Consider the following 41,703-nt stretch of genomic DNA (forward strand, 5'->3'; position numbering starts at 1 on the left):
ACAACATCGGCGACACCACCGTCCGCCAGTCCGTGCGCGAGGCGGGCGGGGACCCGGCCGCGGTCGACTTCGTTGAACTGCCCTTCCCGGACATGCCCGCAGCCCTGGAGACCGGCCAGATCGACGCCGTCTGGGCCGTGGAACCCTTCGCCTCCACCATCCGCGAGGCCGGGCACCGCGAGATCGCCTCCAACTTTGTGGACACCCACCCCGACCTGTCCGTGGCCGCCTACTTCACCGCAGAGGATCGGATGGCCGAGGCCCCGGAGCTCTTCGAGGGGATCACCGAGGCGCTCCACGAATCCCTCGCCTACGCCGAGGACAACCCCGACGAGGTCCGCCGCATCCTGGCCACCTACACCGAGATCGACCCCGACCTCATCGAGCTGATGGCCCTGCCGCGCTTCCCCGGACAGATCAACGAGGAGTCCGTGCGGGTGCTCGCAGACCTGATGGTCACCGACGGCCTTCTGGACTCCGCCCCCGACCTCGACCCGCTCCTGAACTGACCCCGCTCGCACAGCCCAGCTCCGCCCCAACCCGCATCCGCCCCACCTTGCCCGTCCTCAGGAGAGATCACATGACCGCTACGAAGACCACCCTGGGCGTGCTCGCCGCAGGCGCCGCACTCACCCTGACCGCCACCGCCTGCGGTTCCGGCGACACCGCCGCTTCCGAGGGCGGGCTCACCCCAGTCAGCGTGGGCGTCCTGCCCATCACCGCGGTCGCGCCCCTCTACCTCGGGGTGGAACAGGGTTTCTTCTCCGAGCGGGGCCTGGACGTGACCATCGAGACCGGCGGGGGCGGCGCCACCACCGTCCCCCGCGTGGTCAGCGGAGAGCTCGACTTCGCCTTCGGCAACGTCGCCTCCCTGATCATCGCCCGCGAACAGGGCCTGCCCCTGACCGTGGTCGCCAATGGCATGACCACCACCGGCGACGCCGACACCGACTACAGCGCCCTGGTCGTGCCCGCTGACAGCGACGTCACCGACCCCGCCGACCTGGACGGCGCCACCGTGGCGATCGACAACCTCAACAACATCGGCGACACCTCGGTACGCAACTCCGTGCGCGTGGCGGGCGGGGACCCCACCGACCTCGACTTCATCGAACTCGCCTTCCCTGACATGCCCGGCGCCCTGGACAACGGCCAGGTCGACGCCGCCTGGGTGGTCGAACCCTTCCTCACCGTCGCCCTCCAGCAGGGCGCCACCCAGATCGCGGGCAACTTCGTGGACCTGCACCCGGAGCTGTCCATCGCCACCTACTTCACCTCCGACGAACTCATCGCCCAGGACCCCGACACAGTCGACGCTTTCACCGAGGCGATGAACGAGTCCCTGGCCTACGCCGAGGACAACCCCGAGGAGACCACCCAGACCCTCACCGCCTACACCGAGATCGACCCGGACCTGTTCGACCAGCTGCGCTGGCCGCGCTTCCCCGCCCGGATCGACACCGAGGCCGTACAGACCCTGGCCGAGCTGATGGCCGCCGACGGCATCATCGACGCCGACCCCGACCTGGAAACGCTGATCCGATGACCGCCACACTCCAGCGCCCCCAACCCGGCCGATCCGCGCCTCGACGCCCGGTGCTCAGCCGCTCTGCGCCCAACCGGCCCCTGCTGGGCTCCCTGGGCATCATCGGGCTGCTCGCACTGTGGGAGATCGCGCCCCGCCTGGGCGCGGTGCCCGAACGCTACTTCCCGCCGGTCTCCGAAGTCCTGACCACCCTGGCCCAGCGCGCCACCACCGCACCCTTCTGGGAGGCCATCGGCCACACCCTGTACGGATGGGCGCTGGGCCTGGCCATCGCCTTGGCCGCCGCCATCCTGATCGGCTTCGCCCTGGGCGCCACACCCCGGCTGCGCGCCTTCACCACCTCCACGGTCGACTTCCTGCGGCCCATCCCCTCGGTGGCGCTCATCCCGCTGGCCGTGCTGATGTACGGCACCGACATCCGTTCCACCCTGCTCCTGGTCGTGTACGCCTGTTTCTGGCTGATCTACATTCAGGTGCTCTACGGGGTAGCCGACGTGGACCCGGTCGCCGAACAGACCGCCCGCTCCTACGGCCTGGGCCGCCTGGCCCGCATCCGCTACGTCGTGTGGCCCACCACCCTGCCCTACCTGATGACCGGTCTGCGCCTGGCCGCCGCCGTTGGCCTCATCCTGTCCATCACCGCCCAGCTGATCATCGGCTCCCCCGGAATCGGGGCCCAGATCACCAACGCCCAGCAGGGCGGCGCCGTCGCCCTGGTCTACGCGTGGATCGTCGCCACCGGCATCCTCGGCGTGGTCATCAACATCGGCGTGCGCGCCCTCGAACGGCGCGTCCTGCGCTGGCACACGTCCGTCCGCGGGGAGGTCGCCGCATGAGCCAGCCCACCACCGTCGAACCCGGCGCCACCGGTACGAGTGACCACGAAGGACCCGGCCGGGGCCCCGAAGGTCGCGCCGCCCGCTTCACCGCGAGCCGACGCCGCCCCGGAGCCCCCGGGATCGGCCTGCGCCTGCTGCACGTGCTGGCCCTGCCGACCCTGATCGTCGGTGTGTACTGGGCGATCACCGCCCAGCCCGGTGCCAGCTTCTACACGCCCACCCCCGCTGCCATCGCCTCGGCCTTCGCCGACCTGTGGTTCTCCGAACGCTTCTTCGTGGACGTGCTGCCCAGCCTGGGCCGCCTGCTCACTGGGTTCGCGATCGCCGCCGTGATCGGCGTCGGATTGGGCGTCCTGCTCGGCCTGGACGCACGTGTGCGCGCCACCATCGAACCCGTCCTGGAGTTCCTGCGCGCTATCCCGCCGCCCGTGTTCGTCCCGCTGATGATCATGCTCGCCGGGATCGACGACTCCATGAAGATCATGGTGATCGTCTTCGGCTGCGTGTGGCCCATCCTGCTCAACACCGTCGAGGGCGTGCGTGCGGTCGACCCGGTCCTGTCCGACACGGCCCGCTGCTACGGGATCTCCGGGGTGACCCGACTGCGGGTGCTGGTACTGCGCTCGGCCAGCCCGCAGATCATGGCCGGTCTGCGCCTGGCCCTGGCCCTGGCCATCATCCTCATGGTGATCAGCGAGATGTTCGCCAGCTCCAGCGGCCTGGGTTTCGCCATCGTGCAGTTCCAGCGCACCTTCGCCATTCCCGAGATGTGGGCTGGCATGGTCCTGCTCGGCGTGATCGGCTTCCTGCTCTCGTCCCTGTTCGAGCTTGTCGAGGGCCGTGTCCTGGGCTGGTACCGCGGCCTGCGCGCCGCCAACCGGGGGGAGTGAGACACCATGAACCACAGCGACAACCAGGGGGAACGACCCGCCATGCTCAAAGTCACCGGCCTGCAGAAGATCTACAATGGCGGCGCCACGGCCGTGGAGGCCGTCCGCGACCTCACCTTCGAACTCGCCGAGGGCGAACTGGTCTGCCTGGTCGGCCCCTCCGGCTGCGGCAAGACCACCCTGCTCAAGTGCATCGCCGGGCTCATGGCACCCACCAGCGGCACCGTGGAACTGGCCGACCAACCGGTCCTGGCCCCACCGCCCGGCATGGCCGTGGTCTTCCAGGAGTACGGGCGCAGCCTGTTCGCGTGGATGAGCGTGCGCGAGAACGTGGAACTCCCGCTCAAGGAGAAGAAGCTGCCCAAGGCCCGCCGGACCGAACTGGTCACCGAGTCCCTGGAGGCGGTCGGCCTAACCACGTTCGCCGACTCCTACCCCTGGCAGCTCTCTGGCGGCATGCAGCAGCGCGTGGCCATCGCCCGGGCGATCGCCTACGAACCCCAGGTGCTGCTCATGGACGAGCCCTTCGCCGCCGTGGACGCCCAGACCCGTGCCGACCTGGAGGATCTGGTCCGCGAGATCTGGCAGCGCCTGGGGGTGACCGTCCTGTTCGTCACCCACGACATCGATGAAGCCGTCTACCTGGGCGAACGGGTGCTGGTGTTGTCCAACTCGCCCACCGTCGTCCAGGACAACATCACCGTGGACCTGCCGACCGAACGCGACCAGCTCACCACCCGCCAGGACGAACGCTTCACCGACCTGCGCGCCCGCGTCTATGCCCAGATTCAACGCGCCAAACGCGGCACCGACCAGTCGGTCGCCTGAACCGCGCCCGCGCCCGCGCGCTTGGCACAAGCCACATCCCGCAGTACCGCATTCGCCTTCGTAAGGAGCCACACCGTGAGCCTGCTCGCCGCCGAGGATTTCACCAGCGCCGTCTTCACCGGGGCCTGGACCCCGGCCAGGGGCGGTGACGCCGAGGTCGTCTCGCCCTCCTCCGGCGCTGTCCTGGGCCGCACCGGCATCGCCGACGCCGAGGACGTGCGCGAGGCCGCCGTCCGCGCCGCCAAGGCCCAGCGCGACTGGGCCGCCGCCTCCTACGAGCAACGTGCCGCCGTCATGCGCCGCGCCGGCGACCTGCTGGAGGCCAACGAGGAGGAGATCACCGGCTGGCTGCGCCGCGAGGGCGGAGCGGCCGCCGGGATGGCCGGCTTCCAGGTGCACGTGGCCGCCAGTGAGTGCTTCGAGGCCGCGGCCCTGGCCTCCCAACCGCACGGTGAGATCCTGCGCACCGCCAAGCCGCGGCTGAGCTTCTCCCGCCAGGTCCCGGCGGGCGTGGTTGGGGTGATCGCTCCGTTCAACGTCCCTCTCATCCTGGGCATCCGCTCGGTCGCTCCGGCCTTGGCCCTGGGCAACGCTGTCATCCTCAAGCCCGACCCGCGCACCGCTGTGTGCGGCGGCGCTGTCCTGGCCGAGGCCTTCCGTCAGGCCGGGGTCCCCGAAGGGGTCTTCCAGGTCCTGCCCGGCGGGGTCGAGGCGGGCGAGGCCCTGGTCGCCGACCCGCACGTACGCGTCATCTCCTTCACCGGCTCCACCCCGGCCGGCCGCAAGGTGGGCGAGGCCGCCGCGCGCCACCTCAAGCGCGCCCACCTGGAGCTGGGCGGCAACTCCCCGCTGGTCATCCTGGACGACGCCGCCCTGGACTCGGCCGCCGCCATCGGCGCCTGGGGCTCCTTCCTGCACCAGGGGCAGATCTGCATGACCACCGGCCGCCACCTGGTGCACGAGTCGGTGGCCGACGCCTACGTGGAGCGCCTGGCCGCCAAGGCCGAGGCGCTGGTCGTGGGCAGCACCGAACAGGACGGTGCGGCGCTCGGGCCGATCATCGACGCCGGTCAGCGCGACAAGATCCACCACTTGGTCACCAGCAGCGTCCAGCACGGGGCCCAGCTGCGCGCGGGCGGCACCTACCAGGACCTGTACTACCGGCCCACCGTCCTGGACCGGGTGAACCCGGAAACCCCCGCCTACGCGGAGGAGGTGTTCGGTCCGGTCGCTCCGGTGGTGCGCTTCTCCTCGGTGGACGAGCTGGTGGAGCTGGCCAATTCCACCGAGTACGGGCTGTCCCTGGGTGTGGTCACCACCAATCCGATGCGCGGCATGGAGATCGCCGACCGTATCCCCAGCGGGATCGTGCACATCAACGACCAGACCGTGGACGACGAGGCGGTGGCCCCCTTCGGCGGGGTGGGGTACTCGGGCACGGGCTCGCGTTTCGGCGGCACCCGCGCCAACCTGGAGGCCTTCACCGAGACCCAGTGGATCACCATGCAGGCCGACCCTGCCCGCTACCCGTTCTAACCCCCGTGATCTTGCTACCAGAAGCGAAATCGGCGCCGAACTTGCTCCTGGTAGCAAGATCATCCGGGTGGAGAGGGCCTGGGGGAGATGTGGGGGAGAGCTAGGCGGAGATGCCGCCGTCGCTCTTCAGGAGCTGGCCGTTGACCCAGCCTCCCTGCGGCGAGCACAGGAAGTCGACCAGGTGTGCGGTGTCGCGCGGTGTACCCAGGCGGCCCAGCGGGGTGTGCTCGGTGCAGTGCTCGCGCACCTGGTCGGGCATCCAGCCGGTGTCCACCGGGCCCGGATTGATCACGTTGGTGGTCACCCCCAGGTGGGCGAACTCGCGCGCCGAGGCCAGCACGATCCGGTCCAGCGCGCCCTTACTGGCTCCGTAGGGCAGGTTGTGGACCACGTGGTCGCTGGTCAGGGCGATGATCCGGCCACTGCCGTGCTCCCCGGCAAAACGCAGGCCGAACTCGCGCACCAGTAGCCAAGGGGCGCGGGCGTTGACGGCGAAGTGGCGGTCGAAGCTCTCCACGCTGGTGTCCAGGATCCCCGAGTCCACTGACTCGCAGTGGCAGATCACCAGCGCACGTACCGGGCCCAGGCGCTGTTCGACCTCGTCGAAGACGCGCGCGGGGGAGGCGGGGTCGGCCATGTCGGCCTCCACAGCGAGTGTGGCGGCACCGCGTTCGGTGAGCTCGGCCCCGATGGTGTCGTTGGCCTCTGCCTCCACACCCCAGGGCATGCGGTCGTCATAGGGGGTCCACTGGGTTCGGGCCACGTCCCAGCCGGACTCCGCCAGCTGGCGGGCGATGGCCGCGCCGATCCCAACGGTGCGCCCCACCCCGGTGATCAGGACGACGGGGCGTCCCGAGGAAGGTGCGGGTGCGGCTGGAGCGGGGGTTTGCGCGGAGCTGTGCTGAGCGTTCATGGGGACCCATCCTGATCGGGCGGAACCGCTCCCACAACTGGTTTTCACCGTGCGGCGCACGCTCTGATTCGGGGATAATCCGGATGATTCGTACCATCGAGCGCATGACAAGTGGACAACAGTGGGCCCTGACCTCCGTCGAGCAGCGCCTGGACACCTGGGCGCACCGGCGCCTGGAGTCCCTGAGCGGCCGGGGGAGGGTACGCGGGTACCTGTTGGAGTTCGCCGTGTTCACGGTCAAGCAGGCCTGGGCCTGTATCTTCGGTGCCCTGATGCTGGCCCTGCTGCTCGGCACCCACCTGTGGTATCCCGAAGGTGCCGCGCTCTCCCGCAGCGACGCCCTGGTCGTCGGTGCGGTCGCGATCCAGGTGCTCATGCTCCTGACGAAGCTGGAGAGCGGCCGCGAGCTGTGGGTGATCGTCCTGTTCCACCTGGTCGGTACCGCCATGGAGCTCTTCAAGACCGCCGTCGGCTCCTGGCACTACGGCGGCGACGGCCTGTTCTGGATCGCCGGGGTTCCGCTCTACACCGGCTTCATGTACGCGGCGGTGGGCTCCTACATGGTCCGGGTCTTCCGCCTGTTCGACCTGCGCTTCGACCACTACCCGCCCCGCTGGGCGACCGCGCTGCTCGCGGTGGCCATCTACGCCAACTTCTTCGGCCACCACTACGTGGTCGACCTGCGCTGGGTCCTGCTGGTCCTGGTCGTGGCACTGAACATCCGCTGCGTCATGCACTTTCGCAACCACCGCTCCCAGCCCTGGCGGCGGATGCCGATCCTGGCGTCCTTCCTGGGCGTGGCCTTCTTCATCTGGGTGGCGGAGAACATCGCCACCTTCGCCGGTGCCTGGATCTATCCCAACCAGGCCGAGGGGTGGGAGCTGGTGCCGCTGTCCAAGCTGGTCGCCTGGTTCCTGCTGATGAACATCTCCGTGGTCCTGGTGACCTTCGTCTACCGGCCCCGGCCGATGAAGGCTCCGGAGAGCTCCGAAGGCCCCGGGGACCCCGCCCCGCTCAGCCGGTGAGGTCGGGGATGACCTCGGGGCCCACCCGGCGCACGTAGTCGCGGAACAGTGCCACCGCCGGGGGCTCGTAACCGCCGCCCGACCCCTCCTGCGGCCAGACCACCCCCACCGGCCGAGTGGCGTTCCCGTCGCGCAGCCGCAACTCCACCGTCCCGGCCAACGGCCCCTTGGGACGGGCGGGCAGCACCGACACCCCCAGACCCGCCGCCACCAGACCGCGCGCGGTGGCGATGTCGTCGGCCTCGAAGGCCACCCGGGGGGTGAACCCCGCCTGGTCGCTGAGCCGGTCGGTCAGGTGCCGCACCCCGCGTCCCGGTTTAAGCAGGATGAACTCGTCCCGGATCTGCGCCAACGAGGCGGAACCCTGATCGGCCAGCGGATGGTGTTCGGGCACCACCAACCGCAGGTACTGGGTGTGGAGTACCGCCGAGACCAATCCGGGCCCCGAGGGCAGCGGCGAGGTCAGCGCCAGATCCGCGCCGCCCGAAGCCAGCCGGCGCAGGGAGTCGGCCCACGCCTCCTGGGTCAGGGTGAACCGCACCCCCGGATGCTCGGCCCGAAACCCCCGCAGCAGCACCGGCACCACCTCCACACCCAGGGTGGGCAGGAAGGTCAGCGCCACCCGGCCCTCCTCCGCGCCAGTGAGTTCGGCCACCCCCTGGCGTAGATCGTCCAGTGCCCGATCCACGTGCGGCAACAGCAGCCGACCGGCCCGGGTCAGACGGATCCCCCGCCCGGTGCGCTCCACCAAAGCCATCCCCAGCTCCTCCTGAAACCGGGCCAAAGCCCTGCTCAGCGTGGGCTGGGGCATGTTCAACGCCTCGGCGGCATGGGTGATGTGCTCGGTCCTGGCGACCTCCGCCAGCATCCGCAACCGGGGCGCGAGGATCCGGGTCAGAGACTCCACATCAGGATCATTCATACAAAACAGTATGTAACAACGTGAAATCATGCATTGGACGTATGAAAACACGCTTTCTAGCGTTGAACCATGACCGTGACCAGCACTCCCCTCGACACCCGTGACCCGCGCCCGCGCGCTGGCACGACCGCCTACCGGCGCACGGTCATCGCCCTGGTCGCCGCCGCCGTGGCCACCTTCGCCCAGCTGTGGTCGGTCCAGCCGATCCTGCCCGCCATCGCCACCGGCTTCGACACCTCCGCGGGCCAGGCCGCCCTCACCGTCTCCCTGGCCACCGGCGGCCTGGCCGGGTTCACCCTCATCTGGAGCGGCGCCGCCGACCGCATCGGCCGCGCCCGCGTCATCGCGCTCTCCCTGCTCCTGGCCATCGTGCTGGGTGCCGCGATTCCCTTCTCCACCGAACTCTGGACGCTCCTGGTCCTGCGCACCCTCCAGGGCGCCGCTCTGGGCGGGGTCTCCGCCGCGGCCGTGGCCTACCTCGCCGAGGAGATCCACCCCCGCGACGCACCCAAGGCCACCGGCCTGTACATCGCCGGAAACCCGCTGGGCGGCATGGGCGGCCGCCTCCTGGCCGGGTTCGCCGCCGAACACGGCGGCTGGCAGTGGGGCGTGGCCGCCAACACCATCCTCGGCCTGGCCGCCCTCCTGGTCTTCATCCTGGTCCTACCCCGCAACAAGTCCGGCGCCCCCGCCCGCCGGGCCGACTCCGACGACGGCCTCAGCATGGGCCGGCGCCTCAAAGCCGCGATGACCACCCGCGGACTGATCCCCATGTACGCCCAAGCCCTCCTGCTCATGGGCGCCTTCATGGCCGTCTACAACGTCCTCGGCTTCCGCCTCACCGACCAGCCCTTCGGCCTGTCCCAGGCGGCCGCCTCCCTGCTCTTCCTGTCCTACACGGCGGGCATGCTCGGCTCGGCCGTGGCCGGATCCGCCACCCTGCGCTGGGGCAGGTACGGGGTGCTCACCACCGCAACCCTGCTCCTGCTGGTCGGCCTGGGCGGGCTCTTCACCACCTCGGTCTGGCTGCTGCTGGCCACCCTGCTCCTGCTGACCTTTGCCTTCTTCTGCGCCCACGCCACCGCCTCGGCCTGGGTGGGCTCCCAAGCCGTCACCGGCCGCGCCCAGGCTACCGCCGTCTACACCCTCGCCTACTACCTGGGCGCCAGCCTCTTCGGCTGGCTCGGCGGGGTGGTCTACGACGCGGTCGGCTGGAACGGCACCGTCGCCCTGGCGCTGGGGCTGACCGTGCTGGCGGGTCTGTTCGCCCTGCGGCTGCGCAAGCTGCCCACCCCCTAACCGGCCACCCGTACCTTCTGGCGGGACACCCGGACCAAGGCGTGGCTGCACCTGCCCCGCCCGGCCACCGCCCGTTCGCCCACCCAGGTCAGCACACCGCACTCGACGAGGGACCGCACCCGGGCCACCTTCGTCCCGACCGGTCGGACCACGGTGCCGGAGGACGGGTCTGCTGAGTTCGGGTCAGAAAGGCCGCACGGTGAGTCTCTTCTGGGCGCTGCCGATCGCGCCCAGCCGATCGCGCCGGGCCGATCGTGCAGCACCGTGCTGGTCAACCCCAGCCCCGAGGGACCGAAGACCACCGAGGTGTCCAGTCCCACCCAGGGATCCTCCGGCTGACGGCGTAGGTGCACGGTGAGGTCGAGGTTGGGGAACGCCCACTTCCCCCCCCTGTCCAGCGAACACCGGGTGCACCTCCAACGGCGCTACTTCGACCTCATCGCCCAGGGCCGCAAGACCGCGGAGGCCAGGGTCGAGGAGGCCTCGCGCCAACTCCTCAGCGAAGGCGACCTGATCCGCTTCGCCTGCGACGACGAGGAGGTCCTGGCCCGCATGCTCGTTATATGGGGAAGCTTCGTTTCCGCCCACTTCGGTATACCCAAGAGCGAACAGCAGCGGCCAAGGCGGCTGTCTCCTCAGCCCTGCGCGGATCGGGTCGCGTGTCGCGGCCGGTCAAGGTCGGCGACGGACAAGCGGCGGCGAGGTCAGTGGTGGTGTCTGGGGTCGGGTGCCTGTTTCGGTCCTCTGTTGAAGATGATCTTGCTACCAGGGGCGAGTTCGGCGCCGAACTCGCCCCTGGTAGCAAGATCATCGGGGATACAGGGGTTTCGGAAGCAGCGGACAGTCTTAGGTGCGGGTTTCGGGCGCCACGCTGAAAACCGTCCCCGCTGGCCCTGCCTGCTCTCGCCTGGGGAGGCCGCCCGTGATCACCCCCACTGGGGTCACCCGTACCGCCCTGAGCAACTTCACCACTCCACCACCGGGGGGCTCGGCAGCCTCCACCCCACCGCCGCGGCACGCGGACCGGTGAGCGCCGTGCCCGGCCCCCTGCCCTCCCTCGTTGCCGCTGTTCCGTCGCTGGGAATGACCGGCCGCGACACGCGGCCCGGTGCGCGCAGGCCTGGGGGCGCTCCCTCCTTCGCTGCCGCTTTTCCGATGGCACGAATGACCGGCCGCGAAACGCGACCCGATCCCCGCCGAACTGGGGAGGGCCCTGGCCGAAGGCCGAAGCAGTTGCCGTTGGGATTCGGGGGGAGGCGGCAACCGCCGTGCGGCGGGAAATAAATGGGGATGGCCAAGTCCTCTTGGCTCGACCGCTCTCAGAGTTGCCCACTGGAGATGCCCGTAAGGGCTGTCCGCGTGGGTAGGACACCTCTGATTCTGGCGCGAGGAGGACGCATGCCGGCGTGTGACCACGACTGGGGCTCTGGACCCAACAGCGGTACCGAACAGTGCTCGAACTGCGGAGCGATTCGGTCCAGGAACTACTGAGCACCGACCTGGCGTGCGGCGGTACGGTCGCAGTCCGTGCAGTCGGTGTGGCAGGGGGCGCCGAAGTTGTTCATACTCATGGACTTGCAGCGAACGCACACCAGGCGCTTCCCACCCGGCGGGTCGTGCCGCCATTCGTGATGACCGCGGCGGCAGATCCCGGAGGGCTGGATACGGGTGGGGTCGCTCGTGCTCATGAAGGACACCGTAGCCGCGAGAACCGCGGACGGGGAAGGCCTCTGGCAGAACGTCACGGTATGGGCCCGGGTGTGACACGGGTGCTGGGGGAGCGGGGTGGGCTGCTCTGCCCCGCTGGTCTTGGTGGAAGGTAGACCGGTTTCTGGGCGGGGGAGGGGAGACTGCCGCGCGGGAATAGTTTAAGATTCAACTTGTTGGTGCGAGTGAGTAACCGTTAAGGGAAGGGTGAAGGATATGGACGTGCGTCCCTCGGGGATTCATCATGTGACCGCGATTGCGAGCGACCCCCAGGCCAACGCTGACTTCTACCTGAACGCGCTGGGCATGCGCATGGTGAAGCGGACGGTCAACTTCGACTCCCCGGACACCTACCACTTCTACTACGGCGACCGCGCGGGCAACCCCGGCACGATCATGACCTTCTTCCCCTGGCCTGACGCGCCCAGGGGGAAGATCGGCGCGGGTCAGGCCACCACCACGACCTTTTCCGTTCCTGAGGGGTCTTTGGGCTGGTGGGCCGAGCACCTGGCCGGGCTGAACGTGGAGACCACGCGCCCGAGTGAGCGCGGTGAGGAGGACGTCCTCTCCCTGCGCGACCCGGACGGGCTGATCATCGAGCTGGCCGCCAGCGCTGACCACCACGACACCGACCCCTGGGACGGGGGAGTGGTCCCCACCGACCATGCCATCCGGGGTATCCGCGCGGTCACGCTGACGGAGCAGGACGCTGAGGGTACCGCGCAGATGCTGGGTGGCCAGCTGGGCTTTCACCTGCACAGCGAGGACGGCGACCGGATGCGGTTCCGGACCAACGACACCGGTGACGGCGTGGGCACCATTGTTGATGTGCTGGCCGACCCCAAGGCCGAGCGGGGCGTGGTCGCCGCCGGGACCGTGCACCACGTCGCCTACCGCGCCCCGGACACCCCGGTGCAGGACGCCTGGCGTCAGCGCCTGGAGCACGACGGGGTGGGGGTCACCGAGATCCGCGACCGCACCTACTTCACCTCGATCTACTTCCGTGAGCCCGGCGGTGTGCTGTTGGAGATCGCCACGGACGGCCCCGGGTTCGACTACGACGAGCCGCTGCTGGAGCTGGGCCGTTCGTTGAAGCTGCCGCCGTGGCTGGAGCCCAACCACCAGCAGATCGCCGCCAGCCTGCCGCGGGTGGAGGTCAACCAGTGACCGTTCCCGAGGTCAGTGTCGAGGACTTCGTGCACGTCTTCGAACCGGCCACCGACCCGGACGCCCCGGCGCTGCTGTTGCTGCACGGCACCGGCGCCGACGAGCACGACCTGTTGCCGCTGGGTCGTGCGCTGGCTCCGGGCGCAGCCCTGCTCTCGCCGCGCGGCAAGGTCACCGAGAACGGCATGAACCGCTGGTTCCGTCGTCTGCGGGAGGGCGTCTTCGACGTCGACGACCTGATCGTGCGCACCGCCGAGCTGGCAGGGTTCGTCCGGGCCGCCACCTTCGCCTATGACCTGGATCCCGAGCGGATCGTGGTCAGTGGGTTCTCCAACGGCGCCAACACGGGCGCGGGTCTGCTGCTGCTCCACCCGGGGCTGGTCGCGGGCGCGGCGCTCTTCGCGGGGGGTGCTCCTCTTCAGGGGCGCGAACCCGACCCGGTGGACCTTTCGGGAACCCAGGTGTTCCTGGGCAACGGGGTGGCCGACCCGATCACCACCATCGACCAGGCCCGCCTGGTCGCCGCTCAGCTGGGGCAGCGGGGCGCGGACGTGGAGGCCCGCGAGCACCTCGGGGGACACCAGCTGACCCCGGACGTATTGACCCAGGCCAGGGAGTGGTTCGAGCGCGCGAAGTTCTGAGCGCGGTCCCGTCCGCACCGAACGGCGGTGGCGCCCCCTGTACTCGGGCGTCACCGCTTCCTTTCACGTTACTACGAATCTACTTCGTAAAGCTGTGCCTTCTTTGGAGTGCACACTCATATCGAACAAGAGCAACAACACCCAGTGTCTTGTAAGGGGATCAATGCCCCGGTCCCCTGACAAAGTGGTTGGTTCGGCTGGCTAGATTGGCTCGCGTCCCGTTCCCCGCCCTGGAAGAGAACCGATGATCCCCTCTCCGCCTGCCCTCGCTGAGAACCCCCGGTGATGGACCCCGAAATCCTCGGCCTGCTGTTGCTGGCCGCCGTCGCCGCGGGCTGGATCGACGCCGTCGTTGGGGGAGGGGGCCTGCTGCTGCTCCCCGCCCTGATGGTCGCCGCCCCGCACATGCCGCTGGCCACCCTGCTGGGCACCAACAAGCTCGGCGCGGTTTTCGGTACCACCTCCGCCGCCATCGCCTACGCCCGCAAGGTGAAGATCGACCGCAAGGTCGTGATCCCCACCGCCGGGCTCGCTCTCCTCGGGTCGGGGCTGGGCGCGGCCCTGGCCACCGCCCTGACCGCCGACGTGCTCAAACCGATCATCATGGTCGTCCTGGCCGGTGTGGCTCTGCTGGTGGTCTTCCGGCCCGCCATGGGAACCTCGCCCAACCCGGCCATGCGCACCCGCAACCGGATCCTGGCGGCGCTGGCCCTGGCCGGGCTCGGGGTGAGCTTCTACGACGGCATCATCGGCCCCGGCACGGGCGTGTTCCTGATCATCGCCTTCACCGCGGTGCTGGGCATGGACTTCCTGCACGCCTCGGCCTCAGCCAAGATCGTCAACGTGTGCACGAACATCGGCGCCCTAGTGGTCTTCTCCCTGGGCGGCCACGTGGACTGGCTGTTGGGCCTGGGCCTGGCGGTGTGCACCATCATGGGCGCCCAGGTCGGCGCCCGCATGGCCCTACAGCGGGGGTCAGGGTTTGTCAGGGCGGTGCTACTCGTCGTCGTCCTGGCCCTGCTTGTCCGGATGGGCTGGGACGTCTTCGTCTGATCCCCTACCGGGCAGGGCACCCCCACCCCGCAGGGGCCGTCATCTGTTCAGGTTCGCGATACCGGGCAACAGCATCAGCTGTCACTCCCGGACATTGTCTGGGAACGGTTGTGCCTCCTCAACCGCCGGGTCCGTCTGGCCGGTCAGCGCCGCGGTGACGTCCTCGATGATCCGGTGCGCGCCGTGGTAGTTGGCCGAACCCCAGAAGTCGTAGTCCATCCGGTACAGCTGCTCGTCCTCGACCGCGCCCAGGTTGGACCACAGGCCGTCGGAGAAGGTGTCGGGGGCGTCCGGGTAGCCCGAACCAGCCAGCACGAAGACCGCGTCTCCGTCAGCCTGGTCCAGGTTCTCGTAGCTGTGCGGGATGAAGTCGGTGTCTCCGTCGGCCTCCACCTGGGTGTCCGGGCGCGCGAAACCCAGGTCGTCCACGATCTGCCCCGGGAAGGACTCGGGCGTCTCCAGTCGGATCTCGCTCTCGCTCTGCAACCGCACCAGGGAGAGCTCGGTCCGGGCCGGGTCCACATCGGCCTCGGCCAGGTCGGCGCGGGCCTGCTCGACGGCGGCGTCGTAGGCGGCCACCTCCTCCTCGGCCTCGGCCTGAGCGTCCAGGATCTCGGCGACCTCCTCAAGGTGACCGCGCCAGGAGCCGGTGCCCTCCCACTCCAGCAGAACCGTGGGCGCGATCGCCTCCAGGCTGTCCAGGATCTCGGTCTGGGCGCCCAGCGCGGTGCTCACCCCGATGATGAGGTCGGGCTCGGTGTTGGCCAGTTCCTCGATGTTGATGTCGTCCTCGGCCGGAGAACTGGTCACCAGCTTCAGGTCCGCGCCGTCCACGTCCTCGGGCAGGAAGGGCGCAAGGCCCTGGTCGGCCTCGCCGGGGCTGCCCATGGTGCCGACCACGTCGTGGCCCAGCTGGGTGACGGCGGCCAGCGTGGGCCGCCACAGCACGGCGATCCGCTCGGGGGAGGCAGGAACCTCCACGCTCCCGTTGGCGCCCTCCACCGTGCGGGTCTCGGCGCCTTCCTCGGAGGCGGAATCGCCGCCGTCGGTGCCGCAGGCACTCAGCGCCAGGGCTCCGACCAGGGCGAACACACTCAACGAGCGTGCGGAACGTGTGAATTCGGGCATGTGCGGGGACCCTTTCGTACGAACAGGATGTAGGTAAGGCTAACCTGTCCGGGTGGGATTCGGTTGATTCCGACCGGGCCCCCAGCCATTCACCCACATGCCCAGTAAGACGAACGGGGAAGCCGTGGCCCTGCGCGCGCCCACACCAACGCGCCCCACCCTGACCAGACGCGTCATCCGCCCCATCGGCCTGATCATCGCCGTGGGAGTCCTCGCCGTCTGCGCGCTCCTGAGCGTCACCGTCGGAGCCAAACCCATCCCCGCCGCCGACGTGTGGGCCGCCCTGACCGACTACAACGGCTCCTATGACCACGACGTCATCCGCAGCCTACGCGTGCCCCGCACCATCATCGGCATCTTCGTCGGCGCCGCCCTCGGCCTGGCCGGGGCCCTCATGCAGGCCCTAACCCGCAACCCCCTGGCCGAACCCGGCATCCTGGGCATCAACTCCGGCGCAGCCGCCGCCGTGGTCGTGGCCGTCTTCGTCTTCGGCGCCACCGGAGCCGGCCTGGTCTGGCCCGCCTTCATCGGCGCCGCCTTCGCCGCCGTCGCTGTCTACGCCCTGGGCTCGCGCGGCCGCGCCAGCGCCACCCCCGTGCGCCTGGCCCTGGCCGGAACCGCCCTGGCCGCCGTCCTCCAAGGGCTCATCTACGGCATCATCGTCCTCAACGACTTCGTCTTCGACCGCATCCGGTTCTGGCAGGTCGGTTCCCTGACCGGACGCGACCTCGACATCTTCTTCCAGGTCGCTCCCTTCCTGATCATCGGCATCCTGGTCACCCTGGCTCTGGGCCCCTCCCTCAACGCCATGGCCCTGGGCGACGACCTGGCCGCCACCCTGGGCGCCAAGATCCCCCTCATCCGCGCCGGGACGGCCGTGGGGGTCATCCTGCTGTGCGGTGCCGCCACCGCCGCCGCCGGACCCATCTGGTTCGTGGGCCTGATCATCCCGCACGCCGCACGCGTGATCACCGGCCCCGACCAGCGCTGGCTGCTTCCCTACGCCGCGGTCCTGGGCGCGATCCTGCTCACCGCCGCCGACACCGTCGGACGCGTCATCCTGCCCAGCTCCGAACTGGAGGTCGGCATCATCACCGCACTCGTCGGGGCGCCCCTGTTCATCGCCCTGGTCCGCAGCAGAAAGATGGCCCAGCTGTGAGTGACACCCTGACACCCCGCCCCCGCACCAGCGCGCCCGTGCGCCTCACCCCCCACGGCACCCGGGCCTGGCGCTCCCCGGGCGGCCGGGTCTCCTTCCTGCTGCGTCCGCGCACCCTGGTGATCAGCCTGGCCCTGATCGCCGTCAGCCTGGCGACCCTGGTCATCTCGGTCTCGGTCGGTGACTACGAGATCGCCCTCTCGGCCGTGCCCTCCGCCCTGATGGGGTACGGCGAACGCCTGGACGTGTTCTTCGTCCAGGGGGTGCGCCTGCCCCGCGCCCTGACCGCCATCGGCGTCGGCGCGGCCCTGGGCATCGCCGGAGCGGTCTTCCAGAGCCTGTCGCGCAACGCCTTGGGCAGCCCCGACATCATCGGGTTCACCTCCGGCGCCGCCACCGGCGCCGTGGCCGCCATCCTCATCCTGGGCGCCGGACGCCTGGTGGTTTCCCTGGGCGCCATCGCCGGCGGCCTGGTCACCGCCGGTGTGGTCTACCTGCTGGCCATGAAGAACGGCGTCCAGGGATACCGGCTGGTCCTGGTCGGCATCGGCGTCAGCGCCATGCTCGCCTCGGTCCGCGACTACCTGATGACCCGCGCCGAACTCACCGACGCCCTGGGCGCCCAGATCTGGATGATCGGCAGCCTCAACAGCCGCGGCTGGGCCGAGGCCGCCGCCGTGTGGATCGGCCTGGCCCTGCTGGCCCCGATCATCTTCGCCATCGGCCAACGCCTGCGCTTCCTGGAACTGGGCGAGGACACCGCCCGCGGCCTGGGCGTGTCCGCACAGTCCACCCAGATCATCGCGCTGGCCGCCGCCAGCGCCCTGACCGGCGCCGCCATCGCCGTGGCCGGCCCCATCGGCTTCGTGGCCCTGGCCGCACCACAACTGGCCCGACGCCTGACCCGTACCGGCGGCACCACGCTGATCGGCGCGGCCCTCATGGGTGCCGCACTCTTGGTCGTGGCCGACCTGGTCGCCATGCGTCTGATGGCACCCACCCAACTGCCCGTGGGCGTGGTCACCGCCGTCATCGGCGGCAGCTACCTCATCTGGCTGCTCTACACCGAGTGGCGCGGCGGCCGCGCATGACCCGCCCCCGCCCGAGCCGCAGCCCGGACCAGCGGCCGACGACGAGCCACCACCGAGCCACACCCGAAAGAGAACAATGACCGACGACGCCAGCACCCGCCTCACCGGACAGGACCTCACCCTGTCCTACGACCAGCGCGTCATCTCCCGCGACCTGGCCGTACGCATCCCCGACAACTCCTTCACCGTCATCGTCGGACCCAACGCCTGCGGCAAGTCCACCCTGCTGCGCGCCCTCTCGCGCACCCTCAAGCCCGCCCAGGGCAACGTGCTCCTGGACGGGCAGGTGATCAGCTCCTACCCGGCCAAGGAGGTCGCCCGCCGCCTGGGTTTGCTGCCGCAGTCCTCCATCGCTCCCGACGGCATCGGCGTGGCCGACCTGGTCGCCCGTGGCCGCTTCCCCCACCAGAGCTTCCTGCGTCAGTGGTCGGCCCAGGACGAGGCTGTGGTCGCCGAGGCCATGGCCGCCACCGGGGTCAGCGCCCTGGCCGAGCGTTCGGTGGACGAACTCTCCGGCGGTCAGCGCCAGCGCGTGTGGCTGGCCATGGTCCTGGCCCAGCAGACCCCGCTGCTGCTGCTGGACGAGCCCACCACCTACCTGGACATCGCCCACCAGATGGACATGCTCGACCTGTGCGCTGACCTGCACGCCGAGCAGGGGCACACCCTGGTCGCGGTCCTGCACGACCTCAACCACGCCTGCCGCTACGCCACCCACCTGATCGTGATGAAGGACGGCGCGATCATCGCCGAGGGCGAGCCCGCCACGGTGGTCACCGCCGACCTGGTGGAGAAGGTGTTCGGCCTGCCGGTGCGGATCATCCCCGACCCCGAGACCCACACCCCGATGATCGTCCCCCTCGACCGCCGCGGCACCCGCCGCGACCACGACTGAGCGAACATCAGCTGAGCGGGCGGTGGCCACCCGGGCTGTTGACCAGCCTGACCGGGGCGCCGCGAACGCAGGCCCCGCCCGGGCCTTCGCTATCGTTCCCCCGCACCCCCTGCACCGATACACGACCTCGCCCGCCTCGCCCACCAAGGAGCACGACCATGAGCCCTGCGCCGGAGCCCCCCGAGGAGGGCGCACCGGCGAGCGGTCCGAGGGCGTCTGGGACCCCCGGTGAGGTCTTCTGGGCCTTCTTGTTACTGGGGCTGACCTCGTTCGGTGGACCGGTGGCCCACCTGGGCTACTTCCGCGACGCCTTTGTGGTACGCAGGGGCTGGCTCACCGAAGCCGCCTACGCCGACCTGGTGGCGCTGTGCCAGTTCCTGCCCGGCCCCGCCTCCAGCCAGGTCGGCATGGCCATCGGCCTGCGCCGCGCCGGGTACGCCGGTATGGCGGCCGCCTGGGTCGCCTTCACACTCCCCTCGGCACTGCTGCTAGTGGCCTTCGCCCTGGGCGTACAGGCGCTGGGGGCCGAACCCGGCGCCGGATGGCTGCTCGGACTCAAAGCCGCCGCCGTGGCCGTGGTCGCCCACGCGGTGGCGGGCATGGCCACCAGCCTGGCCTCGGGCACGCGCCAGGCCACGATCGCGGTGGCAGCGCTGGTCCTGGTCCTGTTGCTGCCCTCGGCCCTGAGCCAGGTCACGGCCATCGCCCTGGGTGCCCTGGCCGGAGCGCTCTGGCTCACCTCCCAGCCCGACGCCGACCCGACGGATTCCGCCACGCACGGCTCGGGGACCGGTATGCATCGCCGAACCGCCCTGGCGTGTCTGGCCGTGTTCGCCGCTCTGCTCGCGGCCCTGCCGGTCCTGGCCGCCCTGACCGGGAACACGGCCCTGGGGATGGCGGACAGCTTCTACCGCGCCGGGTCACTGGTCTTCGGCGGCGGACACGTGGTGCTGCCGCTGCTGGAGGCCGAGGTGGTGGGAGCCGGGGCGGTAGACCACGAATCGTTCCTGGCCGGATACGGCGCGGCCCAGGCCGTGCCCGGCCCGCTGTTCACCTTCGCCGCCTACCTGGGCGCCCTCATGCCCGTGGCGGGCAGCCCTCTGCTGGGGGCGGCGATCGCCCTGGTCGCGGTCTTCGTGCCTTCGGCGCTGCTGGTCGCGGGTGCGCTGCCGTTCTGGGAGCGGTTGCGCACCAACGCGCGCGTGCGCCGTGCGGCGGCCGGTGCCGGGGCGGCGGTGGTGGGGATCCTCGCCGCGGCCCTGTACGACCCGGTCTTCGTCCAGGGCGTGGTCTCACCCGCGACGATGGCCCTGGCCGCGGCGGCGTTCGTGGCCCTGGCGGTGTGGCGGGCCCCGGCCTGGGCCGTTGTGCCGGCGGCCAGCGCGATCGGGTTCCTCCTGTTGTGAGGAGGCAGCCGTGTGCGGGGTCCGGCCCCGCACACGAACGCGGGTCAGCGCTCCAGGAGATCCCGCAGCTCCTTGACGACTCCGGCCGGGTCCTGCTCGGCCATGAAGTGTCCCGACGTCACCGTGGCGTGCCGCAGGTCCGAAGCCCACGCGCCCCACAACGCTGCGGCGTCATAGCCCAGGGCCGCGCCCCAGTCCTGCTGGAGCACCGTCACGGGCATCCCCAAGCGCCGCCCCGCGGCCCGGTCGGCTGCGTCGTGCTCGATATCGATCCCGGCCGAGGCCCGGTAGTCGGCCACGATCGAGGGAACCGCCCCGGCGCTGGCCTCCAGGTAGGCCCGGCGCACCTCGGCCGGGATCGCCTCCGGACCGGAGGACCAGGCGTCCAGGAAGTACCCGAAGAACGTCTCCGCGCTGGCGGCGATCATCTGCTCGGGCAACCCCGGAGGCTGCGCCATCAGGTACAGGTGGAAGCCCACCGCGCCCCGCACCCCGCGCAGCGCCTCCCACATGTCCAGGGTCGGCAGCACGTCCAGGCTGGCCAGGTGCGTGACCGACCCCGGGTGGTCCAGTCCGGTGCGCACCGCCACCAGCGCCCCGCGGTCGTGCCCGGCCAGCGCGAACCGCTCGTGCCCCAGGGCCCGGGCCAGCTCCACCACGTCGGCGCCCATGGTCCGCTTGGAGTACACCCGCGGCCCCGACTCGAGCGGTTTGTCGCTGTCCCCGTACCCGCGCAGGTCAGGGCAGATGACCGTGTGGTCCGCCGCCAGGTCCGCGGCCACGTGCCGCCACATCAGGTGGGTCTGGGGGAACCCGTGCAGCAACACCAGCGGCGGCCCCGAACCCCCGACCGCCACATTCAACGACACCTCCGGGGCCACTCGCACCCGCTCGTACCCGAAACCCTCGATGACCGGAGCCATACTCACGCCCTGCTTTCTCTCATGAGGCCTTCCCTGCTGGGATGTGACCCCAGCCTGTCGCGCCCCAATGAGCAACCGATGAGCAGCCGGACCGGGCCCCGGCGGCCAGCGCGTCGCCCGGCCGCCTACCAGGCTGTACGTTGACCACGGACCACACGGCTACAGGGGAGGCAGGGGTGCCGATGCGGGTGGGTTTCGGGGTGCTCGGCCCCGTCACGGCCTGGAACGAGCACGCACAGCCGCTCGCGCTGCGTGGACCGCGCCACCGCGCCGTTCTGGCCCGGCTGATCGTGGCCCGCCGCCGCGTCGTCCCCGTCGACCTGCTCATCGACGACCTGTGGGAGGGCGCCCCGCCAGCCGGGGCCACCAGTGCGGTGCGCACCTTCGTCGCCGCCCTGCGCCGCGCCCTGGAACCGGACCGCCCGCCCCGAACCGCCGCAGCCCTGCTCATCACCCAGGGCCCCGGATACGCACTGAACGCGGCCCCCGAAACCGTCGACGCCTGGCTCTTCGAGCGCCGCCTCCAACAGGCCGCCGACCTGGAGCCCGAGCAGGCCCTGCACCGGCTCCAACAGGCCCTGGAACCGTGGCGCGGACCCGCCTACGCCGACTTTCCCGACGCACCCTGGGCCCGCACCGAACGCGCGCGCCTGGCCGAACTGCGCCTGCACACCCTTGAACACCTGGCCCGGACCCGCCTGGAGCTGGGACAGGCCGCCCGAGCCGTCCCCGACCTGGACGCACACGTGAGAGAACACCCCTGGCGCGAGGACGGCTGGCGTCTGCTCGCCCTGGCCCTGTACCGCAGCGGCCGCCAGGGCGAGGCACTGGCCGTCCTGCGCCGCGCCCGCGCCCTGCTCGTCGAAGACCTGGGTGTGGACCCCGGCCCGGCCCTGCGCCGCCTGGAACACGACATCCTCCACCAGGCTGCCCACATCACCCCCGAAGAGCAGCTGTCAGGCGAAGCAGGCCTTTTCTCCCGTGGTAGCGGCGAACCCGTGACCGGGACCGTCGGGCCGAACAGTTCTCGTGACCCGGCGCGGAACCCGGCGCTCGGACAGATCACCGAACCCTCAGCCGCGGACCTCGCCTCAGCTGAGTTCCGGGACCCGCCCTCAGACCGGGTCGCTTCCGAGAGTCTCGGAAGCGATGGCTCCCGGGTGTGGGATCGGGCGGCCGACGCCTACGAGCGGACCGTCACCCCAGGGTCGCGGGTCCGGCTCGAATCCACCGTGAGCCTGCTGCGCGACCTGGCCGTCACCGGGCCCGAAGGGCTCCAGGCAGCCCGGTCCCAGCGGTTGGCCGCCATCAACGCGGCCGAGGAGCTGGGCGACACCCACCTCACGGCTCGGGTGATCGGAGCCTACGACGTTCCCGCCAACTGGACCCGGGTGGACGACCCGGAACAGGCCGTTCAGGTCATCGCCGCGGCCGAGCGCACCCTGACCGCCCTACCCGCGGCGGGCTACGACGCCGTCCGCGCCCGGTTGCTGGCCACCGTGGCGTTGGAGTCACGCGGCACCCGTGAGCCGCGCGGTCCCGAGGCGGCCCGTGCGGCGGAGCGGATCGCTCGCGATCTGGGCGACCCCGTGCTGCTGGCCTTCGCGCTCAACGCCCGGTACATGCAGACCTTCCACCGCACGGGACTGGCGCCCGAGCGCGACGCGCTGGGGGCCGAGCTCCTCGCCCTGGCTACCCGGCACGACCTGGTCACCTTCCAGATCCTGGGCCACCTCATCCGGTTGCAGTCGCGCTGTGCCCTGGCCGACTGGGCGGGGACCGACCAGCACGCACAGGACACCCGAGGGCTGGCCCGCCTGCACGAGCGTCCGCTGGCCGAGGTCTTCGTCCGCTGGTACCGGGCGCTACGCGCCGGCGCCGACCCGGGCACGCCGTTCGGGGAGGCCGAGGCGGCCTACCGCGACGCCGGAGCTCTGCTGGGCGGCGCGGGCATGCCCGGGCTCGCGCACGGCCTGGAGCCCTTGGCGGTGCTGTGCCTGCACCTCGGACGCGGCCGCCCCGTCCCCACCGAGCCCGGTGTCGACTACGGCCCCCACGAACCCTGGGCGCGTCCGCACGTGCTGCTGGCCCAGAACCGGCCCGCGGCGGCCGCTGAGGCCGTGGCGCGCCTGCCTGAGCCAGCCCGCGACCTGCTCCTGGAAACGCATTGGTGCCTGACCGCCCGGGCCGCTCTGGCCGTGGGGGAGCGGTCAGTGATGCGCCGGGCCCGGGAGGCGCTCGCCCCCGCGGCGGATGAACTCGCCGGGGCGCAGACCGGCATGCTCACCCTGGGCCCGGTCTCTGGCCACCTGCGCGATCTTGACCGTGCCCTACGCTCATAGCGAATCAGACATTTGAGACTTCTTGGCTTCAGCTCCGATTCTAGACAGCAAAAGTCTCCACAGGAGTTGAAGCTCTGGCTTGAAGGGAAAGTGGGCTGGAGTCTAGCCGGGGATCACTATTCCCCACCAGCCAGGGCAGCCACCACCGGGCACACGGCCCCGGGTTCCACACACGGCGCGTCCAGCACCCCGACCAGAGCCTGCCGCATCCGGCGCAGGTCCTCGATGCGTGCGTCGATCTCCACCACCTTGGCGGCCCCGCGCTCCCTGACCTCCCCGGCCAGGACCACACCGTCACGGGAACGGTCCGACAGGGCGACGAACCCGGCCAGCTCGTTCAGCGTGAACCCCAGCTCCTGCCCCCGCCGCAGGAACCGCACCCGCCGCACGTCCTGCGCATCATAGAGCCGGTAACCGTTGGACGAGCGCAGCGGTACGGGCAGCAGCTTCCGGCGCTCGTAGAACCGCACCGTCGACACCTTGGCGCCCGACCGACGCGCCAGCTCAGCGATTCTCATGCCGCGATCCTAGGACGCCGCACTCGGGGCCCGCGTCCCGGACCCGGTCCGCAGAGCCGAGACCACCACCACGCCCTGCACCAGCCCCCACACGACCTCGGCCACCAGGAACCCCACCAGGATCACCGACCCCCCGGCGGCCAGGGCCGAAACCATACCGAGAGCGAAGAGGAACCGGGCACAGGTGTCGGCCACACCCAGCGCCGGACTCGGGCGCAGCAGGCGCACCACGGACCAGACCACGACCAGGCTGCCCGTCAGGTTGGCGAACAGAACGGTGAATACCTGGTCGGTCGAGGGCAGCGCACCGGACAAGCCGAGAAACCCGTGGCCCCAGCCGATCCCGGCAAACACCAGACCTACGGTCCAAGGCAACGCGAAGGCGGTGGTCACCACGAGGTCGTACACCGCGGAAGCGCGGATCACCCGCACAGCTGTCGAAAGGTTCATGCCCGCCATAGTCGACCCCGCACCAAGGTGCGGAGTCAAGCCCGCACCCGCACAAGACCCGCCGACCACGATCCACCACCGGCACCGACACTGTCGTTACGGTGGCCACCATGCGCACCCGACCGGTCGACGAACGCGACAACGCCTGGGAGAGCGACCGGGTCTACTACCGGCTGTACCTGTTCGGTCCCGAGCAGGGCAGCCGGTCCACCGAGACCCTCGACGTCTGGGACGCCGATCTCCTGGACGTCCTGCGCCTGGCCCAGAACAAGGCCTCACCCGAACGCCTGTGGGCGCTGGCCCTGGTCGAGACCGACCAACAGGGCCAGCGCGGGCTGCGCTGGCTCACCGGCTACGACTGCAACGGCGAACCGCGAAACGAGCGGGAACGGGAGGCGTACCGCCTCATGCGCGCACGCCTGGGGCACACCCCCGTCACCGACTGAAACCACTCAGCTAGGCACCCGACAGCTCCAGGCGCAGTACCAGCGACACCAGCTCCACCACGACCTCCTTGACCGACTCACGCTCACGGGCATCGCACAACAGCACCGGCACCCCCTCGGCCACGTCCAACGCCACCCGCACATCCTCCGCACGGTGGGTCAGCTGACCGTCGAAACAGTTCACCGCCACCACGAACGGCACCCCCCGCGACTCGAAGAAATCGATCGCGTCGAAGGAATCCGCCAACCGGCGCGTGTCAGCCAACACCACAGCGCCCAACGCCCCCTGCGCCAACTCCTCCCACATGAACGAGAACCGCCGCTGACCCGGCGTCCCGAACAGGTACACCACCGTCGAGGCGTCCAACGTGATCCGGCCAAAATCCAACGCCACCGTCGTCGTGGACTTGGACTCCACCCCGTCCAGATCGTCCACACCCACACTCTCGGAGGTCATCACCTCCTCGGTGTGCAACGACTCCACCTCGCTCAACGCCGAGACCAGTGTCGTCTTACCCGCCCCGAAACCACCCGCGACCACGATCTTCAACGTGTCCGGAACGGGACTACCGTCTGGGGCCAACGAGCCCTCCATCACCACCACCTCACAACTCCCGGATGCGTTCCAACACCGAACGCAACGTCTGCGCGTCCGGCCGACGACGCTCCCAGTCCGAGGTATGCACCATCACCAACCCCTGATCCAGCAAATCCGCCAACAGAACCCGCAACACCCCCAACGGAAACCCCGAGTACGAGGCCACCTCCGCCACCGACACCGGACGCACACACACCGACAGAATCAGCTCCAGCTCCGCGTCCACCTCCAAGCGCTCCACCGCCGGAACCGCGACCACCTGCGAGGTCATCGAGAAATCCGTCCGCGAAGGCCGTGTACGACCCCCCGTCAACGAGTACGGGCGGATCAGACTCGACTCCGCCGACCACCCCTCACCCTGCGCAGGCACCGAACTCACCCCTGCCCTCCCCGCCCTCGCGGCAGTGCCGACAGGTACGGACCCACCTGCCGCACCAACCGGTTCACCTCGAACGCCGCCTGCCCCATGTCACAGGAGGAATCAGCCACCAGAGCCAACTGCGCCCCCTGGCCGGCCGGCAGCACGAAGAAGAACACACTGTCCATCTCCACCACGCTCTGCCGCACCTCGGAAGCGCCCAACTGCGCACGCGCACCCCGGGCCAGACTCGAGAACCCCGACGCGATCGCCGCTAGCCGCTCACCCTCGTCCCGGTCCACACCGGGCGAACGCGACAACAGCAACCCGTCCGCCGACAGCAACAGCGCCTGCCGCGCCCCCGCCACCCGCTCCACCAGGTCACCCATCAGCCAGTTCAGCCTCTGTCCCGCGGACACCCCGTCCACGCCGTCCCCGGAGCTCCAGCCCTCAGCCGTGGCCTCAGCCGACATCGACATCACCTTTCCGAACTCTCATCGTGGTGCGACCCCTGCTCGGGCCCACCCTGCGCGCGCTCCACGCCGGACGACTCCGCGCGTCCGCGCTCCGTCCCGGCCTGGAAGGCGCTCATCATCGACCGGATCTCCGACAGCGGACGCTGCCCACCGGTGGCCTGGTTGTTGTGTGCACTGCTCTGCGACGGGCCGGGAGGCACCCTGCGGCGCCGACGCCGCGGCAGACCCTTGTAGGTGTCGCCCATGTCGGCGGGAGAGGGGTTCGGGACACCAGACCCGCCTCCATCCTCAGGAGGGAACTGCTCAGGAGGGAACCAGGACCCGCTCGGAGTCGCGAACGCCTCGGGGACACCGGGGCGCGCACCCGCGGGGCCTCCCGGAGTGTTCCACCGGCCGCTCCCGCCCGCCTGGGACGGTGTGCCTGACCCGTTCGGTCCCTCGGGCGCACCCGGCGATCCGCCACGTGGACTTTCAGAGGGCTCGGGGGTCCCCACCGGCTCTGCGGCGTGCCTGGGATAGGTTGCTCCGGCGGTCCGGGCCGGCAGACCCGCGCTGGTCCGGTTTCCCTCATCGGGGGCCGGCCCGCTGGACTGCCTGGGGTTCTCCGCCGCCCGGTGCCGTCCGGGGCGCACACGCTCGACCACAGCCCAAACCTGACCCGAGGCCGGGCCCGAGGTCGAAGCCGGACCCGCAACCGGGTTCACGGCGGGGGAGGAGGGCACAGGCGAGTCCTGCCCGCTCTGTTCGCGGCCCGGCCCCACCAGCTCGACCCGGCGCATCGGCCCGGTCTGCCGGGGCTGCTCCACCACCGCCGACGCCGGGATCCGCACCAGCGCTCGCGTGCCCTCGTAGGGCGAGGCCTGCAGCTCCACCCCGAACCCGTGCCGGGAGGCGATCGTGGCGACCACGTACAACCCCAGCTGGGAGTCCTCCCGCATCCGACCCAGGTCGAACCGCGGCGGATCGGCCAGCAGCGCGTTGGCGGTCTCCAGCTGACCTGCGGTCATACCCAGACCGCTGTCCTGGACCTGCACCACGTGCTCGCCCGCGTGTTCTCCGCCCTCCAGGGTCCGCCCGCTCACGATCACCTCAGTGCCCGGTGGGGAGAAGGAGGCCGCGTTTTCCAGCAGTTCGGCGACCAGCCGCACCAGTTCCGACCCGGCAGCGCCCGGCAGCGCCACCTGGGGCAGTGCGAGCACCTGCACCCGGGCGTAGTCCTCGATCTCACTGGCCGCGGCCCGCACCGCCTCGTGCAGGCCCACCGTGGCCACCCCGCGGCGGGTGGGACTATCACCGCTGAGCAGCATGAGGTTCTCGGCGTTGCGCCGCATCTGGGTGCTGAAGTGGTCGATCCGAAACAACGACTCCAGGACCCCGGGGTCGGTTTCGGTGCGCTCCAACCGGTCCAGCAGCGCCAGCTGCCGGTGCACCAGCGACTGGGTGCGCCGGGCGATGTTGCGGAACATGTTGCGCACCCCAGCCCGTACCTGGGCCTCCTCGACGGCGGAGACCACCGCTGCGCGCTGGGCGTCGTTGAAGGCCTCGGCCACCTGGCCGAGTTCGTCGTGCTGGACCTCGGTGAATCGGGGCGTCTCGGCGTCCACGTCCACGCTGTGGCCTGCGCGCAGGCGTGCGGTGACCTGGGGGAGCCTGAAGCGCGCGTGGTGCAGGGTGTGGGCGCGCAGGGCTTGCAGGCGTCGGCCCAGGCGTTGGGAGCCGGTGACGGCGATCACGACCGATGCCAGCGCGGCGGCCAGGGCGATGACGCTGATCACCAGGGCGCTGATGAGCAGATCCCGGGTCTGGGCGTGGCCCAGTTCGACGATCTGGGCCATGCGTCCCTGTTCTACCTCGCGCATGCGCTCGTCCAGGGCGGCGTTGGCTTCGCTCCAGGTCTGGGCGTCGACGGGCACTCGGGTGTCGGGGCCGCCGGGGTTGCTGATGACAATGTCCTGGAGGCGGTGGACCGAGTTCATCCAGGATGAGCCGGTGAGGTTGTGTGAGTCGGGGCTGCGCTGGCTGCCGGGTGCGGATTCCACCTGGGCCCAGGTGTGCCGTTGGGCGCCTGCGGCGGCGGCGAACTGGGTGTGCGCGTCGGGGGTGAAGGTGTTGGTGGCCGTGGAGTGGGCCAGGATGGCGTCCTGGCGGCTGAGGAACTCGCGGGTGCGCAGGACCGAGGCCAGGGAGCGTAGCTGGGGGGAGATCGCGATGTCGGCGTGGTCGACCTGGGCGTCCCAGATCTCCAGGCCGGTCTCGATGGTGCGGGTGAAGGGGTAGCCGGCCACCTGGAGGGTGTCGACTTCGGGGGAGAGGTTGGTGAGGACCTCCTCCCGGTGGCGCTTGATCAGGTTGAGTTGGCGCTGGAAGGCCAGGACCTGCGGGGGGAGCTCGTCGCGGTCGTACTGGGCCAGTGCCAGGGTGAGGTCTTCGTTGGCCTGATCGGTGGCGGCGCGGGCGGTCTCGAGGCGTTCGGTGTCGCCGGTGGTGGGCCCGTCGACGGCTGCCATGGTGGCGTGTCGTTCGCGCTGGAGCTGGGTGATCGCGTCCACGACGGGGGCGCCGACCTCGTCGATGAGGGTGGTGGTGGCGCGCAGGTCGCGGATGTCGAAGGCCAGGACGGTGGTGAAGACCGCCCACAGGGCCAGCAGGGCGGTGCTGGGGATGAGCACCAGGGTGATCATGCGGGCGCGAAGCGAGGTGCGCTTCTCGTGGGGCATGGGCTCGCTTCCGGGGGGAGTGGCGGGCGTGACTGGTGGGGGCCGCCGGTGGGGGATGGGGGCCGGAGTTCCACAGAGCTAATCGTTCCGTGCGGGGATTTGCAAGGCTTTGGTGGTGCTCGGATCCGGTTGGGGCTGAAGCGGCGGGGGTGGTCTTTTCGGGCTGATGGGGCCGGTGTCTTGTTCGACTTAAAAATCTACGATGTAAAGGTGCCGTATATTTTCAAGAAAAACAGCAGGTAAACAACACAATGGAGCGGCTGACGCCGCACCAACCAGATAGCAGCTGGTTCAAGGGAGTTGCTGTGTGTGGTGAATCGACCACGTATGACCACTGTGTTGGTCGTTCGGGGCTCCACTGGGCGGCCGGAACCGGCCAATCACGAATTGGTACCAGAACTGGCCCGAACATGAATCGCCCGGGTTCCGGGACGGGTTTTGGCAAGGGGGTGTCGGGAGTCGAACCGGATCGTGAACCGATTCGGGGCAGGCCCGGCTCAGTCGATGCCGCAGATCGTTCAGGAGCTGTTCGAGTACTACAGGACGCCGCGTGGGCAGCGCCCGTGGGCGATCGGCAAGTACCCGCTGCGCAGTGTGGACCAGCTGGACCAGTACGACTCCTATGCCGGGGTGGCCAAGTTGGCGCCGCGTCCGCTGCTGATGATCGCGGGGACGGAGGCTCCCACCCGCGGGTTCAGCGAGGGTGCGGCGGCTGAGGCGACGGCGAAGCTGGTGGAGTTCTTCGGCACGAACCTGTAGTTGAGGGACTGGTGGTGCCTCCGTCCGTGGTGGGCGGGGGCACCTTTGTGTTGTGGGGGAGTGGGTAGGGGCGGGGCACGAGGATTCGTCTGAGCGGAGGGGGAGCCATGGCCGGTTTGAGCGGGGAGCAGGTTCGTGAGGGGTTGGGGAGGCTCGACGGTTGGGAGTGGGATCCGCAGGAGGTGTTGATTCACCGGACGGTGCGGTTGCCGGACTTCCTGGCGGCTGTGGCGTTGGTGAACGAAGTCGCGCAGGCGGCTGAACAGGCGGACCACCATCCCGATATCGACATCCGGTACAACACGGTGCGATTGGCGTTGAGCACGCATTCGGAGGGCGCGGTGACCGACAAGGACATGGCGTTGGCGGCCCGGGTGGACGAGCTGATCGCGGCGACGGCGCAGACCTTGGGGTGAGACGGCCGGGGACGGGTGATTCGGCTCGGGTTCAGGCGGGTGCGGGTTCGTTCGCGGGATGTTGAGGGGCACGGCAGGGCGCTGGGGTAACGGCGCTTTCGACCGTGCCCCGCCTGTGGGTGAAGGATCCCCGTGTCAGACACCCCTGCCGCCGGTGCTGGATCAGGGATCCGATGCGGGGCTTCGGGGCGGTCGGGCCCAGCAGGCACAGGCGTGGGGTGGGCGCGCGCGTGGCTGCTGCTGGGGCCGGAGCCGAGGTTGAGGGGTGCTTCGTTTCCTGGGCCTGGTGGCTCTGCTGGTGGTGGCTCGGATGAGGATGTCGACGAGCTTGGCCAGGGCCTGGGCGCCGGGGACGTCGTCGGCGTAGCGGGGGAGAGGGAGTGGTTGACGCAGCACCAGGTGTCGTGGTGTGGGGGAGGGTGCTTGTCCAGGTTGTGGCCCAGGGTCCCTAGCGCTCGCTGAGGAGGGTGCTGACGGCTTGGTTGAAGGCCATCTCCTGTGTGTTTGTGGGTGAAGGGGGTGAGGTGGGGTGTGTGTTCGACGATGAGTTGGGGAGGGCGTGGGTCAGGTCTTGGCGTTCGGTTTCGGTGGTGGGGTCCGGTTGGCGTTATGGGTCGTAGTCGGGCCAGGTGAGGGGGTCATCGTAGGCGGGCTCGGCGCATTTTTCCGGAGGCGGTGCGGGGGAGTTCGTCGATGAAGTCGATGGTGTGGGGTGCGGCGTGGGGGGCGAAGTGGGTGCTGACCCAGTCGCGGAGTTCTTCGGCGAGTTGGGGGGTGCCGGTGTGGCCTTCGTTGAGGACGATGCGGGCGCCGACGAGGTGTCCGGCGAGTTCGTCGGGGATGGCGTAGACGCCGCATTCGTCGACGGCGGGGTGGGTGGCGAGGGTGGCTTCGACTTCGGTGGGGCCGATGCGGTAGCTGCGAGTGATGATGGCGCCGTTGTCGCGGGTGGAGAAGTGGAGGTTGCCTTGGCGGTCCATGATTCCGGTGTCGCCGGTGAGGTGGTAGGTGCGTTCGGGGGTGAAGCGGATGTCGATGGTGTTTTCGTAGCCGAGGTAGCCGTCGAACCAGTCGAGGGGGCTTTGGGTGCGATCGATGGCGATGCGGCCGTAGGCGCCCAGGGGTGCGGGTTCGTCGGTGATGGCTTCGAGGACTTGGATGTTCCAGCCGGGCAGGGCTGGGCCGATGGCTCCGGGGGGTGTGGTGGTGGGTGCGTCTTGGAGGTCGCCGTTGGGCAGGCCTGCGCACCAGCCGAGTTCGGTTTGGCCGTAGTGGTCGCGGATGGGGACGCCGAAGAGGTCGGTGGCCCAGTCGATGACGTCGGGGGAGAGGGGTTCTCCGGCGCTGGCGAGGCGTTGGACGATGATTTCGGGGGGCAGGGTTTTGGTGGCTGCGCGAAGGGTGCGGTAGGTGGTGGGGTCGGTGGCGAAGTTGGTGACTTGGTAGAGGCCGAGGACGTCGAGGGTGAGTTCGGGGTCGAAGAACCCGGCGCGGAGGGCGAGGGAGTTGTGGCCGGCGAGGAGGGGGGAGATGAGGCCGTGGTAGAGGCCGTAGGCGGAGCCGGGATCGGCGGTGTTCCAGTAGACGTCGTCGTCTTGGACGCCGAGGCCGTAGTGGTGGTAAGCGTGCATGGCGGCCAGGGCGCGGGCGGGGACGCGGACGCCGCGGGGTGGGCCGATGAGGTTGGAGACGTAGACGGTGGCGATGTCGCCGTTTCCGGTGGTGGTGTGGGGGGTGGTGTGTGGGGGGTGTTGGCTGAGGGTGGTGAGGGTGTGGTCGTTTTCGCGTAGGGGTTGGGTGCCGGTGGTGGCGATTTTCCAGGTGGGTGGGGTGGTGGTGTGGGGGGTGGGGTCGAGTTTGGTGCGGTATTCGTCGGCGGTGATGACGATGCGGGCGTCGGAGTCGGTGAGGCGTTGGGTGATGGCGGAGGGGGCGAGGGAGGTGAGGAGGGGGACCAGGATTGCGCCGAGGCGCCAGGTGGCCAGGGCGGTGATGGTGAGGTCGATGCCTTTGGGGATGAGGGTGGCGATGCGGTCGCCGGGTTGGATGCCTTGGTGGGCGAGGCCGGTGGCGAGGGTTTGGGAGCGTTCTTTGAGTTGGCCGTAGGTGAGGGTGGTGGGTTCGAGGGTGGGGCCGATTTCGGTGGTGGCGGTGGTGTTGGGGTCGTGGCGGTCGCAGAGGAGGTGGGCCGCCGACGTGGTGGGGGAGTTGTAGGTGGCGATCCAGTCGCGCAGGTTCTGCGCTGGGTCGGACATCGGTGGTGTTCCTCTTTTTCGGTGGGTGGTGGGTTGCTTTTAACACTATGCCCACCTGTGGATCTGGTCTCACTGGGCGGTGGGTTGGTTTGGATCGCCTGAGTGTGGTTTTTGTCGGTTTTGTGGTGTTTGCGTGTGGTGTGGTTCTTCCCTTGGGGCGGGTGGGGGCGCCAGGATGTGCGCATGGATAGTGCGCGTGTGGTGGAGCGGTTCGGGCTGGATGCGGGTGTGGGGGAGTGGCTGGCGGCCTGTGAGGGGTTGCCTGAGCCGGGTGTGGGGTTGAAGGTGCCCACGGGTTCGGCGGCGGCCGAGGTGCTCGACATGTTTGTGTTGGCCGAGAATGACCGCGCGGAGTTGGAGGCGCTGTGGCCGGGCGCGGACGGTCCTGGGGGTGAGTGGCCGCAGGAGTTGTGGCACCTGGTGGGGTGTATGTACCGGCGGTTGTGGGCGGATACGGATCTGCCCGCGGGGGTGTGGCGGCCCTGGCCGGAGTTGGTGGAGGCGCAGGATGCGCGGGTGCGGGCGGCGTCGTTGTGGGCGTTCGCGGCGATGGTGCCCGAGCAGTTGCGGCGGCACGCCCAGCGGGGGATCGACCGTTCGGTGACGGTGGCGACTTTGGCCGATGTGGGTGTGCAGGTGTTGCGGTCGCGGCGGTTGTTCGGGCACTTGAGTGTGGAGACGGCGGCGTGGGTGGCGGCGCAGTTTCGGGACCGGTTGTTCTGGGTGGGGGGTTTGCAGCTGGAGCCCGCACTGCTCGGGGATCAGGGTCCGGTGGGTTGGTACCCGCCCGAGGAGGCGCGGGCGTTGGGTGCGGGGTTTGCGGTGGGGGATCCGGTGCTGCGGCTGCATATTCCGTCCGGGGGGTTGAGGCCGGAGTCGGTGCAGGATGCGTTGGAGCGGGCCCGGCCTTTCGCGCGTGAGCAGCTGGGAGTGGACGCGGTGGTGGCCACGTGTACCTCGTGGCTGTTGGACCCCTGGTGGGGGCAGGTGTTGGGGGAGGAGTCCAACATCGTGCGGTTTCAGCGCAGGTTCACCTTGGTGGGCGAGGGGTCGCCGGGTGAGGGGGATGTGTTCCGGTTCGTGTTCGGGATGCCGAGGGTGGAGGTGGAGCGGGCTCCTCGGCGTACCCGGTTGGAGCGTGCGGCTGTGGAGCGGTTGGAGTCGGGGCGTGGGTTGAAGGTGTGCACGGGGTGGTTGCGTCTGCCCTGACCCTGGCCCTGGATGTGGTGAGGGGGCTGCCCGGGTGGGCGGCCCCCTTTTTTGTGTGCCGCGTGCCGGTGCGGTTGCCGTGGCCTTTTCCGGTCCCTGGTTCAGATGGCCATGAGGGCGTGGGCGCTGGCGTGGGTGAGTTCGGTGCGGGGTCCGGTGTGGTTGAGGTGTCCGGCGTCGATGACGGTGATGGTGTCGGCCAGGTTCTGGGGCAGGGCGCTCAGGCGGGAGCGGGCCATGTCCACCTCCTCGGGTCGGGTGCTGTTCGGGGGGCCTAGGAGGCTGGGGGCGGGGTGTTTCGCGTGGCGTGCCCGACCGTTACGTGTACATGCCGGTATCCGGTGGGTGGGCTAGATCCCGTCTGTGTCGGGTGTGTGGCCCAGGGTGGGGCGGTGGGTGGCGGCGAGGTGGTGGTGGCCGTTGCCCGCGCAGTGGGGGCAGGGGCGCGGGATGAGGGTCTGGGCTGGTGGGAGGTGTCGGGGGTGTAGGGCAGAACCTGGACCTGTGTGCCGCTGCCCAGGCAGCCTCGGCACAGGGTGCGGATGAGCATGGGGGCAGGGTACGGGTGCGGGGTCGGTGGTGGGGGTGGATCGGGTGAGGTTTGTGTAGGTGGTTGTTGTGTGGTGGGGGCGGGCCCGGGTTCTGGGGGCTGGGCGGGATTGGGTGGAAAACGGGTGGGGTTGGGCCCGGTGGGTGCAGGATCGGGGCCATGTACGAGTTGAGCGCACATGGGTGCGGGTGTGGTGGCGGCTGTGATGGGGCCCGGGGGCAGCTGGCGGCCCAACGGGCGCTGGAGTGGGTGCGGGAGCGTTCCTGGGGTGGTGGGTTCGAGCCTGCGTGGTCGGTGACGCTGAACTTCCATCCCGACCGGTGGGCGGTTGGGCACACCGTGGTCGAGAGCATGGCCCTGGAGGGTGTGTACCGGCCCCAGTTCGTGACCGGGACCAGCAACGGTGGGTTGACCGCGTTCGAGGGCGGGGACCGGTGGCGGTGGGAGAGCCGTATGTTCGGTGGGGCCTATGACCGGGCTCCGGTGTGTTCTCGGCCGGTGTACGGGGCTTTGGACTGGGCGGGCAGCCAGGTGGGTGCGGCGCCCCGGTTCGGGTCGTGTTTCTTCCGGCTGGCTCCGCGGGTGGCGCAGCGCAGCACGTTCTGTTACCCCGACAGCACTTTCGAGCCCTGTGCCTTCGGGGTGGGCGAGCGCATGGGGTTGGTGGAACTGGCTCGCGGGGCGGTCAACGGTGGTGCGGGCCGGGACGTACTGGATGAGTACGTGGAGGCGCAGGTGCACGGGCCCGTGCGCTGGGGTGTGGACGTGGCCGAGCTGGTGCTGGATCCGAGTTTTCGCGGCACGGCGGTGGAGGAGGTCGCCCGGGGGTTGGGGTGTGCACTGTCCTGGCACGGGGGTTTTCGGTTGTCGGTGGGGGAGTTGCGGCGTCATCCCACCTATCGGGGGCGGGAGTTCGTGGAGTTGGGGGAGCGGTTGGCGGTGGGCGGGTGGTTGACCCCGAAGGTGGTGGGGGATGCGGCGCGCTCGGGGGAGTGGGAGCCGCAGTCGTTGAAGCGGGTGTGGCACTACGTGGCCAGGTTCGGTGGCCCGTGGTGAGCGGGGCGGGCTGGTTGGGTCCTGTTCGGTGTTTTAGGTGGGGTGGGTGAGCAGGGTGTTCAGGAGGCGTTGGCAGCGGTGGGTCATGTCCTGGGCGCTGTGTTCGGGGTGGGCCAGCCACCAGGTGACGGCGGTGGTGACGGTGGAGAACCATACCTGGGTGAGGAGGTCGTGGTCGTGGGGGTCGTGGTCGCCGTGGTGGTTGAGGATTTGGCTGATGCCGGTGGCGCCCAGGGTGTTGAGGCGTTGGCGGTAGTGCTGTGCGGTGGTGGTGGGGGTGCCGGGCGGCAGGGTGGGGTCGTAGAGCACGGACCAGTCGTGGGGGCGTGGTTGCAGGGTCGTGAAGATGGCCTGGAGGGTGGCGGCGGCGCGGATGTGGGCGGGTGCGGGGAGTTGGGCGTCGGTGACGGCTTGGATCAGGGGTTTTCCGGCGCGGTGCAGGCAGGCTTGGGAGAGGCCTTCTTTGGAGTTGAAGTAGGCGTAGACCAGGGGTTTGGAGATGTCTGAGCGTTGGGCGATGGCGGCGACGGAGGCGGTGGCGTAGCCATGGTGGGCGAACTCGTGGGCGGCGGCGTCCAGGATGAGTTGTTCGCGTTGGGCGCGGGGGACGCCTTTGGTTCCGGTGCGGTTGTTTTTGGTGGTGGCCACGGGGGGAGTCTAGCCACCGAATTGACTCACTGGTAACTTACCCGGAAGTCAATTCTGTTTCGCAGGGGTCCGGGGCGCCGCCGGGAACCGGAACGTGCAGGGTGACTTATGGCGGGTAGGCGCTTGTGGTGGGACTGGGGGACCGAGGAGGCGGCGGTGCGCGGGGCTGAGGCGTGCGCTCTTGAGGAGAGTGCGCAGGAGTGCGCTCTTGAGGAGAGTGCGCAGGAGTGCGGAGAAGTCGCTACACATCCTCACAGTCAGTCCTCGTGGGTGCCCCAGTTGTTTCGGGCCTGATCCAGTTCGATGTCACGGCCCAGCGCGGGCAGTGCCAGGTAGGTGCTGGCCAGCGCGGCGGCCAGCAGCAGGACCCAAAAACCCAGGGCGTTCCACCATGGCAGCAATGGTGAGAGCAACGGCAGGGCACAGGCTGCGAACGTCAGAGCTGTTGGTGGAATCCAGGCCCGTCCGGTGGGGGAGCCCTGGGCTGACCAGGTCATGGACACCATGAACGGGGTCATGGCGATGATTCCGACGGCCATGGCTGCCCCGGCTATGAGCAGCGCCAGGGCGAGCAGGGGCCACAGTGCCAGCGACGGGCTCAGGGCCCACACCGTGGTGCTCGCCGCGACCACGGCGATGGCCGCTCCCAACACGATCAAGGGCAGGGGCAGCCCTTGGTTCCGCTGATGAGGTGGGGAGTCGGGGGAGTTGGGGGAGTGCGCGTCGTTGGTCAGGGAGTGGAGGGCGTGCAGAGTGCGGCGCAGCGACAGCGTCGCGAGGAAGCGGTGCTGGCCGGTGTGCGGGCTCTGGTCCATGACCTGTTGTCACCTGTCGTTGTTCTGCTGGCCCGGGGTGGGGCTGGTGTGTGGTGCGGCCGTGCGGGCGCTTGTCGACGCGGGTGCTGTTTTGGGTTCGAGGGCTGTGCTCCCAGTCTAGGAGTGGTGCGGGTGCGGGTGGTGTTCGCCTCGGGGCTGGTGCTGGTCCTGGGGGTGGCTGCCGTGGACCATGCGATCGCGGGTGGGGCGTGTCAGGGGTGTGTTGGTGGTTGCGGGGAGGCCCCCGAACCGTCTACTTGACATAATGTACATTATCGGCGTTTCGGGAAGGCCTGTGGGGAAGGGGTTTTCGTGCTCCGGGTGGGCCTTGGTGGGCCTTGGTGGGCCTTGGTGGGCCTTGGTGGGTGTACGAGGAGTTTTCTGGGGCGCTGCGGGTGTGCTTGGGCGGAGCCTGAGGCCCCGGATTCGGGCTTGCCCCGGCGCGGTCGCGGCCGGTAAATCCCTGGTCAGGCGCCTGTGGATAACGCCCCTGGGTGCTGTGGGTTTTCTGGGTTCGCGGGTGTGCTCTGACAGGGTCCTTGGGTCGTGTTTGTCGGGCTCGGGCGGGTTTTCGGCGAGTCAGTGTCGTGAGGGTCTGGTGTCCTTGGGTGGTGCCCTGGGTTGCGGGGTGCTTGGTGGTGGGTTGGTTGGCTGCGGCCTCAGGCTGCATGGGGCCGGCGGGCTCCTTCTGGGTGCTGGTATCTCCATGTTTCATGCATAAACGGTGTTATGCATCCTTTTGTGGTTGTTTGATGACACATGACCGTTTTTCCGTGCGGGCGTCGCCGCATCCCTTGCCGAGTACTCACGAACCGCTTTCGACAGCACTCGAGTGCTGTCCTTCCTGGATGCTTGGACGTCGAACACGAGTTCGGCGCCCGTGGTCCTTGGCGTTCCTGTCGAACCTCTGTGCGAGCCAATCGCTGCCCTGCTGGCTCCCGGCGGGCCACTCCCCTGTCGTGCGGCGCCCCGAGACCACCTCGCCGTCGAAGCCGCCCCACCAGTCACCCTGAGTGACTGTTGTGTCCCACTCCCCCGCTCGCCGGGCGCGACGGGCGCCCGATCGTCTCAGCATCGCCGTTTGTGAACCCGGTACCTGGTGTGGGGTGCTGCCCAAGGGGGTGGCGCCCTTTTTGTGAGGTTCGGGTGGGGGTGCTCCCCGGTGCGGGCGGTCACCTGCTGTGCGGGGGCCTCCCTCACGCATGGTCGGGGTTGGGGTTCAGCTGAGGAATGGGGTTCAGCTGAGGAACTCGTGGGCGCCGCGCAGGCGGGTGGTGAGGCGTTGTTGGGTGCGGTGTGCGTCCAGGCGCAGTTCCAGGGGGCTGGGTGGGCCAACCTCGGCGCGGCGGGCTCGGGCAAGGGTGTTGGGGTCCAGGCCCTGTTGGCGGGCGATGAGGGTGCCCAGGGTGTGGCGGCTCAGGGCGTCGGAGCCGACCAGGTGGTGGATGCCGGTGTAGGTGGGATCGGTGAGTTCCAGCAGGGCGGCGGCCAGGTCCTGGACGTGGACGGGGCAGCGGATGTCGTCGGTAGACAGGGCTCCGGTGGTGGCCCCGGTGGCCAGGGCGCGGACGCGTTGTTCGTGGGTGGAGTGGCCGTTTCCGATGATGAGTGAGGTGCGGGCGATGACAGCGGTGGGGTCCAGGGCGGCGATGGTGGTTTCGGCGGCGGCTTTGGCGGCGCCGTAGGGGGTGGTGGGGTCAGGGTGGGCGGTTTCGTCGTAGGTGGGGGCGTGGCCGGAGAAGACGGCGTCGCTGGAGACGTGGATGAGTCGGGTACGGGTTCGGGTGGTGGCCAGGGCCAGGTGGGTGGGGCCAGGTGGGTGGGGCCAGGTGGGTGGGGCCAGGTGGGTGGGGCCTTGGGCGGTGGTGGGCCAGTCGTGTTGTCGGTAGGCGGCGTTGATGACGGTGTGGGGGCGCAGGGTGGTGATCAGGTGGTGGATCTGGTCGCGGGAACGTAGGTCTAGTGGGGTCCAGTGCACGTCGGGGGTGTTGGTGGGTGGGCGGGTGTGGAAGGTGGCGGCCACGGGTTGGCCTTGGGTGTGTGGGGAGTCCGGGGCGGTGGTTTGGCGCAGGAGTTCGGTGCCGAGCAGGCCGGTGGCGCCCACGATGAGCAGGGTCATGGGCGCACGTTAGCGCCTGGGGTGGGGTTCTTCGGTGTTTTCGAGTGTGGGCCGCTCCCCCGCTGCCCCGGTAGGCCTTTCGATGTGCCCGGGTGCGCGCGGTGGGGGCTGGGATCGGCAATGCTGGGGGCATGAGTGGTGATGTGGTGTCGGTGGAGCAGGCGATCGAGCGGTATCTGGTGGCCAGGCGGGCGGCCAAGCCATCTCCGCACACGGTGGCGGCCTACCGGCGTGACCTGGTGGGGGTGCTGGAGTGTGTGGGTCGGGCGTTGGGGCGTGAGACGGCCGGGGTGGGGTTGGGTGAGTTGGAGGCGGGGGTGTTGCGGGAGGCCTTCGCGGAGTTCGCTGAGGAGCGGGCGGCCTCCAGTGTGTTGCGGGCCTGGTCGACGTGGAACGGGTTCTTCGCGTTCTGGGTCTCGGAGCGGGTGGTGTCGGGTAATCCGATGTCGGCGGTGCCGCGGCCGCGGGTGAAGCCTTCGGGGCCCAAACCGTTGATGGGTGAGGACACCCCCGAGCGGTTGTTGGAGGCGTTGGCGCGTGGGGCGCGGCGGGCGCGTGATCCGTGGCCCGAGCGCGATCTCGCGGTGTTGGCGTTGGCTTTGTTGACGGGGATGCGGTCGGCGGAGATGTTGTCGTTGCGGGTGGAGTCGCTGGGTGGGCGGCCTGGGGAGCGGCGGATTCGGGTGGTGGGTAAGGGCGGTGGTGAGCGGGTTTTGCCGATCGAGGTGCCGTTGGAGGCTCTGTTGGAGGCGTATCTGGCTTCGCGTCGGGTGCGTTTTGATGCGCCGGTGCGGGGCGGGGATCCGTTGTTGGTGGACAACCGGGGTGAGGGGTTGCGTCGGGGTGGGTTGCAGTATCTGGTGAAGCAGTGTTACCGGTATGCGGGGGTCAATGACCGGGTGGCGCGGGGGACGTTGGTGCATGCGTTGCGGCACACGTTTGCCACACGGTTGGCGGAGGATGGTGCTTCGGTCACTGAGATCATGCATTTGTTGGGGCATTCGTCGGTGACGTCGTCGCAGGCCTATATCGAGGTGACGGCCAGGGCGCAGCGGGAGGCGGCTTCGTCGAATCGGACCTATGGGGTGTTGCGGCGCCTGGCCGCCGATGGTGTGGGCGATGGGGAACAGGCGCCTCGAGGGGGTGGGTGAGCAGGGGTGAGCGGCGGCTGGGGGCTGTGGTGGTTACGCTGAGGGGCGTGAACCAGTCGAGTTTTGTAGTGTCCAGCGTCAACGTCAACGGGTTGCGGGCGGCCGCGAAGAAGGAGCCGGGGTTCGTCTCCTGGTTGTCGGCAACTCAGGCGGACGTGGTGTGTTTGCAGGAGACGCGTGCTGAGCCCGATCAGCTTCCCGCGAAGGTGCTCGCGCCCCAGGGTTGGCATGTGGTGCTGTGTCCGGCGCAGGCCAAGGGTCGTGCGGGGGTGGCGATCTATTCGCGCGCCGAGCCGGATGAGGTGCGGGTCGGGTTCGGTGAGCAGGAGTTCGCGGACTCGGGCCGGTATGTGGAGGCGGACTTCGGTGAGGTGACGGTGGCCAGCCTGTATCTGCCCTCGGGTGAGGTGGACACCCCGCGTCAGGAGGAGAAGGAGCGCTTCATGGAGGCGTTCTTGCCCTATCTGGTCAAGCGGCGTGCCCAGGTGGAGGGGCAGGGGCGGTCTCTGGTGGTGTGCGGTGACTGGAACATCGCGCACACCGAGGCGGATCTGAAGAACTGGCGCGGTAACAAGAAGAATTCGGGGTTTTTGCCCGAGGAGCGTGCGTGGTTGTCGCGGGTTTTCGATGAGGCGGGGTATGTGGACGTGGTGCGTTCGCTCTTCCCGGACCAGGAGGGCCCGTACTCGTGGTGGTCCTACCGGGGTCAGGCTTTCGACAACGACACGGGGTGGCGTATCGATCTCCAGGTGGCCACGCCGGCCTTGGCGGGGCGGGCACTGTCGGGTGGGGTGGAGCGTTATCCCAGCCGTGAGGAGCGTTGGTCCGACCATGCTCCGGTGACGGTGTCTTACGGGATTGGGAAGTAGGGGGTCAGGTCATGGGTGTTCCGATTGTGTTGGCGCACGGGTTGCGGTCCTCGTCGAGTATGTGGCGGCCGCAGGTGGAGTTCTTGGAGGCGCAGGGGCGCACGGTGGTGGCCCCTGACCTTCCCGCGCACGGGTCGCGTCGGGGTGAGGACTTCTCGGTGGGGCGCGCGGTGGACACCCTGTTGGAGGCGATCGACTCGGTGGGTGGGCGGGCCCTGTTGGTGGGGTTGAGCATGGGGGGTCTGGTCTCGATTGCGGCGGCCGGTGCGGCTCCGGGGCGTGTCGCCGGATTGGTGGCGGCCAGTTGCACGGCTCAGCCCGACCAGTCGTTGGCGCAGGTGTACCGGATCCCGTCGGTGTTGATGGAGCGGCTGCCGGACAAGGGCGCGGCCGTCAATGAGCGTTTTCACCGGTTGACGTTGCGTGATGGTGCGGCTGATGCGGTGGTTGATGGCGGGTTGGCGGTGGAGTCGGCTACGGCGGTGATCGATGAGCTGGCCACGATCGATGCGTTGTCGGCGTTGTCGGCCTATCCGGGGCCGGTGTGGTTGATCAACGGGGCGCGGGACCACTTCCGGATCCATGAGAAGGCGTTCTTCGAGGCGTGCGCGGAGGGGCGCTTGGTGAATGTGCCGCGGGCCGGGCACATGGTGAGTCTGGACCAGCCGGTGAACTTCTCGCGGATCGTCTCCGACGCGGCTGACGTGGTGGGGGTGCGTGAGGTGAAGGCCGGGTTGGAGCCGGGCGGGCAGGTGCCCGATGTGGTGGATTCGCCGCCCTCTGATGTGGAGGATGAGGTGGCGGCCGGGGTGGACTCGGTGGCCACGGTGGAACCTGAGGGGCCCTGACCGGTCAGGGCCTGGGGCACGCAGGTGTCAGATGGATGTTGAGGGGGCGGTGGGCCGTGTGGCCCGCCGCCCCCTCTTTTTGTGGTGGGTGGGGTTCAGGGTTGGTGGGTGGGGTCGTCGGCGTGGGTGCGGGGG

General features: G+C 69.6%; 41 protein-coding genes (1 of these 41 running past the window's edge). 24 read left to right on the top strand and 17 right to left on the bottom strand.

Annotated features, from left to right (window positions below; genetic code table 11):
• From D457_RS0107825 to D457_RS0107850, 6 genes are all read left to right on the top strand, one after another.
• Positions 1 to 509 carry the 3' portion of an ABC transporter substrate-binding protein gene (locus D457_RS0107825; RefSeq protein ID WP_017580094.1) on the top strand. 442 nt of this gene lie to the left of the window's left edge, so the window shows 509 of its 951 coding nt (coding positions 443-951); its start codon lies off the left edge, out of view; the stop codon is at positions 507 to 509.
• A gap of 71 nt (positions 510 to 580) precedes the next feature.
• On the top strand, positions 581 to 1,546 hold the full coding sequence (locus D457_RS0107830) for an ABC transporter substrate-binding protein (RefSeq protein ID WP_017580095.1): 966 nt from the start codon (positions 581 to 583) through the stop codon (positions 1,544 to 1,546).
• Positions 1,543 to 2,382, top strand: a complete 840-nt coding sequence (locus D457_RS0107835) for an ABC transporter permease (protein WP_017580096.1) — start codon at positions 1,543 to 1,545, stop codon at positions 2,380 to 2,382. Before D457_RS0107830 ends, D457_RS0107835 begins: the two co-directional genes overlap by 4 nt.
• Entirely contained in the window at positions 2,379 to 3,275 is an 897-nt protein-coding gene (locus tag D457_RS0107840; RefSeq protein ID WP_017580097.1) for an ABC transporter permease, read from the top strand. The genes D457_RS0107835 and D457_RS0107840 overlap by 4 nt, the downstream gene beginning before the upstream one ends.
• 6 nt (positions 3,276 to 3,281) lie before the next feature.
• Entirely contained in the window at positions 3,282 to 4,103 is an 822-nt protein-coding gene (locus tag D457_RS0107845) for an ABC transporter ATP-binding protein (RefSeq protein ID WP_017580098.1), read from the top strand.
• A 75-nt stretch (positions 4,104 to 4,178) separates the two neighbouring features.
• Positions 4,179 to 5,639, top strand: coding sequence for a benzaldehyde dehydrogenase (locus D457_RS0107850; protein ID WP_017580099.1), 1,461 nt, complete (start codon positions 4,179 to 4,181; stop codon positions 5,637 to 5,639).
• 100 nt (positions 5,640 to 5,739) lie between these two features.
• Here D457_RS0107850 and D457_RS0107855 read toward each other — a convergent pair whose 3' ends face one another.
• A complete protein-coding gene (locus D457_RS0107855) occupies positions 5,740 to 6,552 on the bottom strand; it encodes an SDR family oxidoreductase (protein WP_017580100.1) in 813 nt (270 codons plus the stop codon).
• 104 nt (positions 6,553 to 6,656) lie between these two features.
• Here D457_RS0107855 and D457_RS0107860 point away from each other — a divergent pair, with 104 nt between their 5' ends.
• Entirely contained in the window at positions 6,657 to 7,577 is a 921-nt protein-coding gene (locus D457_RS0107860) for a DUF817 domain-containing protein (protein ID WP_039831088.1), read from the top strand.
• Here the strand turns inward: D457_RS0107860 and D457_RS0107865 are convergent.
• Entirely contained in the window at positions 7,567 to 8,499 is a 933-nt protein-coding gene (locus tag D457_RS0107865) for a LysR family transcriptional regulator (protein ID WP_039831069.1), read from the bottom strand. The genes D457_RS0107860 and D457_RS0107865 overlap by 11 nt on opposite strands.
• 69 nt (positions 8,500 to 8,568) lie before the next feature.
• Here D457_RS0107865 and D457_RS0107870 point away from each other — a divergent pair, with 69 nt between their 5' ends.
• Positions 8,569 to 9,798: an MFS transporter gene (locus D457_RS0107870; RefSeq protein ID WP_017580103.1), complete on the top strand. Its 1,230-nt coding sequence runs from the start codon at positions 8,569 to 8,571 to the stop codon at positions 9,796 to 9,798.
• Here D457_RS0107870 and D457_RS36915 read toward each other — a convergent pair.
• Together D457_RS36915 and D457_RS32090 are read right to left on the bottom strand one after the other, a co-directional pair.
• Positions 9,795 to 10,151 (bottom strand): hypothetical protein, encoded by a 357-nt coding sequence (locus tag D457_RS36915; RefSeq protein ID WP_338043019.1) that lies wholly within the window; start codon positions 10,149 to 10,151, stop codon positions 9,795 to 9,797. The genes D457_RS0107870 and D457_RS36915 overlap by 4 nt on opposite strands.
• Positions 10,152 to 11,282: 1,131 nt before the next feature.
• A complete protein-coding gene (locus D457_RS32090; RefSeq protein WP_083926694.1) occupies positions 11,283 to 11,486 on the bottom strand; it encodes a hypothetical protein in 204 nt (67 codons plus the stop codon).
• Between the two features lie 235 nt (positions 11,487 to 11,721).
• Between D457_RS32090 and D457_RS0107895 the strand changes: the two genes are divergently transcribed.
• The 3 genes from D457_RS0107895 to D457_RS0107905 all read left to right on the top strand — a co-directional run bounded on the left by D457_RS0107895 (position 11,722) and on the right by D457_RS0107905 (position 14,366).
• A complete protein-coding gene (locus D457_RS0107895) occupies positions 11,722 to 12,672 on the top strand; it encodes a ring-cleaving dioxygenase (RefSeq protein WP_026116445.1) in 951 nt (316 codons plus the stop codon).
• On the top strand, positions 12,669 to 13,313 hold the full coding sequence (locus D457_RS0107900) for an alpha/beta hydrolase (RefSeq protein WP_017580108.1): 645 nt from the start codon (positions 12,669 to 12,671) through the stop codon (positions 13,311 to 13,313). The genes D457_RS0107895 and D457_RS0107900 overlap by 4 nt, the downstream gene beginning before the upstream one ends.
• A gap of 285 nt (positions 13,314 to 13,598) precedes the next feature.
• The gene (locus D457_RS0107905) at positions 13,599 to 14,366 is read left to right on the top strand and encodes a sulfite exporter TauE/SafE family protein (RefSeq protein WP_017580109.1); all 768 of its coding nucleotides are present in this window, start codon (positions 13,599 to 13,601) and stop codon (positions 14,364 to 14,366) included.
• Positions 14,367 to 14,447: 81 nt separating this feature from the next.
• On the opposite strand, the gene D457_RS0107910 is transcribed toward D457_RS0107905, so the two are convergent.
• Positions 14,448 to 15,494: an ABC transporter substrate-binding protein gene (locus D457_RS0107910; RefSeq protein ID WP_017580110.1), complete on the bottom strand. Its 1,047-nt coding sequence runs from the start codon at positions 15,492 to 15,494 to the stop codon at positions 14,448 to 14,450.
• 124 nt (positions 15,495 to 15,618) lie between these two features.
• Between D457_RS0107910 and D457_RS0107915 the strand changes: the two genes are divergently transcribed.
• The 4 genes from D457_RS0107915 (at position 15,619) to chrA (ending at position 20,045) form a co-directional block, all read left to right on the top strand.
• Positions 15,619 to 16,653 (top strand): FecCD family ABC transporter permease, encoded by a 1,035-nt coding sequence (locus D457_RS0107915; RefSeq protein ID WP_017580111.1) that lies wholly within the window; start codon positions 15,619 to 15,621, stop codon positions 16,651 to 16,653.
• Positions 16,650 to 17,744 carry a FecCD family ABC transporter permease gene (locus tag D457_RS0107920; RefSeq protein WP_017580112.1) on the top strand — a complete coding sequence of 365 codons (1,095 nt, stop codon included), beginning with the start codon at positions 16,650 to 16,652 and terminating at the stop codon, positions 17,742 to 17,744. Before D457_RS0107915 ends, D457_RS0107920 begins: the two co-directional genes overlap by 4 nt.
• Positions 17,745 to 17,820: 76 nt before the next feature.
• Positions 17,821 to 18,639, top strand: a complete 819-nt coding sequence (locus D457_RS0107925; RefSeq protein ID WP_017580113.1) for an ABC transporter ATP-binding protein — start codon at positions 17,821 to 17,823, stop codon at positions 18,637 to 18,639.
• A 158-nt stretch (positions 18,640 to 18,797) separates the two neighbouring features.
• Positions 18,798 to 20,045 (top strand): chromate efflux transporter, encoded by a 1,248-nt coding sequence (gene chrA, locus D457_RS0107930; RefSeq protein WP_051072886.1) that lies wholly within the window; start codon positions 18,798 to 18,800, stop codon positions 20,043 to 20,045.
• A gap of 44 nt (positions 20,046 to 20,089) precedes the next feature.
• On the opposite strand, the gene D457_RS0107935 is transcribed toward chrA, so the two are convergent.
• Positions 20,090 to 20,968 (bottom strand): alpha/beta fold hydrolase, encoded by an 879-nt coding sequence (locus D457_RS0107935; protein WP_017580115.1) that lies wholly within the window; start codon positions 20,966 to 20,968, stop codon positions 20,090 to 20,092.
• Positions 20,969 to 21,150: 182 nt separating this feature from the next.
• Between D457_RS0107935 and D457_RS0107940 the strand changes: the two genes are divergently transcribed.
• Complete coding sequence (locus D457_RS0107940; RefSeq protein WP_017580116.1) at positions 21,151 to 23,310, top strand: AfsR/SARP family transcriptional regulator; 2,160 nt, start codon at positions 21,151 to 21,153, stop codon at positions 23,308 to 23,310.
• A 116-nt stretch (positions 23,311 to 23,426) separates the two neighbouring features.
• Here the strand turns inward: D457_RS0107940 and D457_RS0107945 are convergent, their stop codons facing one another.
• A complete protein-coding gene (locus tag D457_RS0107945; RefSeq protein WP_026116446.1) occupies positions 23,427 to 23,828 on the bottom strand; it encodes a heavy metal-responsive transcriptional regulator in 402 nt (133 codons plus the stop codon).
• 9 nt (positions 23,829 to 23,837) lie between these two features.
• Positions 23,838 to 24,278 carry a hypothetical protein gene (locus D457_RS0107950; RefSeq protein ID WP_051072888.1) on the bottom strand — a complete coding sequence of 147 codons (441 nt, stop codon included), beginning with the start codon at positions 24,276 to 24,278 and terminating at the stop codon, positions 23,838 to 23,840.
• A gap of 110 nt (positions 24,279 to 24,388) precedes the next feature.
• Between D457_RS0107950 and D457_RS0107955 the strand changes: the two genes are divergently transcribed.
• A complete protein-coding gene (locus D457_RS0107955) occupies positions 24,389 to 24,724 on the top strand; it encodes a hypothetical protein (RefSeq protein WP_026116447.1) in 336 nt (111 codons plus the stop codon).
• Between the two features lie 10 nt (positions 24,725 to 24,734).
• On the opposite strand, the gene D457_RS0107960 is transcribed toward D457_RS0107955, so the two are convergent.
• Genes D457_RS0107960 through D457_RS0107975 form a run of 4 tightly spaced genes read right to left on the bottom strand, consistent with a single transcriptional unit; the run spans position 24,735 to position 28,873 of the window.
• Positions 24,735 to 25,319, bottom strand: a complete 585-nt coding sequence (locus D457_RS0107960; protein WP_026116448.1) for a GTP-binding protein — start codon at positions 25,317 to 25,319, stop codon at positions 24,735 to 24,737.
• A 10-nt stretch (positions 25,320 to 25,329) separates the two neighbouring features.
• On the bottom strand, positions 25,330 to 25,701 hold the full coding sequence (locus D457_RS32095; RefSeq protein WP_017580121.1) for a DUF742 domain-containing protein: 372 nt from the start codon (positions 25,699 to 25,701) through the stop codon (positions 25,330 to 25,332).
• Entirely contained in the window at positions 25,698 to 26,159 is a 462-nt protein-coding gene (locus D457_RS0107970; RefSeq protein ID WP_017580122.1) for a roadblock/LC7 domain-containing protein, read from the bottom strand. Before D457_RS0107970 ends, D457_RS32095 begins: the two co-directional genes overlap by 4 nt.
• Complete coding sequence (locus D457_RS0107975; RefSeq protein WP_017580123.1) at positions 26,159 to 28,873, bottom strand: sensor histidine kinase; 2,715 nt, start codon at positions 28,871 to 28,873, stop codon at positions 26,159 to 26,161. Before D457_RS0107975 ends, D457_RS0107970 begins: the two co-directional genes overlap by 1 nt.
• A gap of 504 nt (positions 28,874 to 29,377) precedes the next feature.
• Between D457_RS0107975 and D457_RS0107980 the strand changes: the two genes are divergently transcribed.
• Both D457_RS0107980 and D457_RS0107985 read left to right on the top strand, forming a co-directional pair.
• A complete protein-coding gene (locus D457_RS0107980) occupies positions 29,378 to 29,632 on the top strand; it encodes a hypothetical protein (RefSeq protein WP_017580124.1) in 255 nt (84 codons plus the stop codon).
• A 107-nt stretch (positions 29,633 to 29,739) separates the two neighbouring features.
• Entirely contained in the window at positions 29,740 to 30,048 is a 309-nt protein-coding gene (locus D457_RS0107985) for a 4a-hydroxytetrahydrobiopterin dehydratase (protein WP_017580125.1), read from the top strand.
• Between the two features lie 638 nt (positions 30,049 to 30,686).
• On the opposite strand, the gene D457_RS0107995 is transcribed toward D457_RS0107985, so the two are convergent.
• Complete coding sequence (locus tag D457_RS0107995; protein ID WP_017580127.1) at positions 30,687 to 32,303, bottom strand: AMP-binding protein; 1,617 nt, start codon at positions 32,301 to 32,303, stop codon at positions 30,687 to 30,689.
• Positions 32,304 to 32,486: 183 nt separating this feature from the next.
• Between D457_RS0107995 and D457_RS0108000 the strand changes: the two genes are divergently transcribed.
• Complete coding sequence (locus D457_RS0108000) at positions 32,487 to 33,512, top strand: acyltransferase domain-containing protein (RefSeq protein WP_026116449.1); 1,026 nt, start codon at positions 32,487 to 32,489, stop codon at positions 33,510 to 33,512.
• Positions 33,513 to 33,613: 101 nt separating this feature from the next.
• Here D457_RS0108000 and D457_RS35665 read toward each other — a convergent pair whose 3' ends face one another.
• Positions 33,614 to 33,751 (bottom strand): hypothetical protein, encoded by a 138-nt coding sequence (locus D457_RS35665; RefSeq protein ID WP_017580129.1) that lies wholly within the window; start codon positions 33,749 to 33,751, stop codon positions 33,614 to 33,616.
• Between the two features lie 605 nt (positions 33,752 to 34,356).
• Between D457_RS35665 and D457_RS0108010 the strand changes: the two genes are divergently transcribed.
• The gene (locus D457_RS0108010; protein ID WP_239646040.1) at positions 34,357 to 35,118 is read left to right on the top strand and encodes a DUF3626 domain-containing protein; all 762 of its coding nucleotides are present in this window, start codon (positions 34,357 to 34,359) and stop codon (positions 35,116 to 35,118) included.
• 33 nt (positions 35,119 to 35,151) lie between these two features.
• On the opposite strand, the gene D457_RS0108015 is transcribed toward D457_RS0108010, so the two are convergent.
• The 3 genes from D457_RS0108015 to D457_RS0108025 all read right to left on the bottom strand — a co-directional run bounded on the left by D457_RS0108015 (position 35,152) and on the right by D457_RS0108025 (position 38,700).
• Positions 35,152 to 35,766, bottom strand: a complete 615-nt coding sequence (locus tag D457_RS0108015) for a TetR/AcrR family transcriptional regulator (RefSeq protein ID WP_017580131.1) — start codon at positions 35,764 to 35,766, stop codon at positions 35,152 to 35,154.
• Between the two features lie 257 nt (positions 35,767 to 36,023).
• Positions 36,024 to 36,581 (bottom strand): hypothetical protein, encoded by a 558-nt coding sequence (locus tag D457_RS0108020; protein WP_017580132.1) that lies wholly within the window; start codon positions 36,579 to 36,581, stop codon positions 36,024 to 36,026.
• Between the two features lie 1,237 nt (positions 36,582 to 37,818).
• Positions 37,819 to 38,700 carry an SDR family oxidoreductase gene (locus D457_RS0108025; RefSeq protein ID WP_017580133.1) on the bottom strand — a complete coding sequence of 294 codons (882 nt, stop codon included), beginning with the start codon at positions 38,698 to 38,700 and terminating at the stop codon, positions 37,819 to 37,821.
• A gap of 131 nt (positions 38,701 to 38,831) precedes the next feature.
• Here D457_RS0108025 and D457_RS0108030 point away from each other — a divergent pair, with 131 nt between their 5' ends.
• From D457_RS0108030 to D457_RS0108040, 3 genes are read left to right on the top strand one after another with little or no spacing between them, the layout of a single operon-like run.
• Positions 38,832 to 39,851, top strand: coding sequence for a tyrosine-type recombinase/integrase (locus D457_RS0108030; RefSeq protein WP_026116451.1), 1,020 nt, complete (start codon positions 38,832 to 38,834; stop codon positions 39,849 to 39,851).
• A 47-nt stretch (positions 39,852 to 39,898) separates the two neighbouring features.
• Positions 39,899 to 40,720, top strand: a complete 822-nt coding sequence (locus D457_RS0108035; protein WP_026116452.1) for an exodeoxyribonuclease III — start codon at positions 39,899 to 39,901, stop codon at positions 40,718 to 40,720.
• 11 nt (positions 40,721 to 40,731) lie between these two features.
• Positions 40,732 to 41,568: an alpha/beta fold hydrolase gene (locus D457_RS0108040; RefSeq protein ID WP_017580136.1), complete on the top strand. Its 837-nt coding sequence runs from the start codon at positions 40,732 to 40,734 to the stop codon at positions 41,566 to 41,568.
• The last annotated feature ends 135 nt before the right edge of the window (positions 41,569 to 41,703 follow it).

It is taken from the genome of Nocardiopsis valliformis DSM 45023 (genome assembly GCF_000340985.1).
In the GTDB taxonomy this organism is placed as follows: Bacteria; Actinomycetota; Actinomycetes; order Streptosporangiales; family Streptosporangiaceae; genus Nocardiopsis; species Nocardiopsis exhalans.

Excerpts from the sequence above, each read along its gene's own strand:
- chrA (WP_051072886.1), top strand. The coding sequence starts at position 18,798 with ATGAGCCCTGCGCCGGAGCCCCCCGAGGAGGGCGCACCGGCGAGCGGT.
- D457_RS0107985 (WP_017580125.1), top strand. The coding sequence starts at position 29,740 with ATGGCCGGTTTGAGCGGGGAGCAGGTTCGTGAGGGGTTGGGGAGGCTC.
- D457_RS0107970 (WP_017580122.1), bottom strand. The coding sequence starts at position 26,159 with ATGTCGATGTCGGCTGAGGCCACGGCTGAGGGCTGGAGCTCCGGGGAC.
- D457_RS0107865 (WP_039831069.1), bottom strand. The coding sequence starts at position 8,499 with ATGAATGATCCTGATGTGGAGTCTCTGACCCGGATCCTCGCGCCCCGG.
- D457_RS0107940 (WP_017580116.1), top strand. The coding sequence starts at position 21,151 with ATGCGGGTGGGTTTCGGGGTGCTCGGCCCCGTCACGGCCTGGAACGAG.
- D457_RS0107835 (WP_017580096.1), top strand. The coding sequence starts at position 1,543 with ATGACCGCCACACTCCAGCGCCCCCAACCCGGCCGATCCGCGCCTCGA.
- D457_RS0108030 (WP_026116451.1), top strand. The coding sequence starts at position 38,832 with ATGAGTGGTGATGTGGTGTCGGTGGAGCAGGCGATCGAGCGGTATCTG.
- D457_RS0107980 (WP_017580124.1), top strand. The coding sequence starts at position 29,378 with ATGCCGCAGATCGTTCAGGAGCTGTTCGAGTACTACAGGACGCCGCGT.
- D457_RS0107925 (WP_017580113.1), top strand. The coding sequence starts at position 17,821 with ATGACCGACGACGCCAGCACCCGCCTCACCGGACAGGACCTCACCCTG.
- D457_RS0107935 (WP_017580115.1), bottom strand. The coding sequence starts at position 20,968 with ATGGCTCCGGTCATCGAGGGTTTCGGGTACGAGCGGGTGCGAGTGGCC.
- D457_RS0107950 (WP_051072888.1), bottom strand. The coding sequence starts at position 24,278 with ATGAACCTTTCGACAGCTGTGCGGGTGATCCGCGCTTCCGCGGTGTAC.
- D457_RS0107945 (WP_026116446.1), bottom strand. The coding sequence starts at position 23,828 with ATGAGAATCGCTGAGCTGGCGCGTCGGTCGGGCGCCAAGGTGTCGACG.
- D457_RS0107910 (WP_017580110.1), bottom strand. The coding sequence starts at position 15,494 with ATGCCCGAATTCACACGTTCCGCACGCTCGTTGAGTGTGTTCGCCCTG.
- D457_RS0107995 (WP_017580127.1), bottom strand. The coding sequence starts at position 32,303 with ATGTCCGACCCAGCGCAGAACCTGCGCGACTGGATCGCCACCTACAAC.
- D457_RS32090 (WP_083926694.1), bottom strand. The coding sequence starts at position 11,486 with ATGAGCACGAGCGACCCCACCCGTATCCAGCCCTCCGGGATCTGCCGC.
- D457_RS0107955 (WP_026116447.1), top strand. The coding sequence starts at position 24,389 with ATGCGCACCCGACCGGTCGACGAACGCGACAACGCCTGGGAGAGCGAC.
- D457_RS0107840 (WP_017580097.1), top strand. The coding sequence starts at position 2,379 with ATGAGCCAGCCCACCACCGTCGAACCCGGCGCCACCGGTACGAGTGAC.
- D457_RS0107895 (WP_026116445.1), top strand. The coding sequence starts at position 11,722 with ATGGACGTGCGTCCCTCGGGGATTCATCATGTGACCGCGATTGCGAGC.
- D457_RS0107975 (WP_017580123.1), bottom strand. The coding sequence starts at position 28,873 with ATGCCCCACGAGAAGCGCACCTCGCTTCGCGCCCGCATGATCACCCTG.
- D457_RS0108020 (WP_017580132.1), bottom strand. The coding sequence starts at position 36,581 with ATGGACCAGAGCCCGCACACCGGCCAGCACCGCTTCCTCGCGACGCTG.
- D457_RS0107870 (WP_017580103.1), top strand. The coding sequence starts at position 8,569 with ATGACCGTGACCAGCACTCCCCTCGACACCCGTGACCCGCGCCCGCGC.
- D457_RS0108040 (WP_017580136.1), top strand. The coding sequence starts at position 40,732 with ATGGGTGTTCCGATTGTGTTGGCGCACGGGTTGCGGTCCTCGTCGAGT.
- D457_RS0108000 (WP_026116449.1), top strand. The coding sequence starts at position 32,487 with ATGGATAGTGCGCGTGTGGTGGAGCGGTTCGGGCTGGATGCGGGTGTG.
- D457_RS0108025 (WP_017580133.1), bottom strand. The coding sequence starts at position 38,700 with ATGACCCTGCTCATCGTGGGCGCCACCGGCCTGCTCGGCACCGAACTC.
- D457_RS0107830 (WP_017580095.1), top strand. The coding sequence starts at position 581 with ATGACCGCTACGAAGACCACCCTGGGCGTGCTCGCCGCAGGCGCCGCA.
- D457_RS35665 (WP_017580129.1), bottom strand. The coding sequence starts at position 33,751 with ATGGCCCGCTCCCGCCTGAGCGCCCTGCCCCAGAACCTGGCCGACACC.
- D457_RS0107855 (WP_017580100.1), bottom strand. The coding sequence starts at position 6,552 with ATGAACGCTCAGCACAGCTCCGCGCAAACCCCCGCTCCAGCCGCACCC.
- D457_RS0107905 (WP_017580109.1), top strand. The coding sequence starts at position 13,599 with ATGGACCCCGAAATCCTCGGCCTGCTGTTGCTGGCCGCCGTCGCCGCG.
- D457_RS0107860 (WP_039831088.1), top strand. The coding sequence starts at position 6,657 with ATGACAAGTGGACAACAGTGGGCCCTGACCTCCGTCGAGCAGCGCCTG.
- D457_RS0107960 (WP_026116448.1), bottom strand. The coding sequence starts at position 25,319 with ATGGAGGGCTCGTTGGCCCCAGACGGTAGTCCCGTTCCGGACACGTTG.
- D457_RS0107845 (WP_017580098.1), top strand. The coding sequence starts at position 3,282 with ATGAACCACAGCGACAACCAGGGGGAACGACCCGCCATGCTCAAAGTC.